Below are 55,865 nucleotides of genomic sequence, written 5' to 3' on the forward strand. Positions count from 1 at the left end.
TGTACGGGACCTAGTTGCGACGATTTACAAGGCAGCAGGAGTGGATCCTGATGGAGAACTCATCAATTCCTTTGGTCGGCCTTTTTTACTCACCACCAAAAAGGCAAAAGTCATCGAGGGTTTGTTATAAGCTGTTAGCCGCAATGCTAAAATTAATAGGAAAATTTGAAGTAATAATATAAATGTTTAATTACAAATCTATAGTACCGATTCTTATTCTTTTTCCAACTCTTCTTTTTGCTGAAGATTTATTACAAATAAAACTTAATATAGCTATTCAGCTTTACAAAGATAACAGAAATGAAGAGGCAAAATCAATTCTTTTAGATTTGCATAAGGAAGATAGAAGCGGAAAATCCAATTATTTCCTTGCCAATGTTTACTTAAACCTTAATCAAGTAGATTATGCTATCAATCATTACAAGATTGCAGTAAACAAAAATTTCGATTTAAGAAATTCTCTATATAATCTTGCATGCGCCTATTCCATTATAAACGATCAATATAATACGTTTCGCATACTAATTCTAAATTTTAGAAATGGAGACCGAAAGATAAAACGAATTCAAACAGACAAGGATCTAAAATCTTTCAGAAATTCAATATTTTATAAATATTTCGATCAATATATAAAACATGAAGATTATAATGGCTATTTTATTACTTCAAAGAATGAATTAATACAATATTTTAAAGATAATAAAAATGAATTTGTGATCTATGAATTTGATAGGCCTAGTCCTCCAACTTTTAAATTTGATCCCTCTGGTAAATTCTACCAATTCGCAGCTGGTGGATATTCTGGATATATGGAAGGCGGTTATTGGCTATTTAACGAAAGTGATTCAGAATTGATAATAAGAAAAATTGGATGGCTGGCCGATAAAAATACCACTGAATATCTGAAATCAAAAACGAAAGATAATTTTGACAAGGACTACCGATTTGTTAGTTACTATGATAGTCCTAAAGTTGAAACAAATCAAATTAATCAAATAAAACTAAACGTAGTCGAAACTCCAAATTCTTTAAATGAAGAAAATTTTGTGGATCAAATTATTATTTATTCAAAATTTGGAAAATTTAATTTTTATTCATTTTATTACAATTAGCACTTCGTATAACAGCGACTGACCTGCCCCCATTTTCAGTACCAATGGATAAGTTAGTTTTCTCTAAACATTTCAACCATAAGATCGCTTAAACTCTGAAGGAGTCAAGTAATTCAATGAAGAGTGAAGACGCTCGTCGTTGTATTCCTTTTGGAAAATTCGCAAAGCATCGGTTAACTCTCTTTGATTTTTAAAGTAGTGTAGATTCAAACACTCATCTCTAAGTTTACCATTGAAACTTTCTATAAATGCATTTTGTGTTGGTTTTCCTTTTTCAATAAAGTGAATTTCTATCCCCTTATCTTCTGCCCATTTCTGGAAGTCTTTGGATGTAAATTCTGTTCCATTATCCAAAACAAATGCTCTTGGAAGTCTTTCGAGGGTGTTTAAATATCTGATCAACTTTTCTGACGAAAAAGTAAACTCTGCCTGAAGTATGGTATTCTCTCTTGTTAAATGATCAATACCTGTTAAAATTCTTTGCTTTCTTCCATCAATCGTCCGTTCGAAAACAAAGTCCATTGACCAAACTTCGTTTGAATTCTTAGGCAATGGTAGTTGCTGTGATGATGCATTTCTTTTCTTTCGCTTCGGTTTTGTCCTTATTTTAAGCCCTTCTAAGCAATATAGTCGATATACTTTCTTATGATTGATTGTCCTACCCGACCTTCTTAACCTTCGGTAAATTCGTCGATAGCCTTCCCGTTTCCATCGAAAAGCAAGTCTTCGAATTTCGTTCATTGTCTCTTCATCAATAGCTTTCGGCTGATAATAATAACTTGATTTAGGAAGAAGAACAACATCTAGGCTTCTGTTTAGAGAAAGTCCCTCTTCAACTAGCAGATCAACTGCTCTCTCCTTCGTTGATCTGCTCAAAACTTTTTTCCCAAAACATTCTTAATTGCTTGGATTTCGAGAGCCATGTCAGCTACCAATCTTTTGAGATTTGAATTTTCCTGCTCGAGTGCCTTCATCTTCTTGATTTCGCTAAGCTCCATTCCTCCATACTTGTTACGCCAGCGATAAAATGTTTGTTCAGTGATTCCGTATTTTCGTGAAAGTTCCTTGATTGGAATACCTGTTTCTGCTTCCTTTAATATCCGAAAAATCTCGCTTTCTTCTATCTTCTTTCTTGCCATAATGCTCTCTCCTTAATATCGGAGAAAACTAACTTAAATATCGGTGCAGTTTTTGGGGAGCAGGTCACGACTTACCGCTATGCGTCGGCACTAGGCCTCGCTCGGCCTGCGGCAAATTCCCCTTCTCGCATTAGCCTTGCGTTCGCAAACTACATGCCAGTCCCTAACGTCCCAGCGGGACTCAGGGTCGTGGAACGTCCGTAAGCTTTTTCGTTATACGACATCCAAAAAAAATATCTATGCTTATGAATGTCAAAATTGGAAAAAACTAAAACTTTACACTTGATTTTACACTAAATTCTGACAGAATGTAGCTTTATGAGCATTGATACTAAACTCACAATAGCTGATATCCAAAAAATGAATTTATCTGATCAAATAGAGACACTAGGAACTATTTGGGATTCAATTGTAGAAACAAATCAACCGATTCCACTTTCAAGTAATGAAAAGAAACTTTTAGATGTCCGTTTTGAGGCAGAATCATCCACCAAGGGAATTAATTGGAAAACTTTTAAAAAGAATATTCAAATAGATTCTAAATGAATCATTACCCAATTTGGGTTAAGCCCTCCGCGCAAAATGATTTCATTTCAGCAGTCGATTATTATGAATCAAAAATGCCAGGACTCGGAAATAAACTACTAGAAGAAATCAACAATTCGCTTAAAAGAATTGAAGTTCAACCTCTCATAGGTATTAAAATTTATAAAAACTTTTATCAAATTCTAACAAGAAAATTCCCGATTAGAATAATCTATACATTTATAAATAAAGAAATACAAATATACGCTTTCTTCCATCAGAGTAGGCAATTTCAAAAACTAATAAATAAACTAGATACTTAAACTTCACTTAAAAACATGATACCATTAAAACTAATTTTTATCATAGCAGTTCTATCATTTGTATTAAACTGCTCATCAGAAGAGGATAAAAAAGAAAAAAGATGTCAAAATGATCGCAAGGTTCTCGAACTTTGTTTACTAATCAATCAGAATGATTCTAGATACTGTGATACTCAATCAGCAACTGTTTATATAAATTGTGGAACACCTCGATAAAAAATTAAAGAATTCTTTTTTAATTAAAATAATAACTAGCTATTTAGGACGTCGTATAACTTCCGCAAACCGCTATACTTCGGGACTTCGCCCTCGCTCGGCCTTCGGCACATTGGCTTTTGTCACTCCTCTTGCTTACGCAAGCGTCGTTCCAGTCCCTAACGCCTCCTCGGGAGGCTCAGGGCCAGCCTACGTCGGTTCGCTAGGTACGTTATACAGCATTTGTTTAATAATGATTATGACTCAGGAATCCTTGCCTAATCAATTTAATACGATGAACATAGTAAAAGAATAATATGATGCATATTTTTATTAATCTATTTTTGATAATTTTATTGACCTGCTCCCCAAAAACTGCACCGATATTTAAGTTAGTTTTCTCCGATATTAAGGAGAGAGCATTATGGCAAGAAAGAAGATAGAAGAAAGCGAGATTTTTCGGATATTAAAGGAAGCAGAAACAGGTATTCCAATCAAGGAACTTTCACGAAAATACGGAATCACTGAACAAACATTTTATCGCTGGCGTAACAAGTATGGAGGAATGGAGCTTAGCGAAATCAAGAAGATGAAGGCACTCGAGCAGGAAAATTCAAATCTCAAAAGATTGGTAGCTGACATGGCTCTCGAAATCCAAGCAATTAAGAATGTTTTGGGAAAAAAGTTTTGAGCAGATCAACGAAGGAGAGAGCAGTTGATCTGCTAGTTGAAGAGGGACTTTCTCTAAACAGAAGCCTAGATGTTGTTCTTCTTCCTAAATCAAGTTATTATTATCAGCCGAAAGCTATTGATGAAGAGACAATGAACGAAATTCGAAGACTTGCTTTTCGATGGAAACGGGAAGGCTATCGACGAATTTACCGAAGGTTAAGAAGGTCGGGTAGGACAATCAATCATAAGAAAGTATATCGACTATATTGCTTAGAAGGGCTTAAAATAAGGACAAAACCGAAGCGAAAGAAAAGAAATGCATCATCACAGCAACTACCATTGCCTAAGAATTCAAACGAAGTTTGGTCAATGGACTTTGTTTTCGAACGGACGATTGATGGAAGAAAGCAAAGAATTTTAACAGGTATTGATCATTTAACAAGAGAGAATACCATACTTCAGGCAGAGTTTACTTTTTCGTCAGAAAAGTTGATCAGATATTTAAACACCCTCGAAAGACTTCCAAGAGCATTTGTTTTGGATAATGGAACAGAATTTACATCCAAAGACTTCCAGAAATGGGCAGAAGATAAGGGGATAGAAATTCACTTTATTGAAAAAGGAAAACCAACACAAAATGCATTTATAGAAAGTTTCAATGGTAAACTTAGAGATGAGTGTTTGAATCTACACTACTTTAAAAATCAAAGAGAGTTAACCGATGCTTTGCGAATTTTCCAAAAGGAATACAACGACGAGCGTCTTCACTCTTCATTGAATTACTTGACTCCTTCAGAGTTTAAGCGATCTTATGGTTGAAATGTTTAGAGAAAACTAACTTATCCATTGGTACTGAAAATGGGGGCAGGTCATTATTAATAACATTATTTTTTATTGTATTCACCGTTTACGAAGGTTGGTCGAAAAATCGTAAAATTGAGAAAGTATTTTCAGGAAGAATGAAATTGGATGCAAAATCATTCTATGAAAATTATTTTAAGTCACTTAATATACCGGAAGAAGTTGTTATAGATATTATGGAAATATTGGAAAAATATTTAGATGCAGATTTATCACGAATTTCAGATGAGGATGATTTCTCGAAAAACTTAAGTTTTTTTTGGAAATTTGACTCTATGGCTGATGTAGAAATTATTTTGGCAATCGAGGATAAATTCAACATCAAAATAGAAAATAATGAGGCATTAAATACTACAAAACTTAAGGATTTAGTCATTCTCGTTTGGAAAAAAATCCAAGATAAAAATGATAAAAATTCAAATGAATGAAATTTGAAGAAGCTGTAATACTTTTTTGAAAAATAAGTGGTGACCATTAATTCTTTTGTGCTCGATCAACACAAAGAAATCCATTGGTTAGAATGGTATCTAAAGATGTGGTTCGATCCGTTGGGTTAAAATATGTTTCAGTGAAAATGGAACCTGCCCCTATGTTTTGGCAATCTGTCATGGCAAACTCTTTGGTATCATTGGGTTTTACATAGACAATGGTATTTACTTTTGTGGTATCACCATTGGGTTGGTATCGACAAACACCGACTAGGTTTTGTGTCGAACATTTGGCACTGGATTTTGTATACCCTGGAAGACATGTAAGTTCTTCTCGCGTAACAGCATAGGATTCGATACAAGATGGGCTATAGTTGGAAGAACCGGAACAAGATCCTAAAAATTGAAAACTCCCACTAAAACCTGTACGACCTGCATTCAAACTCGCTACATACATCGTTTGCAAACATTGATTTTGCGTTTCTTTGATTTTGTCTTCTCGTTGCGCTTGGCAATAAAAGAGATTGGTAAAGAAAAAGAAAAAGATAAAAAATAGAGTCAATCGTTTCATATTAATAAAATACCTGTATTTGAGTTCGAACTACATGATCCCCTTCTGCAGCTGTAGGAGTTCCGGTATAATAAAAATAGTCTGTTTGCCATTTGAGATTGTGTTCGGCAAAATAATAAGATAAGGCTCCTCCCACTTCTCGGGAATATTTCATCGTTGGATCGGTTTCTCCTAAAGGACGAAATTCACCAAATCGAAATACCAATTCATATTGGTTTGTGAATAGGTAACCGAGTTGAACAAAATGACCTTGTCCACTTCTGGAATACTCTCTAGATAATGCAGAACTAACAGTCCTTTCCACATAAGCTGTGTTTGCTCTTCGCCATAACCATTCATATTGGAAGGAAAAACCCATCCATTTGAAATAGATATCACCGGCCGCATGGCTATAATTAAATTTTGCAAAACTATATTCTGTTCCATGTGTACTCAAGGAACGATCAGAATTTTTGTTATAAGCACCAGAAACTCCAAAAGAAATTTTTGGTTCTTTGTATCTTGCAAAATCAACTTCAGACAACCAATCGTTATCGGAACCAGACTTTGACATTCCACCGAAGGGAGAAAAAATAAATCGAGCAACTGTTAAAACACCGGGAGTTTGCCTTTCCACTCGGTTACGACCCTGACCACCAAAAACACCTAAGTAATAAGCAAACATACGTTTGTTGCCAAATAGGTCTTCTGAAAATAGATAGGCTCCAACATCGCGGTCTAAGTTAAATTCGGAATTCACTGTTGACCTGTCTACAGTTTGTAAGGCGCTTGATGAATTCCAACGTTGTCTACTGAATGGAACTTTCATTTGTCCAAATGCAAACTTAACATCGCGGTATTGGTTGTAGATGATATTGGCATCCCGTAAGGAATTTCTCCTTTGGCTTTCTATATCTCGTTCTGCAAAACCCAACTGTAAGTTCACAAGCCAAGTATCATTGAAAAGTCCCGCACGTAAGGCAAGTCTTGTCCGCCTTACAAGGAAGTTTGTTGTGTCTTGGGATGGATCCAATTGGAAGGTTTGGTTCCCTTGCATTTGGGAACGGAACCGGAGTTGGATGTTGTGTTTGCCATCATTTGAAGTCGCTTTGATCCCTTTCCCAAGACCTGTTTCCCAATTGGATTTGTTTTCAGTTGGTGCTATGACGGTTCCTGCACTTGTCGGATTTGGGATGGCTGGTGAGGTAGAGTTCCCACTGTTTGTAGGATTAGGGGATGCCGAGTTCCCTGGATTCGTTGGAGTTTGGGGGGGATTTGTATTTTGTGACTCTTTTCCTACGGGAGAATTGGGAGTTTCTTTTTTCTCGTCGCCCAATTGGGAAGTTTGGTCTTTGGTGTTTTCTGGTTTCTCTTGGGATTTTAAGGGAAACGCAGAAGCAATCAGGGCAAAAGCCAGAGTGAGAGCGATGGATTGGGAAGGCTTACGGTGTAACATTTTTGTAATAATTGTAATATTTGCCAAATTGGTAAGGAATCGGGAAAAGGCAAAGGGATTTCGCTTCGAAATTTCGGATTATTCAGACACAGGTTACATTTTTCCTTTTCATTCGAAAGATTCTTGAAAAACTGTTCTCTGATCTATGAAAAAAGCACTCATCACGGGAATCACAGGCCAAGATGGTTCCTACTTAGCAGAACTCCTCCTCCAAAAAGGATACGAAGTCCATGGTATTGTTCGTAGGACGAGTTTATTCAACCGCAATCGCATTGAACACCTACATGGAAACCCAAAGCTCTTTTTACACTACGGAGATTTAACAGATTCCTCCAACCTGAACCGTATTTTAGAGAAAATCCAACCTTCGGAAATTTACAACCTGGCGGCTCAGTCTCATGTTCAGGTTTCGTTTGAAGTTCCAGAATATACAGCTGAAGTGGATGCGGTGGGAACATTACGAATTTTGGATGCGATCAAACAAACTGGCATTAACTCACGATTCTACCAAGCTTCCACTTCTGAATTGTATGGCCTCGTCCAAGAGGTTCCTCAAACAGAAAAAACTCCGTTTTACCCACGTTCTCCTTATGCCGTTGCAAAATTGTATGCCTATTGGGCAGTTGTAAACTACCGTGAAGCGTACAACTTGCACGCCTCAAATGGAATTTTATTTAACCATGAATCTCCGAGGCGTGGCGAAACCTTTGTGACTCGTAAAATCACCCTTGGTGTTTCCGCAGTCAAAGCGGGAAAACTTCCTTTTATCACAATGGGAAACATTGATTCGAAACGAGATTGGGGATACGCTCCAGACTATGTTGAGATGATGTGGATGATGTTACAAAAAGACCAACCTGATGACTACGTTGTGGCAACCAATGAAACTCATACTGTACGAGAATTCATAGAAGAGTCCTATAAAATTGCTGGTTACGAAGTGGTATGGGAAGGCAAAGAAGACAACGAAATTGGTAAGGACAAAAAAACGGGCCAAGTTCTTGTGAAAATTGATCCAAAATACTACAGACCAACGGAAGTAGAGCTTCTCATCGGAAATCCTGAAAAAGCAAAACGTCAGTTAGGTTGGGAACCAAAAGTGAAGTTCAAAGAACTTGTCAAAATTATGATGGAAGCTGACTTAAAAGCCCAAGGATTTTAAGCCGAACCACTAAGAGCTTTGTAACGATTCACAAACTCTTGGTTGGGTACTTTTGGATGTCCTTCTCGGTGTAATCCGGGAAGGAGCCCTTCCACAAAATACATTTTGATTTTCCCTTTGTTTTTGGCTGTAACTTCACCTCTATACTCACAATGGAAAAAATCTTTTACAAGTTCATAAGTGTTTGATGAAATATTGATTTTTCCTGTTTCCCCGGATGATTCACAACGACTAGCGGTATTCACAGTATCACTCCAAACATCATACGCAAATTTTTTATCACCAATCACACCAGCAATCAACTCACCTGAATGGATCCCAAGCCTTAATTGCCAATACGGTAATCCTTGTCCTGCTTTGATCTCCTTCATTTGGTTCATAAATGCTTGGATTTCAAGAGCTGCGAGAACGGAATCAACAGCATGTGTTTTGTTTGGTTTGGGAATGCCCCCCACAAACATATAACTATCTCCAATGGTTTTCAATTTTTCTAAATTGTGTCGTTCCATTAGGCTATCAAAATAAGAAAAACACCGGTCCAATTCTTCGACAAGTTCTCCGGGTGTCATTGTTTCTGCGATTTTGGTAAACCCTTCAAAGTCAGTAAAACAAACGGTTGCTGATGGAAAATGTTTTGGTTTACTCACACCATTTTGTTTTAATTCTCTGGCAACTTCGACCGGTAAAATGTTTAATAACAAACTTTCCGACTTTTGGTGTTCCGCATTGAGTTTGTCCTCGGCAAGGTTCACTGCTTTGACAAATTGATTGATCAGTATAATAAAAAATATAACAACAAGTATCAGGGGAGGCAGTAGATAGTCCGCGGGCACAATCCATTTCGGTGGACCGTACAATCCTTCACCACCCATCACTCGGTAATAAAATTGAGAAACTAAAAATAGAATTGAAGATAAACTAACAAAGAACCAGCGAAGGATCATGTTTTTTCTTGTTATCATCAAAAAAGGGATGATCGAAAACAATAAAAATCCGAGTGGAGCTGGGTCGTCCGCTTGGAAATAGGTAAGGGCTCCAATGTGTAAATTGCTAGCAAGGAGAGCAAAAAAAGCACTTACCGCATAACTTCCTTTATACAACAAATAACGCGAATATCCCAATGGAAAAATTAGAAATACATAGGATACCAAAGACGTGAAATGAGTTTCTTCTGGCTCAGTAAAAAAGATAACGGGCAAAAGAATCGTGGGTAACATAAACATGATGAATTGAAAGCTTGCACTCACTCGCAATGCGCGCGCATTTTCATCACTTAATCCTTTTGTTAAATGTTGAAGTTGTATCCGATTGAGAAGTTTTTCTATGCGTCTTGGCATAAAGAAGAAAGAAATCTTCTTTGTGGGGAATTGCAATTCAAATTGTAAGGAGAGGAGGTTCTCTTTTGGAAATCCATTTCCCCATGGGAATCACAAACGTATGTGTTTGTTTGTCATCACAAATGGGGAACTAGTACCAAAAGGCAACGTTAGAACTTGGGTTAGATTCCAAAAAATTGGTCTAACATCAATTTTTTTAGAGTTTCTTTGAGTTTGTCTTGGATGTTTACAATCTTTACGGTCATATTCTTTTCATCCGCTTTGTTTTTAAACGAAAGCAAACGAGAGATCCCGAGCGAACTCACGATCACAACCTTTTCCAAATCCAAATAGATCTCTTGGACGTTTTTTTCCAATATTTCAGCGAGAATTTCACGTAACTCTGGCGCGTTTCCATCTAGGATTTGGTCCATAAAACGAACGCGGATCGTGTTTCCTTTTTCGTCGACTAGTATCTTATCACTCATATTTCTTTGGCCTCTAACATTAGTCAGGAGAAAAAAGTTGGCAAGTAGTTATTTCAACTTCTTGAGCTTATTCTCCATATTAGCCTTCTTATGATAGAATTGGACGAGTTTTTCTAACTCTGCCATGTCGGAACAAACAATTTTTCCCATATCCATACGAATAAATTTATTATTTTTCATGATATCAGAAATGATGAGTTCGTCTTTTGGATCAGTGAGCCCTACCATTTTGAGTAAGTCCTTGGTTCCAATTTCAAAATTATAGGCTTGTTTCGGAGCAACTTTGATACGGTTTTTTTCCGCCAAGGTCATCAGTGTATCAACAATACGACCTTGTGGGTCTTTCAAAAGAAGGTTGGCCAATTGTTTGTAAGCAATCCAAATTCTCTCGGATAAAAGAGTGATGAGTCTTGTTGCCAGTTGGGGTTGGGCTTTCACCATCCCCTCAAAGTTTGCTTTGTTGATGGCAAGTAGTTCCACATCACCCGCTGCCACTGCAGAAGCTGACCGAGGTTTGTTATCCAGGATGGCCATCTCTCCAAAAATGTCGCCCGCTTGGAGGACTGCGAGCATCACTTCGTTTCGGTTAACGATTTTGGAAATTTTTACCTTTCCACTTTGTAAAATAAAGAGTTCCTTACCAGGTTCGTGTTCACAAAAGATCATCTCATTGTCTTTGTAATTTCGATTGAACTTGGTGTAATCAATGGGAGCTGATTGGAAAGGTTGGTTGATCGTTTGCAATCGCAGTTTTGCCTGCGGAACAAATTGACCATTTGGTAAATGTTTTAAATAACTTTGGTAGGCAAAGGTCGCATGCGATGTGTTTTGCTGTTGGAAGTAGTATTCACCAATTTTAAAGAGTTCGTTTGGATCTTCTTCCACTGCATTACGAAAGGATAATCTTGTGATTGTTGTATCAAATTGTCGTAACTTCATGGAGAAGAAACGAATGATATTCATTGCAACTGCTGTTGACTTTTGGATGAGTGTTCCAAATTGGTCGTAACTAACAGAGATTAACGATACATTGGTAAGGGAAGTGGCAGATTCAATTTGAGGGTGTTGGCTCATAGCGGCAACCACACCAAAAAAGTCACCAGGTCCTAATACTTGATTGGGATCCTCACCGACTACAGCTGTCTCACGGGTGACACGTACCTTCCCCTCACGGATGATGTAGAAATTGTTCGCATCCTTTTTCCCCTCCACAATGATGTAGGAGTTCGCTGGGAAAGTAACCATTTGAAAAAACGACATTCTTAAATCTCTGGACCCTTTTTGCTCAACGTGCCTAGTTTATTATCGGAGATCCCTAGGGCAATATTTTCGTAAAAATTACTTATTTTTACTCTCTCCTAAAATTTCCATCTGAGTCAGTTCTAATTCTGCTTCTTGCGCAATTTTGCTTGAATACGTATTTTTGATAATGTCCTGAAAAATCTGATACGCTTTGTCTTCTCGGCCCATTCGTACATAGGCTTTTCCTGAAATTAAATACGATTCCAGACCTTCTTCGGTATTGGGAAATTCTTTGTATAGTTTCAGTTCATTTTCAGCAAGTGCTAAAACATCTCCTGTCATTCGGTAATTCGCACTCAAAATTTTCCGAACTTCTCTTGTTTTGGGATGCCCAGGGTAGAGGATCAAAAAACTTTTGCAGGTTTCAACGGATTGGTAATGGTTTCGGTCTTCTAAAAATTCTTTTGCTTTTTGGGAAAGAAGATCCCCTTGTCTGTCCCGTTCCTTTGCAAACACGGTTTGGGTATTACCGAGGGCTGATATGGAAAAAAAGGATCCTAAAAGCAAAATCGTCAGTACGAAAATCCGAATTGGACCTCGCCAAAATTTAGAATTCTGTCTCATTACCTTTCACTTCGGTCAGAATGGGATTTATCGTGAATGGGTTTTTCTTCGGAGAGGGCAATAATTTTCGGAATCCCTGTCATATCCCAAAGTTCGGCAGAGGACTTCATTCGTTTCCCTGGAGGTAAGGGGAAAACAAATCGACCTTTTCCTTCTTTTCCACGTTTGATTTCCACCCGATGGCTCACCAAATCACCCATCCTTCGTTCGCGAAGGGGTGGAATCGGGAAAGTACGGTGTTTCTCTTCTGCAGGATAAAGATACAATTGGATCATGTATTCCGTTGGATGGGAGGCAGAATATTCATAATTTAAGATATACCCATTTTCTGATCCTTCTTCATAGGGTAAGACACTGACAATTTGGATTTTCCCAACATTTGTTCCATTCGAAACGGAAGGAGGTATGTTGGGAGGAACGGGATCATGGACCAACTCTGTTTTGATTTCTTCCTTTGTTTGCAAATGGGAAAAGATCTTTTGAAACGATTTGTCGTAATCATCTGGGGCTTTGAGTGGAAAGTAATTTCCTTCTCCCAGAATGGAGAGCCGTTTTAGGTCTTCTTCCCCTTTTGGATCAATGTCAATGCCTAGGATCTGGAGGCGGAATTTTTTTCCCGATTGCCGTAAATTGTACAAAACTGATTTCGGATCCCCTTCACAACTTTCTACGCCATCAGAGATAAAGATAATTTCAGTTTCTACTTGGTCATTCAAAAGGTATTCACCCACAACTTGTAAAGTTTGCGCAATGGGAGTGGAACCGGCTGGCACTAGGTTTGCCAGTTTTTGGCTCACAACAGATGCGCTTCCCCTTTGGATGGGATGGTACAACCTTGCGGATTGGCAACCTGCGATCCGATTTCCGTATGCAACAAGCCCTACACTGGCATCTTTGGGAAGACCACCTAATACGTGTATGAGTTTTTCTTTGGCGACAGCCATTCTGGTTTTACCATCCCATTTTTCTGACATGGAACCACTGGCATCTAATATAAAAACATAGCGTTTGTTAGATTGGTTTTGCGATTGTATCGGACGAGATGTGGAAAAGAATAGTGAAGATGTTAAAACAAATACAATTCCCAATCGGAAATTTGTATTAGGTTTCTGAACTGGTCCGTTTTGTTTTCGCACTTGTACAACATCGGCGAAAAATCCTTTTCCCCTTAGAGGGATTTGGGATCCAAAAAAGGTGGTTTTGTTAGGTTTGGTTTTACGATTTGAGGCAAACGGTCAAAATGAGAGTGGTCTTTTAAGAAACGTAAAACCATTTCACAAGTGGCTCCCCACAAAAGTCCATCCGACAAATCAAAATAATAAGCAAAATGTTTTGGTTCTCGGTTTGGGATTTCAATCGCATAAAAAGGTTTGGTCCAAAGTTCGGCAAATGGTAATAAAATGATTTGTTCCACTTCGTCTTCATTTCTCGAAAAGGAAAAATCACCAGTGTACTTCGCTAAAAAGGGTGTGATATGAAACCCTGTGCGAGTGTGTAATCCTTCCAATTTGCCAAGCACTTCGAGTGAATTTCGACCTACACCCATCTCTTCTTCCCATTCCCGAAGGGCTGTGATGAGTAAATTGGAGTCAGATTTTTCCATTACGCCACCAGGGAAAGAGATCTGTCCAGGGTGACTTTTTAAGTGTTTGGCTCGTTCCGTCAGAATGATCCCTTCGGCAGTTGTATGAGAACCAAACAAAGGGAAGATGACACCGGATTTTGTTTCCGATGTATCTGGGATGGAATCGAAGTCCCTTGAAAGTTGATTTACAAAGGACTGGTAGGGTAACATTAACCCTCGTCTTTCGAGTTTTGGTTTTGTTTTTTCCTACGTTTGGCAACAAAAGCTTCTTTGGATCGTATCGCCACCAAACGGTTGATCATCGAATCGAAGGGAAGGCCTTGTATGGCAGCAAGCAAACTGGGACCATAATTTTGTACTTTCCAATCAGAAAATACATTCAGGGCTTTCAGTTCATCTAAGTTTTTAGGAGCTGCTTTCAAAATTGTAATGAGTTGTTTGTTGGACGGCAGTAGAGAATGTTCCATCCGTCTAGCGCGCATAATGCGAAGTCGCCATTTTTTAGCATTTTCAAACTTATGATTTTCCTCTTCGTTAAGATCTTCACCATGTCGTTTAGAAAGTTCTGAAGTATCAATAGGATCATTGTATTCTGAAGTCAAAAGTTTGAAAATTTCAGAACCATCTTTTTTTCCAAACCATTCAATGCATTTTTCTTCGTTTGGATGGCCCTTAACAGCTTGTGACAATCTGTCGTTATTGAACACTCGAAAACTTGCTTTGTTGATTCGTTTTGCTTTTTCATCACGGTAACGAAGTAGTTCTAAAATTTTCCTTCGTTCAAGTGGTGTGAAATTGAGGATGTCAGGAAATTTTCCAAGAGAAAATCCTTCTCCTTCTTTTGCTACGTAATCTTCTGAAGCAATGAATTCAAATTCCGATTTGGCTTCCTCATACAAAGACCTTCGTTTTAACTCTTCCTCCATTTTCAACCAAATGGATTCAAGGTATGCGGTGTCGAGTGCTGCGTATTTGAGTTGTTGTTTTTGCAGAGGGCGAATTTCCCAATTGGACTTTTGTTCCACTTTGGAAAGTATCACTTTGTGGTAATGTTCCACTACAAATGACAAAGAACTTTGTTCTAAAGACAATAAACGAGAACTGATCATTGTGTCTGCCGTGTTCACAAATTTGAACCCAAAGTCACGTTTGAGTGCCTTAATGTCATCTTGGGCAGAATGGAAGATTTTCAGAATATTGGGATCTTCAAACAAAGGACCCAAAGCTGACAAATTTGTGATCTTGAGTGGGTCAATTAAGTAGTTTTTGCCATTGGAATTGATCTGAATGAGACAAACTTTGGGATAATACGTGTAATAACCCGAGGACTCTGTGTCAATGGACATGATTTTAGACTGTCTCAGATTGATCAGAGCCAAATCCAAAGCTTTTGCTGTATCGACGAGAATATAGTTGGAATTGATTTGCATCTAATTGGGATTTTGGAAATACTGCAATTGTCATTCTAACAATGATTCTCCAATCTGACAAACCAAAAGAAGAATGTGCCATATTCGGCATCTACAATAGCAAGGAAGCTGCTAATTTTACCTACCTAGGTTTGTACTCAATGCAACACCGAGGCCAGGAGTCCAGTGGGATCGTATCCACCGATGGTTCCCACTTATACCGGTATGCCAATATGGGCCTTGTGGCAAATATCTTCACCCAACCGAAGATCAAAGAGCTCATTGGGGATGCGGCCATCGGCCACAACAGGTATTCTACAACGGGAGCGAGTTTTCTTAGGAATGCCCAGCCCATCCGCGTGGAATCTCACTTAGGACCAGTGGCACTTGCCCATAATGGAAACCTAGTAAACTCTTGGGACATTCGAAACAAACTCGAACGGGACGGATCCATTTTCCAAACCACCATCGATTCTGAAGTCATTGTCCACTTAATGGCCAAAAGCCATAAATCAGACCTTCTCGAAGCACTCTGTGAATCTCTCGCACAAGTGCGAGGGGCCTATTCCCTGTTAGTTTTAACTCCTAGATACTTAATTGCAGTTCGCGATCCCAATGGATTTCGCCCACTGGTGATGGGAAAACGTTCGGATGGAGCGATTGTCTTCGCTTCGGAAACCTGTGCGTTTGATATCACGGAAACAGAATATGTCCGGGATGTGGAACCAGGAGAGATGGTTGTGATTGACCATACTGGAATGCGTTCCTTGTATCCGTTCCCAAAAGCAAAACCAAGCCTTTGCATTTTTGAATACATCTACTTTGCAAGACCTGATTCCTATATCTTTGAAGAATCCGTTTACAAAGTGAGAAAATCCCTTGGTCGTCAACTTGCACGTGTTATGCCCGTGGAAGCCGATGTGATCATCCCTGTTCCCGATTCCGCAAACATTGCAGCACTTGGCTACAGTGAAGAGTCAGGAATTCCTTACCAAAGTGGTCTTGTTCGTTCGCATTACATCGGTCGCACATTCATTGAGCCCGATCAAAAGATCCGAGACTTCGGTGCCAAAATCAAATACAATGTCGTAAAAGAAGTGGTGAATGGAAAACGTGTGGTCATCATCGATGACTCTGTGATGCGTGGGACCACTAGCCGTAAGATCATCAAAATGATCCGAAATGCTGGTGCAAAAGAAATCCATTTCCGAGTATCCGCACCACCTACAGTTGCACCTTGTTATTATGGAATTGATATTCCAACACATAAGGAACTCATCGCATCCACTCACACCATTGAAGAAATTCAAAAATACCTTCGTGTAGATTCTCTCGCCTATCTAACGTTAGATACAATGCACAAGGCAGTGGAAGGGCATAAAGGTGGTGGTTTTTGTGATGCTTGTTTTACATCGAACTATCCTGTCGAATTCCAAGACCACGCGGGAAACCAAAAGTCATTATTTTCGGAATACGCTACGGAAGAGTAATGGAAGAGATCGAACTTTCCAAAACCTTTGGTTTTGAAGCAGCACATTTTTTACCAAATGTTCCAGAGGGCCATAAATGCAAACGGATGCACGGCCATAGTTTTCGTTTTGCTGTGTATTTAAAGGGTGAAATTGATCCACATACAGGTTGGATTATGGACTTTGGTGAGTTGAAGTCCATCGTAAAACCAATATTAGATGAACATTTGGACCATTATGTATTAAATGATGTGCCAGGTTTAGAAAATCCTACTAGTGAAAACATTGCTGTGTGGCTTTGGAACCAACTCAAACCAAAACTACCACTCCTCGATAAAATCACTTTGTATGAAACCTGCACAAGTTCTTGTGTATACAGGGGTCCAAAAAAGTAAATGGGTCCCGTTTCGGATTCCTCATTAGGATCGAAATCGAAAAAAAAAGGAGCCGTTGTACTTTTGTCAGGTGGACTTGACTCAACTACCTGTCTCTATGTTGCGGCCAAAGAATTTGGATATCCCAAAACAAAAAACCTTCCGTTACTAGCTCTTTCTTTTGATTATTCTCAAAAACATAAAATTGAACTTACCAAAAGTAAAAAAATCGCAAAAACTCTAGGGATCAAACATGTGATCCAAAAATTGGACCCTGGATTTTTTTTAGGAAGTTCACTAACGGAAAAAAAAATTAAGGTGAGGAAAAACGCCAAATCACTGTTTAGTGGTGATGAAACAGAAATTCCGAATACTTATGTTCCTGGAAGAAATATTCTCTTTTTGTCCTTTGCTTTATCACTCGCGGAAGGTCACGGGTATGATTCAATTTATATTGGAGTGAATGCTCTCGATTATTCGGGTTATCCCGATTGTCGGCCAGAGTTTATTGAATCCTACCAAAAGATGGCAAACCTTGGAACCAAAAAAGGAGTGACGGGGGCAGGGGATTCCATCCAAATCAAAACTCCACTTCTACATCTAGGGAAAAAAGAAATTATTGAACTGGGAATGGAAGTAGGTGCACCTTTACACCTTACACATTCTTGTTATGATCCAATCAAAGGAAAACCTTGTGGCAAATGTGATTCTTGTATCTTACGTGCGAAAGGATTTTTGGAACTTGGATTGGAAGATCCAGCGTTAAACAGTTGATATACTTAAATTCCTTTTCCATTCCATACTCAATTTAAAATCACGAAAATGAAATGCAGTATACCATCTGAGATGATACGAAGAATCGAATTTGTTTTCTCCTTCACTTTGACTCAATTTCTGTTCTCTCATTGTTATCCTTTATCATTGAACAACCCATCCGATTTCCAGTCGAAGGCATATGCGGAGACCCAAATTCTCAAATGTATGTTAAACGATTGGGATTGCATTGAATTTCCTCAAGATAACCAGGGCATCAAACAATGGTCGAAAATTATCGGACAATCTGGAACATACCAAAGTTACGGAAATTCTGTAGCAGTGGATCGTTATGGAACTCTTTACGCAACTGGATTCACTTCAGGTGGCTTTGATGGAGAAAGTAAATTCGGTTCTTTTGATGCATTTTTGATCCAGTATAAGTAAGCACCCAGCTTACCTACGCCATTTGCTTGGTCTGGAAAAATTTTTAGTCCTGCTCGGTTTGAAGTTAAACCGGGATCGATTGATTTTTGGTGCATTGAAGCGAGCACTGTTAAACTTAAACCGACCAGGTTTGATATCCAATCTCCCTTTTGGAATACGAGTTCTTTCTTTTAAAATGGAAATGAGTCCACCCAAATCAATTTCACCACCCGAACTAAACCCGCCAGCTAATTCTTCTTCCTCTTCCTCACTTTCTTCATCGTCATCATCATCTTCACCATCTCCTTCATCTTCTGATTTTGATTTTTGGTCATTCATGCTGACTTCTAAGTCCAAAGGTTTTGGTTCAATGTATTTGGATTGGAAGTTAACCTTCGAATAAAAATCGATGATTTCTGTTTCGGCCAATTGAGGTGAAATCAATTCGTTATATTCTTTTTGAAAAGTTTTGGAGAGAATAAAAATCTGACTTTGTGATTTAAAACAGGAAAATATATAATATTCTTTTTTAAAACTTTCTAAATTTGCTTCTGGTTTAGCCACTTCTAATATAAACGTGTATGTGCCATCCCTGTATTCTGATGAATACGTTTCAAAAACGATATTTGATTTTGGGTATTTTTTTTGAATCACATCAACTAACTTTGTTTTTATGAAATTCTTTAATGTTGGTTCAATTCCGTTTGAAATAATATCTGAATTGATCTTTTGTGTGACATTGATGGCTTGTATTTTATACAAACCATGAATTGGATCATAAAAACTTACCTTTGTTTTACCGTCATTTAACACTGCATATCTGGCATCCACGGGAATTTTGGTATCGAATAACCCTGAATCTGAAATGTAAGTATGGTCTTTTACATCACCATAAACTGGGTTTAGGTATTTGATCGGTAATGGTTGGCTATTTTTATTCTCTAAAGAATTTAGGAATTGGTCTTTCGTATGATCAGAAAATCGATAGTCTTGGTTATATAATCTAACTTCATTGAAAATATTAAAAGTAGGTAAAAGTAACAAACTAATCAGTCGTCTATATCCATATTTGTAAGTGAAACTATTCGATTCCTTTTTAACAGGATTTCGAATGTATACGGCATAATAATGGTTTTCATAATTAACTGTGGGTAATATTCCTAAAGACAAAAAGAACAATGCAAGATTGTGATGGTCCTTTTCTTTCTTTTGGTATACAATGTAATAATATTGGGAACAATTTTCATACTCACGATATAAACTGAATAAACCGTAGTTTTGTAGGAAATAGGTATTTTCATCTGTGAATTCAGCTAATTTTAGTAGGATCTCTTTTTCTTTTTCATCAATTGGCAATGATTGGATTTGTTTGAATCGATTGAAATTTTGGGAACTTCTGAAAGATGCAAATAATTCAAAATGAGGCCAGTTTTCCGGGATACGAACCACTTCTTTGATGTGTTTGGTTGGAATTCCTTTGAGATTTAAATTGGTCCTAAGATTTTCTATGAATTGAACGTCCATCATCCATTGGGAATTTATGATAGTGCTTGGATTTTTTGCGGCCGAAGCGTAAGGGATCGTGGAAATGAAACAGGCAGTTCCGTTTCCGTCAAAAACGGTTTCTCCTTCCGAGATTGGGATTTCGTTCCCATTGTTTTTTGAAACCCGAGTGTGGTACCAACTGATTTGGCAATTGAATAGAAAGACAATGAGGAGATAAAAGGATTTCATATTGGGAACCAAGAAGAAATTAATGACAGATTACGATTTGTCAAAACAATTCGTAAACGGAACGATTCCACAAAAAATGAAGTTAGGATTCAAATATACCATTTGTTAGGTGACAAAAGGTGGTATCAATCGGAACTTTTGGTTTTATCTTTCTTTGGTTGATGATTTTGATCCAGTTCACAAAAAGAATTCCTGCATTTTGCACATTCTGTTCAGGAACCATAAGTTTGTGGCACTGGATTGGAACCAGTTTCGATTTGGAAGCTCCAATCTTTGTTGGTTTTGGCATTCAATCCCGTTACTTTTGCCCATTCAGGCCGCCACTTACGTAAATTTCCTGAAAATTTTGTTTCCAAAATGGCCATTTTTTCCATAACTACTACTAGTTTATGGAAATATTTGTTACAGCCGTCACGATTTTCGTCCTCGCGATCTTCGTGGGATTTGAAATCATCACAAAAATCCCTCCCATCCTCCACACCCCTCTTATGTCGGGTTCTAACGCCATTTCCGGCATCACCCTCATCGGGGCGCTCTATGCGGCCGGGATCCAAGAAAGTAACATCACCAAAATTTTGGGATTACTCTCTGTTATTTTTGCCACGATCAACGTAGTGGGTGGATTTCTTGTCACACACAGAATGCTTGGCATGTTCAAGAAAAAGGATGCACCTAAATAATGGAACTCATCAGCATTTTAAACCTCGCGTATCTCGTTGCTTCCATTCTTTTCATTGTTGGGATCAAACAATTAGCGCATCCAAAGACAGCCACTAGAGGAAACTTCCTTGGTGCCCTAGGGATGCTCATTGCGGTAGTCGCAACTCTCTTTGATAAGGAAATTCTTTCTTATGAATGGATTGCAGTGGGAGTTCTCATCGGTTCAGTGATTGGAATCATCCTTGCGATCAAAATCCAAATGACGGCCATGCCACAACTTGTTGCTGTGTTAAACGGTTTTGGTGGTATTGCTTCTGTATTTGTAGCAGGTGCTGCCTTACAACTATCCATTCCGAAATACCAATATGCAGTCAATTACCAAGAAGTTGTATCAATTGTATTCTCTGCCATTGTTGGTGGGATTACCTTCTCGGGAAGTTTTATCGCCTTCGGAAAGTTACAAGGTTTTATCACAGAAAAAGCAGTTCGTTACCCAGGTGACCAACTTGTGAAAATTCTAGTGGGTTTAACTGCGGTGGGACTTGGTGTTTACGGTTGTATGGTTCCAACGGATGAATCCATTTATTGGATTCTGAGTGGTGTGAGTTTACTCCTTGGAATCTTCCTTGTAATACCGATTGGTGGAGCCGACATGCCTGTTGTGATTTCCCTACTCAACTCATATTCAGGGATTGCTGCCTCTGCAACAGGATTTGTTCTCAATAACAATGTACTCATCATTTCTGGATCGCTTGTAGGAGCTTCTGGTATCATCCTCACACAAATTATGTGTAAAGCGATGAACCGAAGTTTGACGAATGTACTTTTTGGTGGATTCGGGGCTGTCGCTACAGAAATGAAAGATGATGGCGATTTTTACTCTGGTAAAGTGAAATCAACTAGTGCAGAAGAAGTGGCAATGTTACTAGATGTGGCAAGGAGCGTTGTAATCGTTCCAGGGTATGGAATGGCAGTGGCACAAGCGCAACACACAGTAAGAGACTTATACCAACTTTTGACCGCTCGTGGAATTGATGTTACCTTTGCGATCCATCCCGTTGCTGGTCGTATGCCAGGTCATATGAACGTATTACTTGCCGAAGCAGATATTCCTTACGATCGTTTGAAAGAGATGGACGAGATCAACAGTACTTTCGAAAATGTTGATGTTGTGATTGTTAACGGTGCAAATGACGTAACAAACCCACTTGCAAAAACAGATCCAAAATCACCGATTGCTGGTATGCCGATTTTGGATGTGGGAAATGCCAAAACCGTTGTTGTGATCAAACGAAGTTTGAGTGCAGGATTTGCGGGAGTTCCCAATCCACTTTTCATCGCAGACAATTGTTTGATGTTGTTTGGTGATGGTAAAAAAGCAACGCAAGAAATGATCGCAGCTTTAAAAGAATCTTAGAGTCGGAAGTTATGAAAAAACAAGTTTATATCGTTGATGACCATCCTCTTGTAGTTGATGCACTACAAAACCTAATCGCTAAATCAGAAGATTTAGAATGCATAGGAAGTGCAGACAATATTGAAAAAGCGTTTAACGATATAGAACAGATGCAACCAACATTGGTTTTGATTGATATCCAACTCAAACAAAACCAAAACGGTTTGCAACTTCTGAAACGTCTTAGGACAACATTTCCAAATATCGCCGTCATCATCATCAGTATGTTGACGGATGATACATTTGTGGATCGCGCCTTTAAGTTAGGCGCAATGGGTTACGTTTTCAAAGAAGACACAACAACTCAAATTGTAGAAGCGATTCATACAGTTCTCAAAGGTGATTATTTTGTGAGTTCATCCCAAGCGACAAGGTTACTGGGTCATTTGTATCGGGCTTCCCAGAAAGATGAAAAGGATCCCATTGATCGATTGTCGAACCGTGAATTAGAAGTATTTCTTATGATTGGAGAGGGGATGCCCGTAAAAGAAATCGCTGCGAACATGGGACTTGCACCTTCTACCATTGAAACCTTACGATCTCGAATTAAGGCCAAACTTAGCATCACGGAAAACGAAAAGTTAATTCGTGTTGCCGTTGAGTGGAAGTACACACAAGCCAAAACCGACATCGTAGTATCTTAAATACGGATCCAATTCATTTTAGAACATAAATTTGTTTTTTTATCTTTTAGATTGAATTGGTATTGGATTTTGAATCTATCTTAAAACGAATTTAATCCTCTAAACTTTGCAAACCAAAAGCCTAACCATCATTTCAAATTGATGTGACGTTGTAAAGGTGCTAATCAATTCAGTTTGGCATTCTATTAGTATCTCAGTTTAAAGTAATGGTACAATAAATCTTTTCCTTCACGTGAGGAGAGTAACATGCGATACGCTTCCGCAATTTTTGATTCATTTTGGGATTGTTTTTGGATGAAATGAAAAAAGTCATTGGCCCTTTCATCAAATCCTAAATTGAGAAGTAAGTTTAAATAAAAACTTTGGTCGTATTCGTCAGCAAACGGAGAGTAAGCGATAGGTCTTAATAAATTCTCTGCTTCTCGCCACATTCGCATTTCAAAATAACAACGAGCATATACTTTTTTTTCTCTCCAGCCGAGGGCTCTTGGGTTTTTTAAATAGGTGAGCGATTTTTTGGGATCTTTGTCCATAAGATAAATGACTCGGCCCATTAGATGGGATGCTTGTATATGTTTGGGGTCTTGTTCCAAAATTGAGGATAATTCTATTTTAGCTTTGTCCACTTGGTTTAATTCCAAATATGTTTTTGCAAGAATCAGTTTTGCCTCATTATAATTTGCCTTGTATTCCAATGATTTGTTTAACGATGTGATTGCGTTTGGATAATCTTTTAAGATAAAATACGCAAGTCCCAAGTTATAATGGTAAAAAGGATTGTAGGGAGAAATTTGATTGGTTTCAATCCAAGTTTCCTTTGCTTCCGACCAACTATCTTCTTGGGCATAAATCATTCCAAGTAGGAAACTTGCAGCTTCATGATTTGGTTCTTTTTTTAAAGTTCGATTTAAACTCTCTTTGGCTTCTTGCCACTCCATTCTGGAATACAATAGACTACCATTGAGATAATCATATTCAGCAAATGTTTTGTATACATCCGATTGGATTTTTTTCCATTCTGTATCTGCCAATACAAATCGACCGTAACGAAGAGCATTGATGATATTGCGACTTACCTTTTCGATTTCAATTTTTGCATTGAGCTCAATTGATTCTTGGTCCTCTGCATCAGCAAAGATAGGTTGGAGTGAACCAAATAACAAGAGTAAGGAAAGAAAAACTATTTTTTTATTTTTCATATATTTTTGAATCAATGGAATTTAACCAGTTTAGAATTTGAGTATGTGCATCGCGAACATAATTGATTTGTTTGGAGACGGTTTGGTTGGGAAATCGTTCAACCGATTTAAGCTCTGACAAAGTTGCTAAATAGGGAATCCCCAGTGTTGATGCAGCAAATTGTCCAAGTTTTGCGTGGATTTCGGATATCCCAAGTAAACTTACTTTTTTCCCTTTGGCGCAAGCTTCCATCATCGTTTGTCCAAAGTAGGTGCAAATCCATTCTGAGGAATCCATTTCACGTAAAAATTCTGGATAGGAAATTCTTTCTACATACTGGATTTCGGGATCATTTGGTTTTTGACCACCGATCCGAAGGATGGATTGGAAAAGTGGATTTTTGGATTCAACTCGATGATGGGAAAAACGAAGTAAAAAAGTATCGATTTCTTTTGATTGGACTTCATCCAATTGGCCCGCATACACTAAAATTTTTCCGGGAATGGGTTTTGTTCCACGATCGACTTCCGAAAGAGGTGAACTATAATAAGAAAGCTTTATAGAAAAAGTTTTCTCTAAAGAAGTTTCAGAAATTGGATAAGAAGGATGGGGTAGGAAATAACAAGCGTTTGTATGATTTGGTGGATGGTTAAGGTTATCGATATAGTAAGAATTCGAAACGGGAAACTCTTTTTCACGGATATCAAAGATATGAGGAATCTGTCTTTCTGAACTGTCAAATGAGGAAATGAGTTTTACATCATATCCATACAATTGCAAATAAATGGATAATGATTTACATCGTTCATAATGCCCATAGCCATATTCGTTTGGGTTTCCATAAAGAATGTTGACTTTTCGTTTTGGTTTTTCTGATTTTGGTAAATCAAACGCAACTTGTGCCACTTCTGAATTGATCGCAAACAATTTGGGATTGGACTTGTATAAAGAAAGAATTTCGGCAACACCAAAATTGGGATTTGTCTCTCCAAAGATGTTTGCAATTTCACAAATCAATTGGTAATCTTTTTCTTCATCGACTGTAATTCTTAGTTGTGAGAGAAAGCCAAATTCTTGTTGGAAGTGGGGAGGTGTTAAGCGGTATTGTTTGTGAATCTCGGGAAATTCTTTGATATGTAAAGATACATGTTCCTTATGTCTTTCTAAATCAGTATCATTTGATTGGTAAAACAACGATTCCGCTGAAAAACATTCAACTCCCATCCCAAGTGGCAAACCTGTCATCGACAAACTATAGTATTTGTCTTTAATCTCTAAAATCGCTTCGTATAAATAACGAATGGAATCAATATCTACAAATGGATTATCTGCAGTTAGGCGAAAAATATGCTTCGCACCAAACTGTTTTGCGGCTTTTCGAAACCTATCTCTTACATCCATTTCGGATCCCAAAAAGTATTGGTAACCTCTTGTTTTTAGAAATTGGATGGACTCTTCGTCTGATTCAGGGATTAAAAATACGATTTGGGTTTCATCAAATATGGTTTTTAGCCGGCGGTGGATATGATCCAAAAAAGTGGAATTTGATCCTTCTGGAATGGGTTTTAAAATTTTTTTAGGAAAACGTGTTGAACCGAGTCTTGCCTGTATGAAGGCAAAACTTTCATGCGTTGAAAGTGTACCACTCATCACAATTCAAACAAGGGGCAGGTATTTTTTCATGATTGCCAATAAAACTATTTTGGAAAAATTCCAAACCATTTTGCCAGATCGTTTCATAACCATCTTTTTCCAAATTTCCAATGATTTTTGATTGGTTTTGTTTGCAAATGGAAACATCACCCGTAACATTCAAATAAATATCGCGCGTTAGGTGCCAGCAAAAGTCTCGATGGATCGGTGTGAGGTCGCTTACTCTTCTTTCTGGTAATTTTTCGGCAAAACGATTGTATTTTTGCAATATTACATTGATTCCCTTTTTTTCAAAATTTGTAAAGTAAGGGTCTATTTCTTCCTCTACTTCTTTCATTTTAATCATTTGGACATACAATGAATTTTGTGGAAGGATTTTGGAAAGAGAATCTACAACATCCAAAACTTGTTTTAATCCATTTTTACCATATAAGGATTTGTAAGTATCTTCTTTAAGAGTGGAAACATTTGCGATGATACAAAGTTTTTCCTTTTTTTCCTGATCCAATTCCTGAATTAAGGAAACTAAAACATCTACGTTTTTGTACAATGCGGTCTCAATGATAAGTTCTTTGAGAAAACTCAATTTTAAAATTTCTTTTACGATTTGAGTCAATTCAGGGTGTAATAGTGGTTCCCCGTTACCTGATAAACTGATGGTGATCGGAGATGTTAATCCTTTTTCCAATTGTTGTATGATGGAAGAAACGGAAGAGAGGGAAACAGCCGTTCCATCATTGGATTTGTCCACAAATTCTCTAGGACAAAACACACAAAAAAGTTCACATCCTTTGTAAATTTCCCACTCCAAATATGATGGGGAACTTCGATAGAGTTTTGGATTTTCTTTGAGTGTGTTGTGTAAATTTTGATAAGGAATTTCTTCTGAGATCGCAAGTAATCCTTTGATGAGGACCTTTGAGCGCATAGAATGGTAACGAAAGTCCAATCTGAGTTGGCGCAAATCAGGTGATTGGAAAAAAATATCAACATCATATTGGTTGATGTTTTTTAGAAAAAACGAATGGATATCTGTTGTAAGTTTGTCAGGTAACGAACTTAAAAACTCTCGTGATAAGACAGTGGGGATCAGACCTGGAGGTAAATTTTCAGAATAAGAATATTGGCAAAAAAAGTTTTTATGGCGATTCCAAATTTTTTCAGTTAAAGTGGGATCTAAAAGTGGAGAGATCCCTGTGAAATAGAGAAAACAAACTTCATCCCACTCTGGATCTTTGAAAATGGACTCAGGAAGTTTACTACCTATTTGTTTTATGAATTCTATCTCAGAAATACTCAACTCATAAAGTACAAAGGATTTTGAAATTCCTGTTCCATCTAACTTTGATTTGATGGAGGTTGATATATTCATATGAATGGTTAAATTAGGAAAAACTTTGTGTAGTTTTTTTACGAAAGATTCTACGAGGGGAATCTCAAAATTTGATTCTAAAAACGAAAGAGATTGGTTGTCCAAATAAACAACCGCAAAACTAGGATTATATTCCTTACGGTTTACCATTAATCTGAATTGTACTTTTCTTCTGGATTGCTAATATTGTGTTCTTTGATGTAAATTGGATCAAAGATTGTGATGGACGTACTTTTTCTAGTCGCGGCAACCCATTCTTCAAAAGAAGTTTGTTCTTTTTCTCGGAATAAAAATCCTTGGATACCCTTTCGCACTGCATCTAATGGTGTAGGTCGCATACCTTCGATGTAAACGAGACAGTATCGTTTACGATCATCTCTAAATACTTCAGAGAACTTTCCTTGTCCACCTACTTGTGCTAAAACAGATGCTGTCATTGGTTGTGATTTGTACAATTCAAATGTAGGTACCCAGTTTACTAAACCACCATTCAGTTTGTATCTAGATTCATTCCTTGGTCCAGAAGCAACAAGTTTGAAAAATGAAGGATCTTGTAAGGATTTATTTCTAATTTCTGTGAGTTCGTTGAATAATCGCGATTCTTCTTCAATGGATGAATTGGCAGGAGAAATCACCAATTCACGAAACTTAAATTCATTTCCTACCTTCGCCTTGTTTTTGTTATACCAAGATTGAACTTCTTGTTCGGAAGGGAGGGGTGGACTCACCTTAATTTGCAAAAGTTGGCCTTTTTTGATTTGGTAAGGAAGGTCTTCCAACCAAACATCATAAGGAAGGTTAAATTGTGTTTGAACCGCTTTTTTAAATTGTTCCAAATCGCTGATCCCTTGGGCTTCCATCCGTTTTTGGATTTCCGCTTCGATCCGTTTTTCATTGACTTGGATGGATTCTTCGTCAGCAGCATTGTCAACAACGGCCCGATCGATGAGGAAATCAATCACTTGGGAATGTAAGGATCCTTTTTTGCGATACGTAGGAAAAAAACGAGAAAGGTTTTTGTACCGTTCCACACCTTCTTCATAATCCAAACTGGAGATCGACTTGGGGCCTACGATGGCAAGGACAGCATTTAACGACTCATAGGAGCCTAGAGGATTTGTAGGAACGGCTAAAAAAACACAAACAACCGCAGCAAAAATGAAAACGAAATGACGTTTGAGTCGTGAACTTTTTTGCATACGGTCAAAAGTTTACCCGATAAAGGTGGTGTGTAAAGCTTTTACTGCGTCTTCCGCTTGGTTTTGTTTGATGACACAGGAAATTTTGATCTCAGATGTCGAAATCATCTCGATGTTGATATTTTTTTCAGCAAGAGATTGGAACATTTTTGCAGCCACTCCCACATGTGATTTCATCCCCACACCCACTGCAGACACAATCGAAATATTTTCATCAATCTCTGCTTTCCCATTTCCATGTTCTTTTGCATAGGCTTCTATGATGGGTTTTGCTGCGTTGATATCTTTTTTGGCAATGGTAAAGGAGATCGTGTTGATACCGTCTCTTGGAGAAGATTGAACGATCACGTCAACGATGACATCTTTGTTGGATAGTTGGGTGAATAGTTCAGTTGCGATTCCAGGTTTGTCTTTTACGTCAGCAATGGTAACACGTGCTTGGTCCCCTTTTGCAGTCACTCCACTCACTTTCATTTTTTCCATAATTTTATCCTCACTCATTACTAACGTTCCCGGTTTGTCGTGGAAACTAGATCGTACGTGGATGACCACATTGTAGTTCATCCCTAATTCAACACTTCTAGAATGAAGGACTCCAGCGCCAAGGCTTGCCAGTTCCAACATTTCTTCGTAAGTGATTTGTTTGTGCATTTTCGCCGTAGGAATTTTTCTAGGGTCAGCCGTGTAAACCCCATCTACATCTGTATAAATTTCACATTCGTCTGCTCCAAGGGCAGCTGCAAGTGCAACAGCAGAAGTGTCACTACCACCTCGTCCTAAGGTGACAATATTTTCGTCTTTATCAATTCCTTGGAAACCAGCAACAATAACCACCTTCCCTTTGTTAAACGCTTCATCAATTCTAGAGCGATCAATCATTTCAATTTTTCCGTTGGAAAAATTTCCATCCGTCAAAATTTTTAATTGGGAACCAGTGAAAGACTGAGCGGGAACCCCTAACTCATTTAGAGCTATGGCAAGTAACGCGATGGAAACTTGTTCACCCGTAGAAAGTAACATATCCATTTCCCGTTTCGGTGGGTTTTTTGAAATTTGGTCAGCAAGGTCGACTAGTTCGTCGGTAGTATGTCCCATTGCAGAAACGACAACGGCTACTTTTTGGCCTTCATCATGGTAACGTTTGATACGTTTGGCCACATTTTTAATTTTGGTGGTGTCACCAACTGAGGTTCCACCGTATTTTTGGACAACGATTTTCGATGACATGGGTTTATGGACAGGCTAGGAGAGGCAAATCGGGAATCAAGTAGAATGAATTTTTTTGCAACCAATCGAATTGAAAAGACTCCAATAAGTATAGGTTATTGAATGAATTCTGCATTTCCTTCCGTTGAACCTGTTGTCAAAGAACGGGCTCCTTTACTCTTCCTCATTTTGTTTTTTCTTGTCCAAGCGACTGTCTTAACTGTTTTCACTGTTCCATTTTCCTGGACTCTAGTTTTGGTTGCCGTGGGTTCTTATTTCCTACGTATGTTTGGAATTACGGCCGCCTACCATCGATACTTTTCCCATGCGTCGTTTAAAACATCGCGGGTGTTTCAATTTGTATTGGCTTGGATTGGTTCGATGGCGATGCAAAAAGGGGTTTTATGGTGGGCAGCACACCACAGAAACCATCACAAATATTCGGATACTGAAAAAGACATCCATTCGCCTAGTCGAAAGGGTTTCTGGTATTCCCATATGTTTTGGTTTTTACGGGATGATTACAACGACTATGAGGCAAAACTCATTCCCGATTTTTATAAATACCCTGAGTTACGATGGTTGGATCGAAACCATTGGATCCCTCCTCTTACTTATGCAATTCTTTTGTATGCTGTTGGTGGTTGGGGTTGGCTTGTGTATGGATACGCTGTTTCCACTTTTATTTTAGGCCATGCTACCTGGACGATCAATTCTCTTTCCCATGTATACGGTTCAGTTCGATTTGATTCGAGGGACACAAGTAAAAACAATGTTTGGTTAGCTTTACTCACAATGGGAGAAGGTTGGCATAATAATCATCATTACTACTGTTCGTCGGCCAACCAAGGTTTTTATTGGTATGAAATTGATATGAGTTATTATATCTTAAAGATTCTCAGTTTGTTTGGGATTGTTTGGGATCTTAAAAAACCTCCACAAAAAGTTTTAACTGAAGGGCTGAGCCGAGACCTTGCAAAAAAACAAGAAAGGAATGAAGTTCGAAAAAACAGATATGAGGTAAAAACAAAAAAGAAAGTGGAAGTGCTGTCTGCTTCTTAAAGAAAAACGTTAAACACCCAAACGTTTGCGTATGTCTGCTGGGATACTTTGGATGGAATCGTATCTTTTTTTCTTTCCACCTGGCAGAGATACATAATAAAATCCATTGATCATTTCTAAAAAGTAGTCTTCCCCTTTTTCCCCCAAGGAACGATTGTCGAGTTCTTTTACCATTTTTTGGTATTTGGAAGGTAATAAATTCCAATTCATATAATTGGTTACAACACCTTGGTCGTTTACAGTATACGCTCCATCTTGGTGGAGGATTTTTGTACCATTGTAGTCAAAGATTTCCATCACCTTTAGGTTGTTATCTTTTTGTGATTTGGGGTCTTTTTTTGATTTTCCATCGGCACTTTTGTTAGAATCATCCAACGAAGAACCGGTTTTTTGTTTTTGTTTATCGGAATTATCTTTTTTTCTTAATTGTCCAAAGATGAGTAAGAAAATTCCAGCTAATCCAAGTGATGCGAATAAAAAAATTTCAGCGGTTGATAGGTCAAAAAGGTAACGTAACATATTTAACGAAAACTCGTCCCTATTGCCTTACAAGTGTCAGGCAGGTATCCTTCTGTATTCCAAGTTGCACAATCCACAAGTTCTATGGCCCGAAAGCAGAGTTTCAAATCATCAATTTTTACCCTTGAGATAAAGATGGTGCCTGGAAGTTTTTCTTTCCCACACGCTGAGTTTTTGAGTGTATAGGCTTCGAATGTTTTTTGGTTTCCTTCGAAAGCAGAATAAAAAAGATCCTCTCGGTTTTGGATACAATTCCCAAAAAATAGGGAGCTCACAAGAACCAAAAACATTGTATCGAATGAGGATTTTCTAGGGAAAAACCACTTCATTTTTTTAATTTGATCCGCGAGATTTCACGAACTGGTATGGGAAGTTTCCCAAACATAGAATCTACATGAACGGTTCCATAGATTTCAAATTCTGCTTCTTCCCCTTTTCTCGCCGCTGTACTTAGCTTTTCGGCAAGGACAAGGAGTTTGGGAAGAATGGAACCTTTTTGTTCCGGAACTAATTTTAATTCTACAATGGATTCTTGGTTTGGTTCTACTTCGACAGGTGATAAATTTTGTAGTTTCCCAATGTATTCCTTACCTTGGGCAGTTAACAGTTCGATTTCCAAATCAAATTGGTAAATGTTTACTTTTGTGGAATTAGGATTACTTACTGATAGCTTTGGGTATAAATCCAAGAGTGGAATGAGTGGAAAACTTGGATTTGGTTTTAGTTCCACACGAACATCCACCAAATCAAAATGACACGCTTTGAGGCTTTCTAGATTTTTTTTTGTATCACTGATACAATTTGAAAAACCTATGATTACCAGCAAACAAATCGCAAAGGTGGAAATTAAATTACGGACCAAACACTACCTTCCCTTCGGTCATGTGTTGTTTGTAAAATTCCAATCCTTCTTTGAAATCTTCAAATTTAAATCGTTTATTGATTTTGGTTTGGAAAACTGTCTTCAAATACGTTTGTGCTTCCTTTGCTTGTTTTTGAAATTCTTCTAATCCAATTTCATAAATCCAAGAAGACAACCAAAAGCCTTCAATTTTTTTATTTTGGAATAGGATAATGCCTGAATTCACTGCAAATGGTTTTTCTGATAAAGCACCATAACATAAGAGTTTCGATCCGTAAGGCATACATTCCACTAGAGACTGAGCGGTATCACCTGCTACGGCATCAATGGCATAGGTGGCATTTAATTTTTTAGATAATTTGAATAAATCCTTTTGGTAATTGGGAGAAGTGGAATTCAGAATGTGTTCTGCACCAATTTCTGCCAAACTATCTTCTTGTTCCTTTTTTCGCACAACATTGATTAAAGGAATACCTTTCTCTTTGCATAGGCGTACCACCATTTTACCAAGGGCACTTGCCGCGGCTGTTTGCACCATTGCCTGGTGTCCTTCGTTTTGGCAACGAGAGACCATTGCCCAAGCAGTCATTGGGTTTACAAAAAAACTAGAACCTTCGTCAAGTGTGACTCCATCCACTAACGGCAAACAGTTGTCTTCCGTGGTGATCATATACTCGGCCCATGATCCATCGTTTTGCGGGGCAACACAGGAAACAGCCATTCCTACTTTCAGTGTTTTGATCCCAGTTCCAACTGCATCCACGATTCCACTGGCTTCAAAACCAGCGGAGACTGGAGCTTTTTTTTTGAATCCATACAAACCACGGATGAACATCAAATCAGAAGGATTGATGGGAGAAAGGTGGATTTTGATCCTAACTTCGTTTTCTTTTGGAGTTGGAATTTCTTTTTCACGGAGTTCCAATTGTGGATCGATTTCATCGTATTTGAGAATGGTGACTGCTTTCATCTCATCCCATTCACTCATGGAAAATCTGCTTGCCAACTCTTTCTTTTCGAGGAAAGTACTTTGAGTCCCCCGTGAAATCAAAAAAATTAAACAACGAAACCATCACTGGTATCATTTTTTTTTCCCTTTTGGTTTTTGCATTTTTCACCACTGTCATCGAGCCAGACAAACCTGCTAAAAAATATCCATACCGACTTTCACTCTTTTATTCACGTATTGATGGTATCAAGGAAGGGACCGAAGTTCGAATTCTTGGAATCCAAAAAGGGTATGTAGCCCACATTGATTCCAGACCAATGATTGATGTGCCCGACCGAAGGTTTCTTGACCATAACATGGATCATGCGATTGAACTCCACATAGCGTTGGAAGATCCATTAACTCTTTGGGACAATTATGAAGTGGATTTCCAAACGATCACATTATTTTCAGGAAGGATCATCAATATCAATCCTGGTAGTTCCGATGGAAAACGACCCTTTTTCAAACCTACTTTTAGAGAAGGGGAAAAAACTCCCGATTATTTACCATCAGCAAGGTATTTTGATGATTTTTTTAAGGCCACTTCTGCCACGATGGAAGAAAACAGAGCCGACCTCAGACAAATCACATTGGATTTTCGTTCCATCTCCGATAAATTAAACCAAACAGAAGGTACCATTCCTAAAATCATTGGAAGTACCGAAATGTATGATGAGTTACTTGCGACCATCAAAGACGCGGAAGCCATTGGAAAAGAAGGAAGAAGGTATATGGAGAGTTCTAGGAATTTAGAAAACACCATGCCAATTCCATTTTTAATTACAGCATCGTATTACGGCCGTACTACGCCGATCACGGGAAGAAGGATAGGACCACAGGATTAATGAAAGTTGCAATTATACATGATTGGCTCACGGGTATGCGTGGGGGAGAAGTTGTACTCGATAGTATGTTAAAAGCATACCCAGAGGCTGATTTGTTTAGCCTTTTTTATTCCAAAGGCAAACTCAATGCAAGGATTGAAGATCGTAAGATCACTACTGCCTTCACAAATAATTTACCATTTAAAGAAAAATACTATCGGTACTACTTACCACTTTTTCCCACAGCCATCGAAACCTTGGATCTGAAAGGTTATGATGTTGTTATCAGTTCTTCTCATTGTGTCGCCAAAGGTGTCATCCCCCATCCTGATACCTTCCATTTGAGTTATGTCCATAGCCCTATGCGTTATGTATGGGATATGTATTATGATTATTTTCCAAACCGCAAAGGATTTAAATTTTTCCTATTACAATCCATTGCCAATTACCTTCGCACTTGGGATGCCGCATCCGCAAACCGTGTCGATTTCTTTACGTGTAACTCACATTTTGTGGGAAGGCGGATCCAAAAATACTACCGCCGTGATTATAAAATCATTTATCCACCATGTTTGCCCCAAGACTTTCGTGTGCATGATAATTCAAAAGATGATTATTATCTGATGGTTTCTGCCTTTGCTCCTTATAAAAAAATTGACCTTGCCATCGAAGCGTTTCGAGAAAATGGAAAACCACTCATCCTTGTGGGTGGGGGCCAGGAAGAAGGGAAACTTGTCAAAAATCTCCCGAAAAACATCCTTTGGAAAAAAGGCCTTCCGCGCACAGAAGTGATCGAATTGTACAAAAAGGCTCGTGGGTTTATCTTTCCTGGGATGGAAGACTTTGGGATCACCCCGGTGGAATCCCAAGCCTATGCCACACCTGTCATCGCCTATGGGAAGGGAGGAGCCCTGGAATCGGTCAAAGAAGGCAAAACAGGGGTATTTTTCCAGGAACAGACGGTCAAATCCTTAAATGATGCCATCAAACGAGCTGAAAAAATCCAATTCAAACGTTGGGATTTCCAAAATTCCATCAACAGGTTCACGGAAGAAAAATTCGTAAGCGAAATTCGAAAGGTAGTCGATAGACATAAATAGAAATCTCTGAAGGGGGATCTCTTGGTCATTTTACATCGACTCAAAGGTGCGGAATTTGTTCTCAATGCAGATTTGATTGAGACCATTGAGGCAAATCCAGATACGATCATCACTCTTGTGAATGAGAAGAAATTCATTGTACAAGAGACGGTAACGGACGTTGTGGAAAAGGTAATTGTTTACCAAACAAGAATCCACAACCTCCCTCGAGTGAGTGATAGAAGGCCTGAGGAAACATAAGAAATGGATATAGCTACAGTCATTGGTTTGGCCTTAGGATTGGCCTTGATGTTACTTGGGGTTGTTTCGGGGGGTCTCGCACTCACCGACCTCATTGATATTCCATCCGTCATGATTACATTCGGTGGTGCGGCAGCCGCAACCATCATCTCTTTCCCATGGACATCTACCATCGGTGTGGGTGCGGTGACAAAAAAAGCCTTCCAAAATCCTCCCTCAGATTTACCAGGCCTCATCACGACACTTGTTAGTTTCTCTGAAAAAGCTCGTCGTGAAGGATTACTCGCCTTAGAAGATGATATCAACGAATTACCGGAAGAATTTTTAAAGAAGGGAATCCAACTCGTTGTGGATGGAACAGACCCTGAACTTGTCCGTAACATCATGGAAACCGAAATTGGAAACACAGCCGCACGCCATGCCTATGGTCGCGGTTGGTGGGATGCTTACGCTGGTTTTGCGCCAGGTTTCGGGATGCTTGGGACCCTAGTGGGTCTTGTGGGGATGTTAAAGAACTTAGGTGGTGGGGATGCGAGTGCCATTGGACAAGGTATGGCGACAGCCCTTATTACGACATTGTACGGATCACTTGCCCAAAACTTATTTGCGGCACCTGTTGTAAGGAAACTCACAAGAAGATCGGAAGATGAACTTGTGATCAAACAAGTAATGGTGGAAGGAACTTTATCGATCCAATCGGGTGATAACCCAAGGATTGTAAAAGAGAAACTCGCAAGTTTCTTAACTCCTGCTGAACGCGTTGCGTTGAAGGATGATGGAGATTAATCCTTAAGTATGGCTTCCAAAAAAGAAAAATGCCCTGAGTGTATCCAAAAAGTTCCTGAGTTCATGGCAACTTACGGGGACATGGTGACACTTCTCCTTTGTTTCTTTATCCTTTTGTATACTACAGGGAAAACAGATGCAAAGGAAATGCAGATCATTCTCTCGGCATTTAAATCCACTACTGGCTTTTTCACTGGTGGACAAACTTTATCCAAAGGATCTTTGGAAGAGATGGGGATGCAAATTGAATCTTTGCCATCTCAAGTGGTCGGTCGTAATTTATCGAAATCGAAAAAAGACGCACAGGAAGTATTCAAACCTGAAGTGGAAGCAGGGAAAGTTCGAATCTCTGAAAATGAACGAGGACTTGTGATCTCTCTTGTCGGAGCGGATTATTTTTACCCAGGTTCTGCTATCCTAACACCTGCTATCCGAGAAACACTACGGAAAGCCGCGGGGCTTATCAAAGGACTTGAACGATTTGTGCGTGTGGAAGGGCATAGTGATGATGATGCTGTGAATCCAGTGAGTCGTCCTGGTCGTGAAGAAAGAGAATATATCAATAACTGGGATTTGGCGGGAGCAAGGGCCGTGAACGCCACTGTGTTTATGATCAATGCAGAAGAAATTGAGCCAAGTTGGTTCCAAGCAGTTAGTTTTGGATCCTACAGACCTCTTGTATTGGAAAATGAAGGTACACCAGAAGCGAAGGCTTTTAACAGAAGAGTGGATATCATCATTTTAACAGAGAAGTCTACTAAACGAGCACCAGGTGAAAGTAAATATGGATTACCTGACACTCGTTTGCCGAACACTGAAACAAATGTAGAAGGAGAATTTTAACATGGGCGACCGTGAAGTAGATGAAGAAGAAGGTGGGTTAGCCGAAGGTAGTTCCGCCTCTGCTGGGATGTCCCCCATTGTCAAATGGTTATTGTACATCGCTGCGGCCATTTTTGGAATTATCATTGTAACCGTTATATCGATGTTTGTTGCTCAAAAAACGGCAACAAGTGTGTTTAAACAACAAAAGAATATCTCTCTTGTGAAAGCTCCACCTCCTTTGGAAGTTTACACATTCCAAGAAGAGTTTAGAGTGAATACTTCAGATGTTGGTGAATCACACTTTGTGAAGTTAAAGATGTCTCTTGGATTTGAATCGGGCCAACCTGCACTCTCTGCAGAACTCGCAGCACGTGTGGCGCAAATGCAAAACATCATCAACTTGGTGATTGCTCGAAAAACAAAAGATGATCTAAAATCCATTACCAACCAATTGGATTTGCGTGAGGAAATCAAAGCCCACTTAAATCACATTTTGACCAATGGAAAAATCAAAGAGGTTTACTTTACCGAGTTCTTGGTAAACTAGGACTATGTCCGACCAGATTCTCGGTGTAATCCCTGCACGTTACGCGAGCACACGATTTCCTGGAAAACCACTGGCCCTCATTGGCACAAAACCAATGATCCAGTGGACCTACCACCATGCCTCCCTTTCCAAGTCTTTCCACCGTTTGGTGGTAGCAACTGACGATAAACGAATCCATGATGTGGTATTAAGTTTTGGAGGTGAGTCCATTCTCACAAGCCCCGACCATCCCACAGGCACCGATCGTATCATTGAAGTCGCAAACAAGTACCCAAACTACGGAATCATCGTCAATATCCAAGGTGATGAACCTGGGATGGAAGCATCACTAGTTGATGGAGTGGTGGGTTTAAAAACAAAACATCGCGATTGGGAGATGACAACAGCAGCCGTTCCCTTCACATCCGAAGAAGATCCAAATGACCCTAACAAAGTAAAGGTGGTCTTTGATACACTTGCGAAAGCCAATTATTTTTCTCGTTCTCCGATCCCGGCATCTTTCAAAGGAGAAGCGAAGTACTATAGACATCTTGGCATTTATGCATACGAACGGGATTTTTTAATGAAATATAACCAATTGCCAAGTTCCGATTGGGAAACAGTGGAATCCTTAGAACAACTCAGAGCCTTACAAAATGGATCTACCATCGGAGTTTTTCTCTCCGACAAAGCAAACTTAGGTGTGGATTCCCCGGCCGATTTAGAAGTGGTGAAGAGAGAGTTCCAAAAGAAGGGTTTGATATAAGAATTTGGATTTAAACCATAGATCAGTGGTTTCCAGTCATCAATTGGACAAATACCGATAGAGAGATTCCCTTCACTCTATCGGTTACAAACAAAGATTACGCTTCCCTTTCGTTATTACGCATTCCCCGTGAAATGTATTCATATAAAAATTCACCGGTGATCACCCCAGGTATGATCACTTTTTGCGCTCCATCGGCGACTAATTTTTTTGCTTCACCTGGTTCGTCACTTGTCAGAATGATTTTTGCATTCGGAGCCAATTTACTAAGAGTAGAAAGCAAACGGTTGTTATTGGTTCCTTTGAGAAATGAATCCGAGATGGTACAAATCACCATGGATGCGTCATGTAAGCCAATGTGGGAAAGGGAATCAGGGTGAGCAAGGTCTGCGTACGCCCATTGGAAACCTTTGTTTGTGAGTTCCTCTTTGAAAGCAGGGTTGTAATCCGCTATGATGATTCGTTTGATAAGCGAAGGAGACAAGTCTTCCAAGTATTCCACAAAGGCACGAGCAATTCGGAAGTACCCAAGGACAATGATGTCTCTCACCATTCCATCACCGTGGCCGCCATGCCCTCCATGACCACCTTGCCCGGAAGGATCCACTTTTCCCGTTTCTTCTGTTTGGTCAGTGATTCCCACTTTTGCCAAGAGACGTTCTAATGTAGCCGCAATGTTATGATTGAACATAATGATGTATGTTGATAAAACAGATGCGATGATGGTGGAGGTTAAGATCACTGCCTGCAGTTTGGGAGTGATGTGTTCAAAGCCAGCACCTAATGCGAGAATTACGAGAGAAAATTCTGAAATCTGAGCTAGGTTAAGTGCTGTGAGGAATCCATTTCGGACACCTTTGTTGAGTTTGATGATGACAGGGGCAATGGTAATCATCCTCACAAATAACATAAGAGCAATGATGGCTGAAGATAGTCCAATGACTTCCAAACTAGGAAGAGGTACCTTAAGACCAAGTGCCACAAAGAAGAGGGTAACAAAGAAGTCTCGTATTCCGATCAATTTGGAAATCACATCAGCGCCATATGGGAAGGCTGCAATGCTCATACCCGCAACAAGAGCACCCATTTCTTTGGAAAGTCCTGCTTCTCCCGCAATCCCACAAACTAAAAAACACCACATAATCGATGTTAAGAGAATGAGTTCGGGGCTACTGGCACATGCTTTGTATAATTTTGCGAGAACATAACGACTGACACTAAAACTAAAAGCAATGAGTAATACAATAATCCCAACAGAAGTGAGGATTTTTAAGATTTCTGGATTGTTTAGGTTCGGTTGGACCCCCATAAACAAAATCGCCCAAATGTCTTGGAAAACCAATACTCCTACGGTTAGTTTCCCTGAAAGGGTGTTGATCTCTACCTTGTCTTGCAATAATTTAACAACGATTAAAGTGGAACTTAGTGATAAGGCAACTGCAATGTAAAGAAGGTCAAATTTTTCAGAACCAATGGAAAGTCCGAAAAATGGAAACACGGAATAAACAAAGGCAACAGAAAGTGTGAATTGTAAGATACCAAGAGTAAACATCGCCTTTCCCATTTTTGCGAGTTCGGCAAGATTGATTTCAAGGCCAATGATGAAGAGTAAAAGGATGAGTCCAATTTCTGAAATGAGTTCGATACTTGCTTCGTTTGTCACAAGTTCAAATCCCATCTCTTTTCCAAGCATCGCACCACCAATGATATAACCTAAGATTAACGGTTGTTTGAGAACGCGAGCAATATGGCTTAAAACTGTAGCAAATATAATACTGAGACCAATGTCTTGTAATAGTGACTCTTCCCCGTGCATAGATACCTTCTTTAGGGAAAAGTTTAGGAATTCAGCGAGATGTGAAAGTCGTTTTTTTTTCTACAAAAGAATTACGACTATGGAGTGGGAGAATTTTGGAGAAAACTTGCAGTGGATGCTTGGAAGTGGGCTACAGCGACATGATGATCGTACAATGCCTTAATTTCACGCACTGCCGCTTCGGCACTTGTTTGTTCTCGAATATTCACAAATAAGAGAGTTGAATCTCCTAAAGCAAATCGTTCGCGTTCCATCACTTCCAATTTTCTGGCAAGTTCCACTTCACTTTGTGTGACAGTCACACGTTTTGCAGAAGCAATCACCTCGGAAATGGAGTCTTGTACTTCTGTTTTGATTTTATCTTTTGAAAATTGGAGTTCTTGGTCGAGTTGTGCAATTTTTGCTTCGGCCGCTCCGATCATCCCGCGAGGTCTACGGGTTTGCATGGGCAAATTGAGAACAAGGGATGCTTCGAGTTCCGGTTTGGCCCTCGTGACAGAACCTGGTCCAAAGTCTTGGGATCCAGCTACCACCAAATCAACTTGGGGTTTTAGGGCATTGTAACCCATGTCTTGGTCCACACGTGCCTTCTCACGTTTGAATTCATAGTCTTGGATTTCGGGTCGAAACTTCCATGCAATTTTAATACTTTTTTCAAGTTCCAATTCCTTATAGTCGATGGGTTTTGGAAATCCGATGGGCAGCCTATCCGTTGTGGGAAGGATTAAGTTCCCGTCAGCAGCCCGTAAGAATAACGACAAATCGATCGCTGCTTTTTGCATCTCACGTTCTGCAGAGACAAATTGTGATTCTCTTTGTAAAATGGCACGGTCATTTTCTGTGCCTTCCATTTTGGGTATGTCACCTAATTTGATTCGTTGGGCAATCTGTTGTTGTCTGTTTTTTGCAATCTCTAACAGGTCTTTGTTGACGAGGTATTCTTGGCCACTTGCCACCCATTTCCAATACCGTTTGGTTGCTTCCTTGATGACTTCAATTTTTAATTTTTGAATCGATAACTCGGCAAGTTTACGATCGATGTCAGCTTTTCGTAAATCCGCTCTGTTTTTATCGATCTCACGGTTTCGCATTAGAGGGACAATGGCACCTGCTCTCACTTCCCCATAATCATTGGTTTGCCTTCTGCCATCATACACAGGAAAGGTTCCACGACCAATGCGGTAACCGGCAAAGAAAGAAGTTCCACCAAGTGGAGTCGGTTTTTCGAACACATTGTCCGCTGCATTATTTGTATAATAACCCGTTGGTTTTGTTGTGCCCATGGATTTAAATTGTAGATCAAATGCACCTTCGGCTGCTAAATAATTGTATTCTGTTTCCGTTAAAAGTTTTTCTGCAGCAAGTACTAGTGGATATGATTTTTCAACAGACTTTAAAAGTTCTGCCAATGTGAGGACTCCTGGTTGTTGGTTGATATAATCTTGAGTATAGATATTCGGACCATGTAAAGATTCGAAAGGATCCTTTGTCGGATCTGCTTCTAACAGAAACGAAAAAAACATCCCAAAAGGGCATAAAAACGCAAATAAAAATGATTTTAGATGCGGTTTCATTTTCCTTTGTCTCCTCCACCATTCTCGTCTAACAACGATTTCATCTCCGGATCATCCATCGGTAAATTCGGTGGGAAGTCATTGAACCTTCTCCATAATTCATAACCAACACTTACACGATTGAGAAAAATCCAACCTTTGGCACGAACACCTTGTCGTAAGTAACGACTGGAAGGCCACTGGCGGTCATCACGGTCAGGGATGACAAGCACACGAAAATTTCCAGATCCATTATCAGTGATATCAACCAATTTCACAACACCACCAAAGGTACCAACAGCTGTCTCTGGCCATCCACTGATTTGTAAAACAGGATACCCTTGGAATTGCAAACGAACTTTACGACCTTCACCCACGAGTGGAATGTCATTTCCTGAAATAAAAAGTTCTACGGCTTTGTCTTCGGCGTCAGGGACAAGGATGGCAACACCATCTCCTTCTTTTAATTGTTGGGTGTCAGGGTTCACAAGGATTCGCATGATGATCCCATCTCTTGGGGCAAAAATTTCCTGGTTTTCTTGCCTAGACAACCTAGCTTCCAGTTTGGGTAGGTCTTCTAGAACCCTTGCTACTTCGGACTGGGCAGAGGCAAGGGATGCTTTGGCATCATTAATGGAAGCTTCGGCATCCTGTTGGACTTTTCCTGTATCACTATTTAACGCACGTTCTTCTTTGACCGCAGCATCATATGCGGCTCTTGCACGGTCAAGTCCTGTCTCTGCGTTAGTATGATCCAGTTCCGCAAGTTCCAAAGTTCGTTTGGAAGTAAGTCCTTTTTCCCATAATTGTTTTTGTCGGTCCAAGTTGAGATTCGCAGTTTTTAACGCTGCCTTTGCTGCATCTACTGCTTGTTCGCTGGCACGGACTCGGTCTTTTGCCATCATCCTACGAGAATCGGCGGCACTCACAGCACTTCCCATAGAAGAACGTAAACTCAAAATTCTAGAACGGATGTTATCTTCCCTTGTCCTAGCAGCCTCTAACCTTTGTAAGAGGGCATTTCTTTCTTCTCGAATCCTGGAGATAAAATTGGGGTCATTGTCAGAGATATCAATGATGGGATCTCCCTTTTTGACACGAGTCCCTTCATGGACATGCCATTTGACAACACGTCCACTGATGGGTGATTCAATGACTTGTTGGCGGTCTAGAGGTGCATAGGCAACCACTCGGCCAAAACCCATTGTGGTTTGTTGCCAAGGCACATAAAGTAAGATGAGGACACTTAAGAAAAAAATAACAGTGAGGATGTACGCTAAACTTTGTGCCGGAAGTGCTGTTTGCACCAACCGATACGAAGGTAGGTTTTTGCGGAGTTTCCATTTGGGTGACATATTTGTTTTCATAGAGTTTATGAATTCACCTTTAATGAATGAGTATCATCTTCCAATCTAAGGATTTGGTCCATTTGTGAGAGGACTGCTGGTGATTTGGACACAATGACCACAGTCCACTCCCGATTTTTTTGTAATAAGAATTTTAAACAAGAAGTTAACAAAGGGGGTGGTAATTGGTCAAGGATGCCATCGATAAGAACTAGTTTTGGATTTCCGATTAAAGCCCTTGTTAAAGCCAAAATAGCGGATTGGACATTGTCAAACGGATGACCAAAGGTTAACAGCTGTGTGTGGATCCCATGCGGTAAGGATTGGATGACCTTCCAAAGCCCTAAATTGTCTAAGTAATCTCGAATCGTGATAAGCGAAATTTCTTCCCGACCTACTCGGATGTTTTCCAAAATTGTTCCTTCAAAAATTTCGTTCCCTCTCACCAACACGGCATAAGATTGGATTTGTTCTTTCGAAACTTCATGGATGTTTTGGTGGTTGTATTCGACAATTCCAGAGTTTGGTTCGCGGAGCCCACTCATCAAATCAAGTAAGATGTGAGCATCATAAGGAGTATTGGATGTAACACCCAATGCCTTTCCCGCTTGGACTTTTAAATTGAATTGGGTAAAAATTTTATGACCATTGCTTAAGGAATAATCAATGCCTGATAGTTGTAATTGAATGGGTCCTTTGGAAGTTTCAAATGGAACTGTTTTTGCAGTGAGAGTTGGAAGATGGAAAACTGAATTAATTTTGTCAACCGCAGCAATCAAACTATAAAAACTATCGAGTTGTTTACCAAATTTTGATATATCACTGAGAACTTTTGCAATGACAAGTTCTGCCGCAACGAGTTGTCCAATGGTCAATTGGCGATGGATCACCAAATATCCACCTATTCCTAAAACGATTGCACTTGCTAACGCCTGTATACCAACAAGTCCAATGATTTGTTTGATATAAACAGAAAAGTATTTTTTGCGAGCGAAAAGATAATCTCGAATGAGTGAATCGGCCCGTTCTATGGCAAAATGAGATCCAAATGTAGAGTGAAATAAGGCAGAGTGACGAGAAACTTCCTCAAGCCAAGCGGCTACTTTGTATTTTTCTTTTGAGCTCTTTATATAATTTTCAGAGGCAGGTCTACCAAGTTGGTAGATCACAAGATATCCCCCCACAAACAAAATAAATAAAGAAAATACAATAAAAATCGGATGGTAAAACGAAATGAGGACAAAACCAATTACCGTGGTTAAAATCACTGCTAATCCATCAACTAACAAAGATTGAATGGATTTTTGAATGGTCATAGTATCAAAAAATCGATTCACAAGTTCTGGGTTGTGGTGTTTGTCCAAAGCATCTTGTCGAATTTTTGGAAAACGAATTGCAAATTCTGTAGCAATGCGAACAAATACTCGTCGTTGTAAAATCTCTACCACATAAATTTGGATGGTTTGCATAGCACCAGCAAATCCTAAGAAAAATACAACTAACAACGTCAAGATGATGACGGGTTGTAAAAGAACACCAAACGCTACTATATTGACAAGGGAAGAAGTTGCAACTGGAACTACGAGTGATAAAATTCCAATTCCGATTCCATAAATAAATACAATCCAAACATCTTTTGATTCGATACGGATGAGATGGTATATTTGTTTTACTGCATTTTTTAAAGCAGACGAAGTTGAACTAATTTCCTTGGGAGAAGAGAAGGCAAACGTAGGTTCTGCTACAATCCAATCCACAACATCTTTTGCAGATTTAATTTCAAATAATTTGAGTAAGTCCTTCTCCGATATCCATTCTTCTTCGGAGATATGATTGTGAAGAGGTTTGACCAAATATGCCGAAGCGTGGTAACCAAGTACGGCATACATCTCTGGAAGACCAAAGTCTTTACTTTTGAGTTGGAATAAAAAGGGAGCTTCTCGAGTGATATAACTTTTAATTTCGACAATTGATTTTCGAACAAAGTTGAGTTTGATTTGGTATTGGTGTGATGCGGCTATGAGATAGTCCAAAAACTCCAATTTCGATTCATGAGGGAATTTACTGCGTAAAGAACGAAATCCTTCTATGATTTGGCTTGGAATGGATTGGATGCTTAATGATTCGGATAAATAGTCTAAAATCGACTGTGCCAGGGATTCTCCTGTCGAAAGCCGTATGGGGAGTTCCGTCTCCTTTGCTTTGAAGAGTTGGTATCGGAAATGACGCACCAAAATTTGTAATAATTTTAACATGTGAATTTTATTTCGTGCTTTAGACTCCTCTTGACAAAACTTTGTTTTTGATTTTCCATCATTCAGCAGAGGTTTCTATGAAAATTTTTTATTCTATTTTAGCACTATTCATTGTCGGCACCTTCGGGTCAATTGAAGCAGAAGAAAATTGTAATTATGAATACGATCCATCCAAAACAAACCTGGAATGGACAGCGTTCAAATTTACAGAAAAAACAGGTGTTAAAGGTAAGTTTGATTCGATTCGAGTGATTGGAAAAACAAAAGACAAATCAAAGTTTGGTGTAGCTGAGAAAATTCGATTCCAAATTGACACTTCGTCCGTTAATTCTGCAAACCCAGACCGTGACCTTAAAATCAAAAAGTTTTTCTTTGGGTCGGTGAAAGGGAACCAAAAGTTGATGGGAAATTTTTCCGAAATGACAAAAGGGGAAACGGGAACTGCGAAACTTAACCTTCAATTTGGAAAATCAAAAACGACGATCCCAGTAAACTTTGTTTGGAAAGAAGACACAGTAGAAGTTTCAGGTACTGTCGATGTGCTGGCTCTAGGTTTATCGCAGGGTTTGGGCAAATTGAATGCAGAGTGTAACGACTTACATAAGGGTGCTGACGGTGTGAGTAAACTTTGGCCAACAGTTGATGTGAAAGTTGTCTCAACATTTAAAAAAGTTTGTAAATAAAACATTATTGTTTTGAATTGACGCATAATTTTAATTAGTTGGCAATTTACGCTATGAAGGGTTAAAGGATGGAAAAGGATATTCAGGTCTACCATCGGTCTCTACCTCCGGCCGATTTCGAAATTTGTAATGTCTTGTACGAGGTGATTTGCAAAAACCTTCCCAAGGCAGAAAGGAAAATTTGGCATGCCCATCCAGTTTGGTTTTTGGATGGGAATCCAATTGTTGGATATAGTAAATTAAAGTCTTGTACTCGCCTTCTCTTTTGGAGTGGGCAAAGTTTTGGTGTCGAAGGTCTCACATCGGAAGGAAGTTTTAAAGCCGCTGAAGTTCGTTATACGGATGTTACACAAATCAAAAAAAAGGATTTAAAACTTTGGTTAACAAAGGCAAAAAATATCCAATGGGATTATAAAAACATCGTAAAACGAAAAGGTGTCTTGGAACGAATCAAGTAAAATCCTCATTTTTTATGATTCACTGTAATTGGAAACTTTGCGGAAAAAAGATTAAGGCTTAAGGAATACAAATGATCAATACTGAAATCAAAAAATTATCTTCCGCTGATTTGTCACAATTCATTGAACTCATAGGCGTATTCGAAGATGTATTTGAAATGAAACCATTTCCATTGCCCGATTCAAATTACTTACAATCCCTTTTGGATCGAGATGATTTTTTTGTTTTTGTGTCTATTTTGGATGGAAAGGTAGTGGCTGGTCTTACCGCTTACTTGTTACGACAATACTATTCAGAGAGACCACTCGTTTATATTTACGATTTAGCTGTAAAAACACATCTTCAAAGGAAAGGCATCGGGAAATCACTGATTGCTTCTATCAATAGGTATTACAAAGAGAAGGGGATCGAAGAGGTGTTTGTCCAAGCAGATTTGGCAGATGATTATGCTTTGGATTTTTATCGATCAACAGGTGGTCGTGCAGAAGATGTGGTGCATTTTTATTATCCACTCGCTGAGTGAATACAATTATAAGCGGAGATACTTGTTATGAAATCTTTTCAATTTTTCTTTTTATTTACATTGTTTTTGATCCAGTGTAGGTCCACCAATTCGACAAGTCGATCTGCTCAAAATTTTCAATACCTAAAAACTTGTAATGCATCAAATGCAAAAATCTTATTTCCGGATGCAAACCTTATTAATGAGAAGGTTGATAACGGCCAACCCATTCTATCGTATTTTGCTAGGACCGGGAATATTGATTGCGCCAAATGGTTGTTAGACTTAAAAACAAATCCCAATCAGCGAGATGCTCGAGGGTTTACACCACTAATCTTCTCCGTTTATTCCAATCTAAAGATGATGGATTTATTATTGGAAAATGGAGCAGAATTAAATTCCGAAACACCGGATGCTGGGAATGCACTCATCCTTGCTGCAGAAATCGGAAATTTAGAAGCAGTTCAGTATTTGATTGGAAAAGGGATGAATGTCAATCATCTCACTAAAAATAGAGGAACCCCATTGATGCATGCGTCAATTCGAGGGCATGACCAGGTAGTTTCTCATCTCCTAAAAAAAGGTGCAGATCCAAATTTGGCGGATGTTTTGAATATAACACCGATTATGCATGCAGCTTCTAATGGACATGTGGTAACCGTTTCGTTATTAATCCAATACAATGCAGATATTCATAAAAAAGATTACAAAGGGTATACGGTAATCTTTGCACCATCTGATGCAAGAAATCCAAACGAAAATCATTTGGAGATACTTGACATACTCATGAAGGCTGGTGCCAATCTACATGATCGTAATGATGATGGTGATACTCCTTTAAGCATTGCAAAAAAAAGAAAACTTTCATTTTTAATCGATAAACTGGAATCACTTGGTGCGAAAGAGTGAGATCAAAATTTGTAAAAAATCTTTAAGGTTAAGAGAATAATTTCATGAAACACGAATGGATTTGTCCAAGTTGCCAAACAAAAGTTAGTTTTTTGAAACTAATGTCCTATGTCCCACCCTTTACAATGAAGTGTAACAATTGTAAGGAAAGGATGCAGGTGGAAAAAAGTCCTGTCGTTAGTTTTGTTATTTTGTTCACCTACTTGATGTCGGTTTTGGTTTATTTTACTTTAGGGATAAGGGAGCAATTCCATTGGTTCCCAGGTTTTGACCCTTCCCTTGTTTCCGTAACCTTGGTCGTGATCATCGTCATCGTAACAGAAGGTATCATTTATTTTTTATACCAAACCTATAAAATACAGTTAGTCAAAGAGAACTCATTTTTTTCCAATCATTATCTTTGGACATTGATTGTACCGATCATGATTTTATTTTTTTTCATGAAAGGTTGTCGTTTTTTTCCCGTATTACCATAGTTCGACTTTCTGTGCAAACTCCATTCAATATCTATTTTCATCCAAACGAATTAGAAGGTACTGCCTATATCGAATTTTTACCTGGCAATTACTTAGGCAAATGTTGGAATGAGAATTCGATTTTTCTGGATGAAAACACATTTTCTATTTTTGAAGATGTATTCGAAGAGATCATCGAAAGTTATGACCATTATGCATTCCAGGAACTTTCGGAATCAAAATTTGATGTTTTACTGCAATCTTTAGGAATACGATTGGAAGAAATCAGAAACGATTCCCTTTTTTCTAAATCAGGCAAAACACTTTCACTACCAGAAAAAGAGCTGATTCAAAAAGAGATACAATCAAACAAAGAAGGCGCAATTGAAGTTTTAGAAAGGTTTACATTATGGATCCAAGAGTTAAAAAAACAAAATATAGCTTTATCCATTTTAGGAATTTAAATACCAATTTTATGTTTCGAAATCCATTTATACCTTTGATCTTGTTTTGTGTCCTTTGGGTTGGTAGCTTAGATGCAGACACCGACACTACCGTAAATGTGAAGAAATCAGAGAAAATTTTAACAGTAATCAAATCAGGCAAAACCATTTTAACAATTCCGATCTCCCTAGGTTTTGAACCAAAAGGTGCTAAAAACGAAGAAGGAGATGGAAAAACTCCCGAAGGTAAGTATACCATTGATTACCAAATTCCGGAATGGGCTTATTATAAAGCCTTACACATCTCTTATCCCAACAAATCTCAATTGGAAGAAGCAAAAAAGAGAAAGGTCAAGGTTGGGGGAGGGATTCTCATTCATGGAATGAAGAAACATTGGAATTGGTTTGGACACCTCCATACCTATTTAAATTGGACTCATGGTTGTATCGCTGTGACAAATGAAGAAATGGATCTTTTATTCCAAATGGTTCCCGTAGGATCTGTTATCATCATCGAACCGTAAAAAACGTATCAAATCCTCAATTTGGGTTAGTTGCAGCGACTTCCTTATTTTTAAGAAGTGAACCCAATGTTGAAAGCAAAGCGATCGAAAAATTAAAAACGAAAGATATAGTTGAAATATTAGAAGAAAGTCATTCTCCCATTTCTGTAAATGGAAAACAGGGAAATTGGATGAAGGTAAAATCAAAATCGCAAAGTATCGGATATGTTTTTTCTCCTTATATTGTGATTGGAGATACAGAAGAAATTTTAGCGACACTATCCGATTTTGAAACGAAGGAATCAGGATGGGTTTATGTAAAAAATAAACCAAGTTTTGTGCACCAACTCTACAACAAAAAACTGATTAAAATTAATAATGAGCAAGTAGAAGAAGATCAATTTTACTTTGTGAAATCAAGGTATGTCACAAAAGAAGGAAAGGTATTTTTTCGAGTCTTAAAACAAAAATCGAGACAAGAGGATTGGTATTCAGAAATTGAAACGACTGTATTAACCGATTGTTATTTACCCGCCGAATCTCTTGTATTATCGAATCAATATGCATCATTATATGCAAAGATACGTTTGCTTGAACCAACTGAGAAAAAAATCTTCGATTTTTTGAGCAAAGAAATAAGTTATGATATTGATCCTAACCAAACTTCGATTAAATCGTTTCAGTCAAAAAAAGATCGATATTTCATTGTAGCAACAACAGCAAGAGATGAAAATGATGAATGCATTGGTTGTTTTTTATCAGAACTTGAAAATATCGTATATGTATTAAAGGAAAAGGGCAATACTTTTGAAATTATTTTTTATGAGTCAGGCAGTAGAAGTGCCATCATTGATACCTATGGTATTTCACCAAAAATTATCATACGAACCAGTCCTCTACCTGAGGGTGATGAAAGTCCAAGTAAGATTTATTCAAAGGAATATGAATTTAAAGGTACAACATTTGTCCTTACTAAATCAGAAACAACAGAATGAAAATTGTACGAAACTTAGGATTCCAAATCATTGTAAAAGTCTAAAGCTTTTCCAGTAGCTGTAATCGAAGAACTCAAAGTTAGTGCTGCGATCCCATTACAATCAGTAGATTAATTGTCATTTGATAAAAATGAAATACAAACCATTTTGTGAATTTTCTCGATCATTGGGATCATTGATTTGAATTAGAATCGGAAATTTGTTTTTTCCATTTTTAGTAGAAAATATATGTGTATGTGCCCAATAACGGATTGGAAAACGCCAGATCGTCTTACGTGCGTTTGCTCGAAACTCTACGACTTCATCATTGATTTGAAAACGAAAGATTCCTGTTCCAACAATTTGGTTTGGAATTAAATTGATTAAAAAGGCGTAAGGGCTCCAATCATCATCGAAATAGTGTCCATAAAATTCTGAAAGGATTAAGTTTTCATTTTTATCCTTCCAGTCTACTGTTCCCCAATCATATTGTATTTTCCGATGGCTAACAAAAACGTATGGTTCGTTTGCATTTTTTAAATGATTGATGACTCCCTCTAATTTTACCGGATCCATATTCTTTTTTTCGAACTGGTATTGTTCCTGATTCGCATATTCCCATTTTGGTTTTGAATTTGAATACTGCTCTTTATATATTTGAATTCCTTTAATTAAATCCTCTTGGGTATAAACCATTCTTGCCTCTCCAGCAACCGTTTGGTAATGGCTGAATCGTAATTGTTCGGCGATTTTTACAATCTGAATGGATTTGTTTTGAGATTTTTCATCGAGCCTTGGAATATTTCCCGAGTATTTCGAAACCATACAATTGACTAATAAAAATAAAATAATTGGGGAATGTCGAATCAATTTTGTGGTTTTAAATTTCATCATACTCACAAATTATCGACTTTGAGTTAGGTGATCAACTTTCTTCTGAGTGCATTCAGAAGAAAGTTTCATTTGTATTAATTGAGATGTCCTGCAAGTGGTAATCCAGATTCCAAATAAGTTTTGAGATTAGAAAGAACACTTGGCCACCCAGAAGAAATTCCCTTATACATTTGTGAGTCTAATTCTTCGTGGGTAACAGACAAACGGACGAGTCCATTGGCATAGGTCTCAATTTCAAACGTAACACGAGAGTGTTTCGTAACATCGTTGATTTCATTGGGTCTAGACCAAGAGATGACAAGTTTGTTAGGTGGATCTACTTCCAATACTTTTCCCAAAATATCAACCGTTCTTTCTTCGACTAAGTGAACGTGTTTCCATTCAGATCCGACTTTCCATTCGGAAACATTGATATGAGCTGGATTTTTTGATAATGGATCAGACCAATACTTCGATGTTATCTCTGGATTGGTAATGGCATCCCATACCTTTTCTTGTGTGCTGAGAATAAAAGTCACATATACGAAGTTATGTGGTTCCATGTTTGTCTCCTTCCAATTGAATTTTTAAATCGTGTAAAAAACTTAATCGATTTTCTTCAAATTTGCGCACCCAACGTTCATACACTTCATAAATCGGGACTGGGTTGATGAAATGTAGTTTTTCACGCCCTTTCCAAACAATGGATACGAGGTTTGCATTGATCAAAATTTCAATGTGTTGGGTTGCTGATTGCCTTTGCATATCGAGTTCTTCACATAATTGACTGAGAGTTTGTCCATTTTTCGAAAATAAGAGATCCAGAACCTTCCTTCGATTTGGGTCGGCCATTGCCTTAAAAACCAGATCTGTTCCTTTTCTTTCTTTGGGCATAGGAATTAATATGCAGGTAAAAGACTGCATGTCAAGGTTTTTTCAATTCAGTCCGAGCAAAAAGGATACGTCGGGCTTGGTCTGCCGCAGGCGGACGGGAGCGAACGCGGACCCCAGAGTAGCCTGGTCCCGTTGCATTCAATGAATGATACGGTAAAAGGAGTGAGCGTATGGTTCAAATCGAATTTCGGGATTTGCCCCTAACATAAATTAAAGACTAATGATCGCTAGTGCCACATGGGAAGGAATGGAAATAATTTTAGGAACAAAGAATATAATTTTGTTTGAGTGTGTTGAATGAAAATGAATGGGAGGAATTCATCATTTCCTCTAACCAATCGGAATCCCTTCTTTTTTTAATAACTCCAAAAACTCTGATTCGGAAACAAGTTTTACACCAAGCTCCGTTGCCTTGTCTAGTTTGGAACCGGCACCTGGACCATAGAGTAGGTGTGTTGTTTTGGAAGAAACACCTGTTACTTTTTTCCCACCATGTCTCGTGATGAGGTCCATCGCTAAGTCACGGGGTTGGAAGTTTTCAAAACTGCCGGTCACACACCAACTTTGGCCAACAAACGGCTGTATATCGCTTTTTTCAGTTTCATCTGCTTTGAACTTAAGTCCTAGTTTGATGAGGGTGTTTACTAGTTTCAAAGTTTCTTTGTCTTTCAAATGGCCTAGTAATGCTTCGATCGTCCTTGGTCCAATGCCATGAATGGCTTTCAAATCCTCACTTGCAGTTTTGGATTTGGAAAGGGTGAGGAGTTTGTCCCATGAATCATATCCGTTTTCGATGAGAATTTCGGTGACCTTTGGACCCACTTCATTTAAACCAATGGAAGGGAGTGTGAATCGAAAGTCTTTTTCTTTGGATTTTTGAATTGCATCAAAAATGATTTTCACAGATTTTTCTCCAAATCCATCTAACTCAAGTAAGGTTGGTCTGTACTTTTCTAATGTATACAAATCAGGTATATCTTTCACCCAACCCTTTTCAAAAAAAATCTGAATTTGTCTTTCACCTAATCCTTCAATGTTCATCTGTTTTTTACTGCAAAAAAAGATGAGTTGGTTTAGTTTTCGCTCAGGGCAATTTCTGTTTGTACAAAAGAAATCTACAGAATCGTCAACTTTCGTTAATTTTGTGTTACACGATGGACAATGATTGGGTAAAACAAAAATAGATTTTGGAGGGAATGTTACTTTTTCCACAGCTGGAATGATTTCTCCACGTTTGGAGATTAATACTTTTGCACCAATGCCTGCTCCAAGTTGGTTGATGTAGTCTTGGTTGTGTAAGGTGGCGTAGGTGACAGTGGTTCCTGCAAGAGAGATCGGAGTGACTTTTGCACGTGGTGTGACTTTTCCTGTACGTCCAATGGCAAAATCGATTTCTTCAATTGTTGTTTCTTTGAGCAGCGCATCAAATTTAAATGCCCTTGCCCAACGAGGAGAATGGCTTGTTTCACCTAAATTTTCGCGAAGGTTTAAAGAGTCGAGTTTGATGACGAGTCCATCCACTGGGAATGGCATTTTGTCTTTTTTTTTGCGAAATGATTCGATCTCTTTGATTAATTTGTTTCCTGGCAAAATTGTTGAGTCTGGGGCAAGTGGAAACTTTTCTTTTTTTAATAAACTTAAAATGTCTTTATGGGTATTGATTCCTTTTCTAGAGCTTGAAAAATAAACATCATACACATAAATTCGTAACGGACGTTTGGCGACTTCCATTGGATCCTTTTGTTTGATGGAACCTGCTGCCAAGTTTCTAGGATTGGCAAATTTTCCACCATACTCTTCGTTGAATTCTTCAAAATCAGCGAAGGTCATAAATATTTCGCCTCTGACTGTTAGATGTAAAGGTTCCGAAAGAGTTTGTGGAATGGTCGAAATGGTTTTTACGTTTTCAGTAACAATGTCACCAATTCCACCAGAACCCCTTGTCACACAATGGCTGAGTTTTCCATCTTCATAGTAAAGTAAGATGGAGGCACCATCGATTTTCCATTCTAAAGAATAGTTTTCTTCGATCCCAGTTTTTTGTAACCATTCCGAAAGTTCGGTTTCGTTGTAAGTATTTTCTAAAGATAATACTGGTACTTTGTGTTTGAATTTGCTAAACTGTGGGTTTAAGTCGGAACCTACTTGTGCTGTCGGGGAAGAGATGTCTGCAAGGTTTGGATTTTCTGTTTCGAGTTTTTGGAGTTCTTTGACTAGTAAATCAAATTCTTTGTCAGTGATGACGGGTGAGTTATCTTTGTAATACAAATCATTGTGGCGATTGATTTCTTTACGAAGTTCTAAAATTCGTTTTTTAGGATCAACGGCATTTGTTTTTTTAGGCAACTAATAAACTCCAGCTTGCATGTATTGTTCGGGATCGGTTTTTCCTTCTTCCGAAATAAAGATTTCATAGTGTAAGTGAGGCCCGGTTACGTTACCCGTTGCTCCTACTTCGGCAATTTGTTCACCAGCTTTTACTTCTTGTCCTGACCTTACATAAATTCGCGAACAGTGACCGTATAACGTGCTAAAGCCGAAATCATGTTGGATGATGACATGATGTCCATACCCAACATTGGAATATGTGACACGAACCACACGACCTGGTGCAGAAGCATATATAGGTGTTCCTGTAGCATTTGCCATATCCAATCCGTCATGGTATTCCCAATAACCAGTGGTAGGTGATTTTCTCATTCCAAATGGAGATGTCAAATTGTAAGAATACATCGGATTAAACAAAGGTGATCTAGATAAAATATCAGATCTCTGGTATAAAAATTGAAAGTTTGTTTCTACCAAACGTTGGTAATTGTCCATTCGGTGTTTTAATTGTCTCAGTTCATAAATCTCATTGAGATACTTACGTCCAACATCCAATTGTTTATCTTCTTTTTCTTCTTTTTGGAGTGAATCAATTGCCGAGGATTCAATCCAATCTTCCGTTGGAATTTTTAGAAGTTCATCGTCTTGTCCATCAATCAGAGTAAATAGTTCCAACATATTTTCGTTCAATTTAGAATACTCTTCTTTCATTTCTTCTAATTGGTTCGCATGGGTGATATAAGTATCAAAATAGGTTCCGTAAATTTTGGAGAGTTGGTTGATTTCAGTTTGTGTATTATTCGAGCGAACAATTCCAAAAATTGCTAAACTCAATAGACCTAAAGTGAGGCCTAAAAAAAATAGGATGGTAAAATGGGAAATTTGGAAGTGGAAAGAACTGTCATACCCATGAGGAATCACAAGAATGGTCATCCGTTGGTGACCTTTTTCTTTCACCTTATCAATCTGTTTCTTGATTTTCGGATTGTCTTGTGAAAAAACAGACGTAATCTCTTTAATTTTTTTCTTCATGACGAACCGCGATTCCTACATAAATAAGACGCTCCGATTCCTTTCCAGGGTCAAGTGGAAATCCCTGTTTCTGGGTTTCGTGATCATTTTTGGAATTCTTGGTTTTGTCACATTGGCTTCCAATTTAGGATTTTGGATTGTGTACCAGAACTCCATTCACACCAATCACTCGTCGGAAATCCCTGAAGCAGAAGTTGCCATTGTGCCTGGAGCAGCCGTTTATGGAAAAACTCCCTCACCCATCTTAATGGACCGATTGGCCTGCGGATTGGAATTGTACAAACAAGGAAAAGTGAAAAAGATTCTCCTTTCTGGAGACAATGGGAAAACCGATTACAATGAACTTAGGCCTATGCTTGAGTACATGTTGTCCCATCAGGTCAAACCAGATGATATCTTTGTTGATCACGCTGGATTTCGGACACTGGATACTTTGATTCGCGCCAAAGAAGTGTTTTTGGTAAACAAAGCAATATTTGTAAGCCAATCGTTTTTTTTGCCACGTGCCATCTATTTAGGAAAGGAACTGGAACTCGAGTTATACGGATACGAATGCAATTTGCGAACATACAAAAAAGAAACGTATTATTTGTTTCGAGAATTTTCTGCAAGGATGCTTGCTTGGTGGGACATCCAGTGGGACACACCACCTAAATATTTGGGTAAACCTTATCCCATTGATGGAAGTGGAATGAGCACTTGGAAAGGTTCCATTCCAGTCACGATTCCGAAATAAAAAGAGAATGTATTTTTTAATATAGATTCCAAACATTCAATTTTGTTTCGATTTTGATAACAAATGTAATATAGAAAATTTGAGTCGTGGGTTTACGTTCCTATCAGTTCTACCAAACGATTGTATTTTAAGATGATCCGTTTTGTCATCTCCTCTCCTTTTTTATTGATATCAGGATGGTATTTTTTCAAAAGTTCTTTGAATTTCTTTTTTACATCGGTGATATTGGCACCGGGTTCCAAATCAAAAAAGGCAAGTAAATCTTTTACTTCAGCCGAGACAGTTTGCACCAGTTTTTTCTTCTTTTTCTTTTTGGCTTCTCTAAATCTACCATATAACTCATAGTAGGTGCGATCTCGAAATTCCCTTGTGATGTCTCTGAAATTTAAAA

64 protein-coding genes (2 of these 64 only partly in view) are annotated in these 55,865 nt (G+C 38.6%); 32 read left to right on the top strand and 32 right to left on the bottom strand.

Annotated elements, in window-relative coordinates:
• Together LEP1GSC202_RS06395 and LEP1GSC202_RS06400 are read left to right on the top strand one after the other, a co-directional pair.
• Positions 1-130 carry the 3' end of a DUF1501 domain-containing protein gene (locus LEP1GSC202_RS06395; RefSeq protein WP_015677294.1) on the top strand. It extends 1,166 nt beyond the left edge of the window, so only the last 130 of its 1,296 coding nucleotides appear in the window; its start codon lies beyond the left edge, outside the window; the stop codon is at positions 128-130.
• A 52-nt stretch (positions 131-182) separates the two neighbouring features.
• Complete coding sequence (locus LEP1GSC202_RS06400; protein WP_015676773.1) at positions 183-1,112, top strand: hypothetical protein; 930 nt, start codon at positions 183-185, stop codon at positions 1,110-1,112.
• A 72-nt stretch (positions 1,113-1,184) separates the two neighbouring features.
• On the opposite strand, the gene LEP1GSC202_RS06405 is transcribed toward LEP1GSC202_RS06400, so the two are convergent.
• Entirely contained in the window at positions 1,185-1,988 is an 804-nt protein-coding gene (locus LEP1GSC202_RS06405) for an IS3 family transposase (protein WP_015675630.1), read from the bottom strand.
• A complete protein-coding gene (locus LEP1GSC202_RS06410) occupies positions 1,985-2,251 on the bottom strand; it encodes a transposase (protein WP_015675631.1) in 267 nt (88 codons plus the stop codon). Before LEP1GSC202_RS06410 ends, LEP1GSC202_RS06405 begins: the two co-directional genes overlap by 4 nt.
• A gap of 318 nt (positions 2,252-2,569) precedes the next feature.
• Between LEP1GSC202_RS06410 and LEP1GSC202_RS06415 the strand changes: the two genes are divergently transcribed.
• The 5 genes from LEP1GSC202_RS06415 to LEP1GSC202_RS06435 all read left to right on the top strand — a co-directional run bounded on the left by LEP1GSC202_RS06415 (position 2,570) and on the right by LEP1GSC202_RS06435 (position 5,255).
• Positions 2,570-2,797, top strand: a complete 228-nt coding sequence (locus tag LEP1GSC202_RS06415; RefSeq protein ID WP_015676357.1) for a hypothetical protein — start codon at positions 2,570-2,572, stop codon at positions 2,795-2,797.
• Positions 2,794-3,099: a type II toxin-antitoxin system RelE/ParE family toxin gene (locus LEP1GSC202_RS20475; protein ID WP_039928294.1), complete on the top strand. Its 306-nt coding sequence runs from the start codon at positions 2,794-2,796 to the stop codon at positions 3,097-3,099. Before LEP1GSC202_RS06415 ends, LEP1GSC202_RS20475 begins: the two co-directional genes overlap by 4 nt.
• Before the next feature lie 619 nt (positions 3,100-3,718).
• Entirely contained in the window at positions 3,719-3,985 is a 267-nt protein-coding gene (locus LEP1GSC202_RS06425) for a transposase (RefSeq protein WP_015675631.1), read from the top strand.
• Positions 3,982-4,785: an IS3 family transposase gene (locus LEP1GSC202_RS06430; RefSeq protein WP_015675630.1), complete on the top strand. Its 804-nt coding sequence runs from the start codon at positions 3,982-3,984 to the stop codon at positions 4,783-4,785. Before LEP1GSC202_RS06425 ends, LEP1GSC202_RS06430 begins: the two co-directional genes overlap by 4 nt.
• A 140-nt stretch (positions 4,786-4,925) precedes the next feature.
• A complete protein-coding gene (locus tag LEP1GSC202_RS06435) occupies positions 4,926-5,255 on the top strand; it encodes an acyl carrier protein (RefSeq protein ID WP_167321694.1) in 330 nt (109 codons plus the stop codon).
• Between the two features lie 46 nt (positions 5,256-5,301).
• On the opposite strand, the gene LEP1GSC202_RS06440 is transcribed toward LEP1GSC202_RS06435, so the two are convergent.
• A complete protein-coding gene (locus LEP1GSC202_RS06440; protein WP_015676642.1) occupies positions 5,302-5,826 on the bottom strand; it encodes a hypothetical protein in 525 nt (174 codons plus the stop codon).
• Position 5,827: 1 nt separating this feature from the next.
• The gene (locus LEP1GSC202_RS06445) at positions 5,828-7,261 is read right to left on the bottom strand and encodes a porin (RefSeq protein ID WP_015677271.1); all 1,434 of its coding nucleotides are present in this window, start codon (positions 7,259-7,261) and stop codon (positions 5,828-5,830) included.
• Between the two features lie 145 nt (positions 7,262-7,406).
• Here LEP1GSC202_RS06445 and gmd point away from each other — a divergent pair, with 145 nt between their 5' ends.
• The gene (gene gmd / locus LEP1GSC202_RS06450) at positions 7,407-8,423 is read left to right on the top strand and encodes a GDP-mannose 4,6-dehydratase (RefSeq protein ID WP_015676887.1); all 1,017 of its coding nucleotides are present in this window, start codon (positions 7,407-7,409) and stop codon (positions 8,421-8,423) included.
• Here gmd and LEP1GSC202_RS06455 read toward each other — a convergent pair.
• The 7 genes from LEP1GSC202_RS06455 to LEP1GSC202_RS06485 all read right to left on the bottom strand — a co-directional run bounded on the left by LEP1GSC202_RS06455 (position 8,420) and on the right by LEP1GSC202_RS06485 (position 15,108).
• Complete coding sequence (locus LEP1GSC202_RS06455; protein ID WP_015677095.1) at positions 8,420-9,760, bottom strand: adenylate/guanylate cyclase domain-containing protein; 1,341 nt, start codon at positions 9,758-9,760, stop codon at positions 8,420-8,422. The two genes, gmd and LEP1GSC202_RS06455, sit on opposite strands and share 4 nt — an antisense overlap.
• 161 nt (positions 9,761-9,921) lie before the next feature.
• Positions 9,922-10,227, bottom strand: a complete 306-nt coding sequence (locus tag LEP1GSC202_RS06460; RefSeq protein WP_015677560.1) for an STAS domain-containing protein — start codon at positions 10,225-10,227, stop codon at positions 9,922-9,924.
• 48 nt (positions 10,228-10,275) lie between these two features.
• Positions 10,276-11,487 (bottom strand): Crp/Fnr family transcriptional regulator, encoded by a 1,212-nt coding sequence (locus LEP1GSC202_RS06465; RefSeq protein ID WP_039928298.1) that lies wholly within the window; start codon positions 11,485-11,487, stop codon positions 10,276-10,278.
• Between the two features lie 78 nt (positions 11,488-11,565).
• Positions 11,566-12,093: a tetratricopeptide repeat protein gene (locus LEP1GSC202_RS06470; protein WP_015677248.1), complete on the bottom strand. Its 528-nt coding sequence runs from the start codon at positions 12,091-12,093 to the stop codon at positions 11,566-11,568.
• A complete protein-coding gene (locus LEP1GSC202_RS06475) occupies positions 12,093-13,229 on the bottom strand; it encodes a vWA domain-containing protein (RefSeq protein ID WP_015676871.1) in 1,137 nt (378 codons plus the stop codon). Before LEP1GSC202_RS06475 ends, LEP1GSC202_RS06470 begins: the two co-directional genes overlap by 1 nt.
• 32 nt (positions 13,230-13,261) lie before the next feature.
• The gene (locus tag LEP1GSC202_RS06480; protein WP_015676798.1) at positions 13,262-13,888 is read right to left on the bottom strand and encodes an NUDIX hydrolase; all 627 of its coding nucleotides are present in this window, start codon (positions 13,886-13,888) and stop codon (positions 13,262-13,264) included.
• Positions 13,888-15,108 (bottom strand): ribonuclease D, encoded by a 1,221-nt coding sequence (locus LEP1GSC202_RS06485; RefSeq protein WP_015677023.1) that lies wholly within the window; start codon positions 15,106-15,108, stop codon positions 13,888-13,890. The genes LEP1GSC202_RS06480 and LEP1GSC202_RS06485 overlap by 1 nt, the downstream gene beginning before the upstream one ends.
• Before the next feature lie 41 nt (positions 15,109-15,149).
• Between LEP1GSC202_RS06485 and purF the strand changes: the two genes are divergently transcribed.
• From purF to LEP1GSC202_RS19860, 4 genes are all read left to right on the top strand, one after another.
• Positions 15,150-16,577, top strand: coding sequence for an amidophosphoribosyltransferase (gene purF / locus LEP1GSC202_RS06490; protein ID WP_039928300.1), 1,428 nt, complete (start codon positions 15,150-15,152; stop codon positions 16,575-16,577).
• Positions 16,577-16,951 (top strand): 6-carboxytetrahydropterin synthase QueD, encoded by a 375-nt coding sequence (gene queD, locus LEP1GSC202_RS06495; RefSeq protein WP_012387208.1) that lies wholly within the window; start codon positions 16,577-16,579, stop codon positions 16,949-16,951. The genes purF and queD overlap by 1 nt, the downstream gene beginning before the upstream one ends.
• A complete protein-coding gene (gene queC, locus LEP1GSC202_RS06500) occupies positions 16,952-17,704 on the top strand; it encodes a 7-cyano-7-deazaguanine synthase QueC (RefSeq protein WP_015677378.1) in 753 nt (250 codons plus the stop codon).
• A gap of 147 nt (positions 17,705-17,851) precedes the next feature.
• Complete coding sequence (locus tag LEP1GSC202_RS19860; RefSeq protein ID WP_167321695.1) at positions 17,852-18,130, top strand: SBBP repeat-containing protein; 279 nt, start codon at positions 17,852-17,854, stop codon at positions 18,128-18,130.
• A gap of 9 nt (positions 18,131-18,139) precedes the next feature.
• Here LEP1GSC202_RS19860 and LEP1GSC202_RS06510 read toward each other — a convergent pair whose 3' ends face one another.
• Positions 18,140-19,843 carry a hypothetical protein gene (locus tag LEP1GSC202_RS06510; RefSeq protein WP_015677149.1) on the bottom strand — a complete coding sequence of 568 codons (1,704 nt, stop codon included), beginning with the start codon at positions 19,841-19,843 and terminating at the stop codon, positions 18,140-18,142.
• Between the two features lie 82 nt (positions 19,844-19,925).
• The gene (locus LEP1GSC202_RS19865) at positions 19,926-20,132 is read right to left on the bottom strand and encodes a hypothetical protein (RefSeq protein WP_167321696.1); all 207 of its coding nucleotides are present in this window, start codon (positions 20,130-20,132) and stop codon (positions 19,926-19,928) included.
• Between the two features lie 100 nt (positions 20,133-20,232).
• Between LEP1GSC202_RS19865 and LEP1GSC202_RS06515 the strand changes: the two genes are divergently transcribed.
• The 3 genes from LEP1GSC202_RS06515 to LEP1GSC202_RS06525 are packed head-to-tail and all read left to right on the top strand — an operon-like array spanning position 20,233 to position 22,603.
• Positions 20,233-20,523, top strand: a complete 291-nt coding sequence (locus LEP1GSC202_RS06515; RefSeq protein WP_035983036.1) for an NAD(P) transhydrogenase subunit alpha part 2 — start codon at positions 20,233-20,235, stop codon at positions 20,521-20,523.
• Entirely contained in the window at positions 20,523-21,920 is a 1,398-nt protein-coding gene (locus LEP1GSC202_RS06520) for an NAD(P)(+) transhydrogenase (Re/Si-specific) subunit beta (protein ID WP_015676939.1), read from the top strand. The genes LEP1GSC202_RS06515 and LEP1GSC202_RS06520 overlap by 1 nt, the downstream gene beginning before the upstream one ends.
• Positions 21,921-21,931: 11 nt before the next feature.
• Entirely contained in the window at positions 21,932-22,603 is a 672-nt protein-coding gene (locus tag LEP1GSC202_RS06525) for a response regulator transcription factor (protein WP_015677348.1), read from the top strand.
• Between the two features lie 185 nt (positions 22,604-22,788).
• Here LEP1GSC202_RS06525 and LEP1GSC202_RS06530 read toward each other — a convergent pair whose 3' ends face one another.
• Genes LEP1GSC202_RS06530 through LEP1GSC202_RS06550 form a run of 5 tightly spaced genes read right to left on the bottom strand, consistent with a single transcriptional unit; the run spans position 22,789 to position 29,233 of the window.
• Positions 22,789-23,802 carry a tetratricopeptide repeat protein gene (locus LEP1GSC202_RS06530; RefSeq protein ID WP_015676364.1) on the bottom strand — a complete coding sequence of 338 codons (1,014 nt, stop codon included), beginning with the start codon at positions 23,800-23,802 and terminating at the stop codon, positions 22,789-22,791.
• Positions 23,792-25,432 (bottom strand): cytidylyltransferase domain-containing protein, encoded by a 1,641-nt coding sequence (locus LEP1GSC202_RS06535; protein ID WP_015677542.1) that lies wholly within the window; start codon positions 25,430-25,432, stop codon positions 23,792-23,794. The genes LEP1GSC202_RS06530 and LEP1GSC202_RS06535 overlap by 11 nt, the downstream gene beginning before the upstream one ends.
• On the bottom strand, positions 25,407-26,957 hold the full coding sequence (locus LEP1GSC202_RS06540) for a spiro-SPASM protein (protein WP_015676532.1): 1,551 nt from the start codon (positions 26,955-26,957) through the stop codon (positions 25,407-25,409). The genes LEP1GSC202_RS06535 and LEP1GSC202_RS06540 overlap by 26 nt, the downstream gene beginning before the upstream one ends.
• Positions 26,957-28,006, bottom strand: a complete 1,050-nt coding sequence (locus LEP1GSC202_RS06545; RefSeq protein WP_015677053.1) for a putative peptidyl-prolyl cis-trans isomerase — start codon at positions 28,004-28,006, stop codon at positions 26,957-26,959. The genes LEP1GSC202_RS06540 and LEP1GSC202_RS06545 overlap by 1 nt, the downstream gene beginning before the upstream one ends.
• A gap of 12 nt (positions 28,007-28,018) precedes the next feature.
• A complete protein-coding gene (locus LEP1GSC202_RS06550; RefSeq protein ID WP_015676380.1) occupies positions 28,019-29,233 on the bottom strand; it encodes an aspartate kinase in 1,215 nt (404 codons plus the stop codon).
• A gap of 102 nt (positions 29,234-29,335) precedes the next feature.
• Between LEP1GSC202_RS06550 and LEP1GSC202_RS06555 the strand changes: the two genes are divergently transcribed.
• Positions 29,336-30,274: an acyl-CoA desaturase gene (locus tag LEP1GSC202_RS06555; RefSeq protein WP_015677304.1), complete on the top strand. Its 939-nt coding sequence runs from the start codon at positions 29,336-29,338 to the stop codon at positions 30,272-30,274.
• A gap of 9 nt (positions 30,275-30,283) precedes the next feature.
• Here the strand turns inward: LEP1GSC202_RS06555 and LEP1GSC202_RS06560 are convergent, their stop codons facing one another.
• From LEP1GSC202_RS06560 to LEP1GSC202_RS06575, 4 genes are read right to left on the bottom strand one after another with little or no spacing between them, the layout of a single operon-like run.
• Positions 30,284-30,793 carry a hypothetical protein gene (locus tag LEP1GSC202_RS06560; protein ID WP_015676576.1) on the bottom strand — a complete coding sequence of 170 codons (510 nt, stop codon included), beginning with the start codon at positions 30,791-30,793 and terminating at the stop codon, positions 30,284-30,286.
• A gap of 2 nt (positions 30,794-30,795) precedes the next feature.
• Entirely contained in the window at positions 30,796-31,083 is a 288-nt protein-coding gene (locus LEP1GSC202_RS06565) for an LIC13255 family lipoprotein (RefSeq protein WP_015677455.1), read from the bottom strand.
• A 35-nt stretch (positions 31,084-31,118) separates the two neighbouring features.
• Positions 31,119-31,655: an LEA/WHy family protein gene (locus tag LEP1GSC202_RS06570; protein WP_015676534.1), complete on the bottom strand. Its 537-nt coding sequence runs from the start codon at positions 31,653-31,655 to the stop codon at positions 31,119-31,121.
• Positions 31,645-32,643 (bottom strand): zinc-binding dehydrogenase, encoded by a 999-nt coding sequence (locus LEP1GSC202_RS06575; RefSeq protein ID WP_015677262.1) that lies wholly within the window; start codon positions 32,641-32,643, stop codon positions 31,645-31,647. The genes LEP1GSC202_RS06570 and LEP1GSC202_RS06575 overlap by 11 nt, the downstream gene beginning before the upstream one ends.
• A gap of 53 nt (positions 32,644-32,696) precedes the next feature.
• Between LEP1GSC202_RS06575 and LEP1GSC202_RS06580 the strand changes: the two genes are divergently transcribed.
• Genes LEP1GSC202_RS06580 through kdsB form a run of 7 tightly spaced genes read left to right on the top strand, consistent with a single transcriptional unit; the run spans position 32,697 to position 37,713 of the window.
• Complete coding sequence (locus LEP1GSC202_RS06580; RefSeq protein WP_039928641.1) at positions 32,697-33,491, top strand: MlaD family protein; 795 nt, start codon at positions 32,697-32,699, stop codon at positions 33,489-33,491.
• Positions 33,491-34,570 carry a glycosyltransferase gene (locus LEP1GSC202_RS06585; RefSeq protein ID WP_015676916.1) on the top strand — a complete coding sequence of 360 codons (1,080 nt, stop codon included), beginning with the start codon at positions 33,491-33,493 and terminating at the stop codon, positions 34,568-34,570. The genes LEP1GSC202_RS06580 and LEP1GSC202_RS06585 overlap by 1 nt, the downstream gene beginning before the upstream one ends.
• A 21-nt stretch (positions 34,571-34,591) precedes the next feature.
• The gene (locus LEP1GSC202_RS06590) at positions 34,592-34,810 is read left to right on the top strand and encodes a flagellar FlbD family protein (protein WP_015677173.1); all 219 of its coding nucleotides are present in this window, start codon (positions 34,592-34,594) and stop codon (positions 34,808-34,810) included.
• Between the two features lie 3 nt (positions 34,811-34,813).
• Positions 34,814-35,596: a motility protein A gene (locus LEP1GSC202_RS06595; protein ID WP_015676774.1), complete on the top strand. Its 783-nt coding sequence runs from the start codon at positions 34,814-34,816 to the stop codon at positions 35,594-35,596.
• 9 nt (positions 35,597-35,605) lie between these two features.
• Positions 35,606-36,439 carry a flagellar motor protein MotB gene (gene motB, locus LEP1GSC202_RS06600; protein ID WP_015677503.1) on the top strand — a complete coding sequence of 278 codons (834 nt, stop codon included), beginning with the start codon at positions 35,606-35,608 and terminating at the stop codon, positions 36,437-36,439.
• A gap of 1 nt (position 36,440) precedes the next feature.
• Entirely contained in the window at positions 36,441-36,968 is a 528-nt protein-coding gene (locus LEP1GSC202_RS06605) for a flagellar basal body-associated FliL family protein (RefSeq protein ID WP_002972703.1), read from the top strand.
• A gap of 4 nt (positions 36,969-36,972) precedes the next feature.
• Positions 36,973-37,713, top strand: coding sequence for a 3-deoxy-manno-octulosonate cytidylyltransferase (gene kdsB, locus LEP1GSC202_RS06610; protein WP_015677083.1), 741 nt, complete (start codon positions 36,973-36,975; stop codon positions 37,711-37,713).
• A gap of 97 nt (positions 37,714-37,810) precedes the next feature.
• Here the strand turns inward: kdsB and LEP1GSC202_RS06615 are convergent, their stop codons facing one another.
• From LEP1GSC202_RS06615 to LEP1GSC202_RS06630, 4 genes are all read right to left on the bottom strand, one after another.
• The gene (locus LEP1GSC202_RS06615; RefSeq protein WP_015677187.1) at positions 37,811-39,529 is read right to left on the bottom strand and encodes a cation:proton antiporter; all 1,719 of its coding nucleotides are present in this window, start codon (positions 39,527-39,529) and stop codon (positions 37,811-37,813) included.
• 77 nt (positions 39,530-39,606) lie between these two features.
• Positions 39,607-41,103 (bottom strand): TolC family protein, encoded by a 1,497-nt coding sequence (locus LEP1GSC202_RS06620; RefSeq protein ID WP_015676739.1) that lies wholly within the window; start codon positions 41,101-41,103, stop codon positions 39,607-39,609.
• The gene (locus tag LEP1GSC202_RS06625; protein ID WP_015677624.1) at positions 41,100-42,437 is read right to left on the bottom strand and encodes an HlyD family secretion protein; all 1,338 of its coding nucleotides are present in this window, start codon (positions 42,435-42,437) and stop codon (positions 41,100-41,102) included. The genes LEP1GSC202_RS06620 and LEP1GSC202_RS06625 overlap by 4 nt, the downstream gene beginning before the upstream one ends.
• A 17-nt stretch (positions 42,438-42,454) precedes the next feature.
• Entirely contained in the window at positions 42,455-44,683 is a 2,229-nt protein-coding gene (locus tag LEP1GSC202_RS06630; RefSeq protein ID WP_015676906.1) for an ABC transporter transmembrane domain-containing protein, read from the bottom strand.
• Between the two features lie 77 nt (positions 44,684-44,760).
• Here LEP1GSC202_RS06630 and LEP1GSC202_RS06635 point away from each other — a divergent pair, with 77 nt between their 5' ends.
• The 8 genes from LEP1GSC202_RS06635 to LEP1GSC202_RS06670 all read left to right on the top strand — a co-directional run bounded on the left by LEP1GSC202_RS06635 (position 44,761) and on the right by LEP1GSC202_RS06670 (position 49,632).
• Positions 44,761-45,366, top strand: coding sequence for a YceI family protein (locus tag LEP1GSC202_RS06635; RefSeq protein WP_039928643.1), 606 nt, complete (start codon positions 44,761-44,763; stop codon positions 45,364-45,366).
• A 68-nt stretch (positions 45,367-45,434) separates the two neighbouring features.
• A complete protein-coding gene (locus LEP1GSC202_RS06640) occupies positions 45,435-45,824 on the top strand; it encodes a DUF1801 domain-containing protein (protein ID WP_039928306.1) in 390 nt (129 codons plus the stop codon).
• Between the two features lie 71 nt (positions 45,825-45,895).
• Positions 45,896-46,348: a GNAT family N-acetyltransferase gene (locus LEP1GSC202_RS06645; protein ID WP_015676369.1), complete on the top strand. Its 453-nt coding sequence runs from the start codon at positions 45,896-45,898 to the stop codon at positions 46,346-46,348.
• 27 nt (positions 46,349-46,375) lie between these two features.
• Complete coding sequence (locus LEP1GSC202_RS06650; protein ID WP_015677322.1) at positions 46,376-47,236, top strand: ankyrin repeat domain-containing protein; 861 nt, start codon at positions 46,376-46,378, stop codon at positions 47,234-47,236.
• A 44-nt stretch (positions 47,237-47,280) separates the two neighbouring features.
• Entirely contained in the window at positions 47,281-47,712 is a 432-nt protein-coding gene (locus tag LEP1GSC202_RS06655; protein WP_156825352.1) for a hypothetical protein, read from the top strand.
• Between the two features lie 11 nt (positions 47,713-47,723).
• On the top strand, positions 47,724-48,155 hold the full coding sequence (locus LEP1GSC202_RS06660) for a hypothetical protein (protein ID WP_015677426.1): 432 nt from the start codon (positions 47,724-47,726) through the stop codon (positions 48,153-48,155).
• 11 nt (positions 48,156-48,166) lie between these two features.
• The gene (locus tag LEP1GSC202_RS06665) at positions 48,167-48,658 is read left to right on the top strand and encodes a L,D-transpeptidase family protein (RefSeq protein ID WP_015677152.1); all 492 of its coding nucleotides are present in this window, start codon (positions 48,167-48,169) and stop codon (positions 48,656-48,658) included.
• Positions 48,634-49,632 (top strand): SH3 domain-containing protein, encoded by a 999-nt coding sequence (locus tag LEP1GSC202_RS06670; RefSeq protein WP_279615302.1) that lies wholly within the window; start codon positions 48,634-48,636, stop codon positions 49,630-49,632. Before LEP1GSC202_RS06665 ends, LEP1GSC202_RS06670 begins: the two co-directional genes overlap by 25 nt.
• A 117-nt stretch (positions 49,633-49,749) precedes the next feature.
• Here the strand turns inward: LEP1GSC202_RS06670 and LEP1GSC202_RS06675 are convergent, their stop codons facing one another.
• From LEP1GSC202_RS06675 to LEP1GSC202_RS06695, 5 genes are all read right to left on the bottom strand, one after another.
• A complete protein-coding gene (locus tag LEP1GSC202_RS06675) occupies positions 49,750-50,505 on the bottom strand; it encodes a hypothetical protein (RefSeq protein ID WP_015677312.1) in 756 nt (251 codons plus the stop codon).
• Positions 50,506-50,579: 74 nt separating this feature from the next.
• Positions 50,580-51,047 carry an SRPBCC family protein gene (locus tag LEP1GSC202_RS06680; protein WP_015676990.1) on the bottom strand — a complete coding sequence of 156 codons (468 nt, stop codon included), beginning with the start codon at positions 51,045-51,047 and terminating at the stop codon, positions 50,580-50,582.
• A complete protein-coding gene (locus tag LEP1GSC202_RS06685) occupies positions 51,034-51,378 on the bottom strand; it encodes an ArsR/SmtB family transcription factor (RefSeq protein WP_015676386.1) in 345 nt (114 codons plus the stop codon). The genes LEP1GSC202_RS06680 and LEP1GSC202_RS06685 overlap by 14 nt, the downstream gene beginning before the upstream one ends.
• Positions 51,379-51,708: 330 nt before the next feature.
• Complete coding sequence (gene ligA, locus LEP1GSC202_RS06690; protein WP_015676817.1) at positions 51,709-53,724, bottom strand: NAD-dependent DNA ligase LigA; 2,016 nt, start codon at positions 53,722-53,724, stop codon at positions 51,709-51,711.
• Positions 53,725-54,738 carry a M23 family metallopeptidase gene (locus tag LEP1GSC202_RS06695; protein WP_015677409.1) on the bottom strand — a complete coding sequence of 338 codons (1,014 nt, stop codon included), beginning with the start codon at positions 54,736-54,738 and terminating at the stop codon, positions 53,725-53,727.
• Here LEP1GSC202_RS06695 and LEP1GSC202_RS06700 point away from each other — a divergent pair.
• Positions 54,737-55,474 carry a SanA/YdcF family protein gene (locus tag LEP1GSC202_RS06700; RefSeq protein ID WP_039928314.1) on the top strand — a complete coding sequence of 246 codons (738 nt, stop codon included), beginning with the start codon at positions 54,737-54,739 and terminating at the stop codon, positions 55,472-55,474. The two genes, LEP1GSC202_RS06695 and LEP1GSC202_RS06700, sit on opposite strands and share 2 nt — an antisense overlap.
• Before the next feature lie 92 nt (positions 55,475-55,566).
• On the opposite strand, the gene LEP1GSC202_RS06705 is transcribed toward LEP1GSC202_RS06700, so the two are convergent.
• Positions 55,567-55,865, bottom strand: the final stretch of a protein-coding gene (locus tag LEP1GSC202_RS06705; RefSeq protein ID WP_015676751.1) for a molecular chaperone DnaJ. Its footprint extends 577 nt past the window's final position; only the last 299 of its 876 coding nucleotides appear in the window; the start codon falls outside the window, past its right edge; its stop codon occupies positions 55,567-55,569.

Source organism: Leptospira yanagawae serovar Saopaulo str. Sao Paulo = ATCC 700523, assembly GCF_000332475.2.
Lineage (GTDB): Bacteria > Spirochaetota > Leptospiria > Leptospirales > Leptospiraceae > Leptospira_A > Leptospira_A yanagawae.

Coding starts and splice junctions, on each gene's coding strand:
- LEP1GSC202_RS06400 (WP_015676773.1), top strand. CDS start 183: ATGTTTAATTACAAATCTATAGTACCGATTCTTATTCTTTTTCCAACT.
- LEP1GSC202_RS06410 (WP_015675631.1), bottom strand. CDS start 2,251: ATGGCAAGAAAGAAGATAGAAGAAAGCGAGATTTTTCGGATATTAAAG.
- LEP1GSC202_RS06415 (WP_015676357.1), top strand. CDS start 2,570: ATGAGCATTGATACTAAACTCACAATAGCTGATATCCAAAAAATGAAT.
- LEP1GSC202_RS20475 (WP_039928294.1), top strand. CDS start 2,794: ATGAATCATTACCCAATTTGGGTTAAGCCCTCCGCGCAAAATGATTTC.
- LEP1GSC202_RS06425 (WP_015675631.1), top strand. CDS start 3,719: ATGGCAAGAAAGAAGATAGAAGAAAGCGAGATTTTTCGGATATTAAAG.
- LEP1GSC202_RS06435 (WP_167321694.1), top strand. CDS start 4,926: ATGAAATTGGATGCAAAATCATTCTATGAAAATTATTTTAAGTCACTT.
- LEP1GSC202_RS06440 (WP_015676642.1), bottom strand. CDS start 5,826: ATGAAACGATTGACTCTATTTTTTATCTTTTTCTTTTTCTTTACCAAT.
- LEP1GSC202_RS06445 (WP_015677271.1), bottom strand. CDS start 7,261: ATGTTACACCGTAAGCCTTCCCAATCCATCGCTCTCACTCTGGCTTTT.
- gmd (WP_015676887.1), top strand. CDS start 7,407: ATGAAAAAAGCACTCATCACGGGAATCACAGGCCAAGATGGTTCCTAC.
- LEP1GSC202_RS06455 (WP_015677095.1), bottom strand. CDS start 9,760: ATGCCAAGACGCATAGAAAAACTTCTCAATCGGATACAACTTCAACAT.
- LEP1GSC202_RS06460 (WP_015677560.1), bottom strand. CDS start 10,227: ATGAGTGATAAGATACTAGTCGACGAAAAAGGAAACACGATCCGCGTT.
- LEP1GSC202_RS06465 (WP_039928298.1), bottom strand. CDS start 11,487: ATGTCGTTTTTTCAAATGGTTACTTTCCCAGCGAACTCCTACATCATT.
- LEP1GSC202_RS06470 (WP_015677248.1), bottom strand. CDS start 12,093: ATGAGACAGAATTCTAAATTTTGGCGAGGTCCAATTCGGATTTTCGTA.
- LEP1GSC202_RS06480 (WP_015676798.1), bottom strand. CDS start 13,888: ATGTTACCCTACCAGTCCTTTGTAAATCAACTTTCAAGGGACTTCGAT.
- LEP1GSC202_RS06485 (WP_015677023.1), bottom strand. CDS start 15,108: ATGCAAATCAATTCCAACTATATTCTCGTCGATACAGCAAAAGCTTTG.
- purF (WP_039928300.1), top strand. CDS start 15,150: ATGATTCTCCAATCTGACAAACCAAAAGAAGAATGTGCCATATTCGGC.
- queD (WP_012387208.1), top strand. CDS start 16,577: ATGGAAGAGATCGAACTTTCCAAAACCTTTGGTTTTGAAGCAGCACAT.
- queC (WP_015677378.1), top strand. CDS start 16,952: ATGGGTCCCGTTTCGGATTCCTCATTAGGATCGAAATCGAAAAAAAAA.
- LEP1GSC202_RS06510 (WP_015677149.1), bottom strand. CDS start 19,843: ATGAAATCCTTTTATCTCCTCATTGTCTTTCTATTCAATTGCCAAATC.
- LEP1GSC202_RS19865 (WP_167321696.1), bottom strand. CDS start 20,132: ATGCCAAAACCAACAAAGATTGGAGCTTCCAAATCGAAACTGGTTCCA.
- LEP1GSC202_RS06515 (WP_035983036.1), top strand. CDS start 20,233: ATGGAAATATTTGTTACAGCCGTCACGATTTTCGTCCTCGCGATCTTC.
- LEP1GSC202_RS06520 (WP_015676939.1), top strand. CDS start 20,523: ATGGAACTCATCAGCATTTTAAACCTCGCGTATCTCGTTGCTTCCATT.
- LEP1GSC202_RS06525 (WP_015677348.1), top strand. CDS start 21,932: ATGAAAAAACAAGTTTATATCGTTGATGACCATCCTCTTGTAGTTGAT.
- LEP1GSC202_RS06530 (WP_015676364.1), bottom strand. CDS start 23,802: ATGAAAAATAAAAAAATAGTTTTTCTTTCCTTACTCTTGTTATTTGGT.
- LEP1GSC202_RS06535 (WP_015677542.1), bottom strand. CDS start 25,432: ATGAGTGGTACACTTTCAACGCATGAAAGTTTTGCCTTCATACAGGCA.
- LEP1GSC202_RS06540 (WP_015676532.1), bottom strand. CDS start 26,957: ATGGTAAACCGTAAGGAATATAATCCTAGTTTTGCGGTTGTTTATTTG.
- LEP1GSC202_RS06545 (WP_015677053.1), bottom strand. CDS start 28,006: ATGCAAAAAAGTTCACGACTCAAACGTCATTTCGTTTTCATTTTTGCT.
- LEP1GSC202_RS06550 (WP_015676380.1), bottom strand. CDS start 29,233: ATGTCATCGAAAATCGTTGTCCAAAAATACGGTGGAACCTCAGTTGGT.
- LEP1GSC202_RS06555 (WP_015677304.1), top strand. CDS start 29,336: ATGAATTCTGCATTTCCTTCCGTTGAACCTGTTGTCAAAGAACGGGCT.
- LEP1GSC202_RS06560 (WP_015676576.1), bottom strand. CDS start 30,793: ATGTTACGTTACCTTTTTGACCTATCAACCGCTGAAATTTTTTTATTC.
- LEP1GSC202_RS06565 (WP_015677455.1), bottom strand. CDS start 31,083: ATGTTTTTGGTTCTTGTGAGCTCCCTATTTTTTGGGAATTGTATCCAA.
- LEP1GSC202_RS06575 (WP_015677262.1), bottom strand. CDS start 32,643: ATGAGTGAATGGGATGAGATGAAAGCAGTCACCATTCTCAAATACGAT.
- LEP1GSC202_RS06585 (WP_015676916.1), top strand. CDS start 33,491: ATGAAAGTTGCAATTATACATGATTGGCTCACGGGTATGCGTGGGGGA.
- LEP1GSC202_RS06595 (WP_015676774.1), top strand. CDS start 34,814: ATGGATATAGCTACAGTCATTGGTTTGGCCTTAGGATTGGCCTTGATG.
- motB (WP_015677503.1), top strand. CDS start 35,606: ATGGCTTCCAAAAAAGAAAAATGCCCTGAGTGTATCCAAAAAGTTCCT.
- LEP1GSC202_RS06605 (WP_002972703.1), top strand. CDS start 36,441: ATGGGCGACCGTGAAGTAGATGAAGAAGAAGGTGGGTTAGCCGAAGGT.
- kdsB (WP_015677083.1), top strand. CDS start 36,973: ATGTCCGACCAGATTCTCGGTGTAATCCCTGCACGTTACGCGAGCACA.
- LEP1GSC202_RS06615 (WP_015677187.1), bottom strand. CDS start 39,529: ATGCACGGGGAAGAGTCACTATTACAAGACATTGGTCTCAGTATTATA.
- LEP1GSC202_RS06620 (WP_015676739.1), bottom strand. CDS start 41,103: ATGAAACCGCATCTAAAATCATTTTTATTTGCGTTTTTATGCCCTTTT.
- LEP1GSC202_RS06625 (WP_015677624.1), bottom strand. CDS start 42,437: ATGTCACCCAAATGGAAACTCCGCAAAAACCTACCTTCGTATCGGTTG.
- LEP1GSC202_RS06630 (WP_015676906.1), bottom strand. CDS start 44,683: ATGTTAAAATTATTACAAATTTTGGTGCGTCATTTCCGATACCAACTC.
- LEP1GSC202_RS06635 (WP_039928643.1), top strand. CDS start 44,761: ATGAAAATTTTTTATTCTATTTTAGCACTATTCATTGTCGGCACCTTC.
- LEP1GSC202_RS06640 (WP_039928306.1), top strand. CDS start 45,435: ATGGAAAAGGATATTCAGGTCTACCATCGGTCTCTACCTCCGGCCGAT.
- LEP1GSC202_RS06645 (WP_015676369.1), top strand. CDS start 45,896: ATGATCAATACTGAAATCAAAAAATTATCTTCCGCTGATTTGTCACAA.
- LEP1GSC202_RS06650 (WP_015677322.1), top strand. CDS start 46,376: ATGAAATCTTTTCAATTTTTCTTTTTATTTACATTGTTTTTGATCCAG.
- LEP1GSC202_RS06655 (WP_156825352.1), top strand. CDS start 47,281: ATGAAACACGAATGGATTTGTCCAAGTTGCCAAACAAAAGTTAGTTTT.
- LEP1GSC202_RS06665 (WP_015677152.1), top strand. CDS start 48,167: ATGTTTCGAAATCCATTTATACCTTTGATCTTGTTTTGTGTCCTTTGG.
- LEP1GSC202_RS06675 (WP_015677312.1), bottom strand. CDS start 50,505: ATGATGAAATTTAAAACCACAAAATTGATTCGACATTCCCCAATTATT.
- LEP1GSC202_RS06680 (WP_015676990.1), bottom strand. CDS start 51,047: ATGGAACCACATAACTTCGTATATGTGACTTTTATTCTCAGCACACAA.
- LEP1GSC202_RS06685 (WP_015676386.1), bottom strand. CDS start 51,378: ATGCCCAAAGAAAGAAAAGGAACAGATCTGGTTTTTAAGGCAATGGCC.
- LEP1GSC202_RS06700 (WP_039928314.1), top strand. CDS start 54,737: ATGACGAACCGCGATTCCTACATAAATAAGACGCTCCGATTCCTTTCC.
- LEP1GSC202_RS06695 (WP_015677409.1), bottom strand. CDS start 54,738: ATGAAGAAAAAAATTAAAGAGATTACGTCTGTTTTTTCACAAGACAAT.